General features: G+C 57.6%; 52 protein-coding genes (2 of these 52 cut by a window edge). 29 read left to right on the forward strand and 23 right to left on the reverse strand.

Annotated elements, in window-relative coordinates; all coding sequences use genetic code 11:
- The 5 genes in view from B2589_RS13745 to B2589_RS13765 are tightly spaced (at most 43 nt apart) and all read left to right on the forward strand, a layout consistent with a single transcriptional unit that may run on beyond the window.
- Positions 1 to 418 carry the final stretch of an extracellular solute-binding protein gene (locus tag B2589_RS13745; RefSeq protein ID WP_286817003.1) on the forward strand. Its footprint begins 656 nt before the window's first position, so only the last 418 of its 1074 coding nucleotides appear in the window; its start codon lies off the left edge, out of view; it ends in the stop codon at positions 416 to 418.
- A gap of 5 nt (positions 419 to 423) precedes the next feature.
- Positions 424 to 1518, forward strand: a complete 1095-nt coding sequence (locus B2589_RS13750; protein WP_286816977.1) for an ABC transporter ATP-binding protein — start codon at positions 424 to 426, stop codon at positions 1516 to 1518.
- Positions 1515 to 2375 (forward strand): ABC transporter permease, encoded by an 861-nt coding sequence (locus tag B2589_RS13755; RefSeq protein ID WP_022989609.1) that lies wholly within the window; start codon positions 1515 to 1517, stop codon positions 2373 to 2375. The genes B2589_RS13750 and B2589_RS13755 overlap by 4 nt, the downstream gene beginning before the upstream one ends.
- Before the next feature lie 4 nt (positions 2376 to 2379).
- Positions 2380 to 3234 (forward strand): ABC transporter permease, encoded by an 855-nt coding sequence (locus tag B2589_RS13760; protein ID WP_022989608.1) that lies wholly within the window; start codon positions 2380 to 2382, stop codon positions 3232 to 3234.
- A 43-nt stretch (positions 3235 to 3277) separates the two neighbouring features.
- On the forward strand, positions 3278 to 3433 hold the full coding sequence (locus B2589_RS13765) for a hypothetical protein (RefSeq protein ID WP_286816978.1): 156 nt from the start codon (positions 3278 to 3280) through the stop codon (positions 3431 to 3433).
- Positions 3434 to 3436: 3 nt separating this feature from the next.
- Here the strand turns inward: B2589_RS13765 and B2589_RS13770 are convergent, their stop codons facing one another.
- The 7 genes from B2589_RS13770 to B2589_RS13800 form a co-directional block, all read right to left on the reverse strand.
- Complete coding sequence (locus tag B2589_RS13770; protein WP_199457832.1) at positions 3437 to 4849, reverse strand: alanine/glycine:cation symporter family protein; 1413 nt, start codon at positions 4847 to 4849, stop codon at positions 3437 to 3439.
- Positions 4850 to 4986: 137 nt separating this feature from the next.
- Positions 4987 to 5430: a universal stress protein gene (locus tag B2589_RS13775; RefSeq protein WP_022989605.1), complete on the reverse strand. Its 444-nt coding sequence runs from the start codon at positions 5428 to 5430 to the stop codon at positions 4987 to 4989.
- Between the two features lie 32 nt (positions 5431 to 5462).
- The gene (locus B2589_RS13780) at positions 5463 to 6749 is read right to left on the reverse strand and encodes a TRAP transporter large permease (RefSeq protein ID WP_022989604.1); all 1287 of its coding nucleotides are present in this window, start codon (positions 6747 to 6749) and stop codon (positions 5463 to 5465) included.
- A 36-nt stretch (positions 6750 to 6785) separates the two neighbouring features.
- Positions 6786 to 7382: a TRAP transporter small permease gene (locus B2589_RS13785; protein WP_036219755.1), complete on the reverse strand. Its 597-nt coding sequence runs from the start codon at positions 7380 to 7382 to the stop codon at positions 6786 to 6788.
- A 114-nt stretch (positions 7383 to 7496) separates the two neighbouring features.
- On the reverse strand, positions 7497 to 8525 hold the full coding sequence (gene dctP / locus B2589_RS13790) for a TRAP transporter substrate-binding protein DctP (RefSeq protein WP_286816979.1): 1029 nt from the start codon (positions 8523 to 8525) through the stop codon (positions 7497 to 7499).
- A 139-nt stretch (positions 8526 to 8664) separates the two neighbouring features.
- On the reverse strand, positions 8665 to 9204 hold the full coding sequence (locus B2589_RS13795; protein ID WP_286816980.1) for an alpha/beta hydrolase: 540 nt from the start codon (positions 9202 to 9204) through the stop codon (positions 8665 to 8667).
- 29 nt (positions 9205 to 9233) lie between these two features.
- Positions 9234 to 10223, reverse strand: a complete 990-nt coding sequence (locus tag B2589_RS13800) for an LLM class flavin-dependent oxidoreductase (RefSeq protein WP_286816981.1) — start codon at positions 10221 to 10223, stop codon at positions 9234 to 9236.
- Positions 10224 to 10465: 242 nt separating this feature from the next.
- On the opposite strand from B2589_RS13800, the gene B2589_RS13805 reads away from it, so the two are divergent.
- Both B2589_RS13805 and B2589_RS13810 read left to right on the forward strand, forming a co-directional pair.
- Positions 10466 to 11614, forward strand: a complete 1149-nt coding sequence (locus tag B2589_RS13805; protein ID WP_199457836.1) for a mechanosensitive ion channel family protein — start codon at positions 10466 to 10468, stop codon at positions 11612 to 11614.
- 23 nt (positions 11615 to 11637) lie between these two features.
- Positions 11638 to 12396: a putative 4-mercaptohistidine N1-methyltransferase gene (locus B2589_RS13810; protein ID WP_286816982.1), complete on the forward strand. Its 759-nt coding sequence runs from the start codon at positions 11638 to 11640 to the stop codon at positions 12394 to 12396.
- A gap of 111 nt (positions 12397 to 12507) precedes the next feature.
- Here B2589_RS13810 and B2589_RS13815 read toward each other — a convergent pair whose 3' ends face one another.
- Entirely contained in the window at positions 12508 to 13293 is a 786-nt protein-coding gene (locus tag B2589_RS13815; RefSeq protein WP_247063880.1) for an FCD domain-containing protein, read from the reverse strand.
- A 219-nt stretch (positions 13294 to 13512) separates the two neighbouring features.
- On the opposite strand from B2589_RS13815, the gene B2589_RS13820 reads away from it, so the two are divergent.
- From B2589_RS13820 to B2589_RS13835, 4 genes are read left to right on the forward strand one after another with little or no spacing between them, the layout of a single operon-like run.
- On the forward strand, positions 13513 to 15204 hold the full coding sequence (locus B2589_RS13820) for an L-lactate permease (protein ID WP_286816983.1): 1692 nt from the start codon (positions 13513 to 13515) through the stop codon (positions 15202 to 15204).
- Positions 15205 to 15260: 56 nt separating this feature from the next.
- Positions 15261 to 16088 carry a (Fe-S)-binding protein gene (locus B2589_RS13825; protein ID WP_286816984.1) on the forward strand — a complete coding sequence of 276 codons (828 nt, stop codon included), beginning with the start codon at positions 15261 to 15263 and terminating at the stop codon, positions 16086 to 16088.
- Positions 16085 to 17530 carry a LutB/LldF family L-lactate oxidation iron-sulfur protein gene (locus tag B2589_RS13830; RefSeq protein ID WP_286816985.1) on the forward strand — a complete coding sequence of 482 codons (1446 nt, stop codon included), beginning with the start codon at positions 16085 to 16087 and terminating at the stop codon, positions 17528 to 17530. Before B2589_RS13825 ends, B2589_RS13830 begins: the two co-directional genes overlap by 4 nt.
- A complete protein-coding gene (locus tag B2589_RS13835) occupies positions 17527 to 18198 on the forward strand; it encodes a LutC/YkgG family protein (RefSeq protein ID WP_286816986.1) in 672 nt (223 codons plus the stop codon). The genes B2589_RS13830 and B2589_RS13835 overlap by 4 nt, the downstream gene beginning before the upstream one ends.
- Before the next feature lie 8 nt (positions 18199 to 18206).
- Here the strand turns inward: B2589_RS13835 and nfsA are convergent, their stop codons facing one another.
- Both nfsA and B2589_RS13845 read right to left on the reverse strand, forming a co-directional pair.
- The gene (gene nfsA, locus B2589_RS13840) at positions 18207 to 18944 is read right to left on the reverse strand and encodes an oxygen-insensitive NADPH nitroreductase (protein ID WP_058342367.1); all 738 of its coding nucleotides are present in this window, start codon (positions 18942 to 18944) and stop codon (positions 18207 to 18209) included.
- Positions 18945 to 19099: 155 nt separating this feature from the next.
- Positions 19100 to 20149 carry a cytochrome-c peroxidase gene (locus tag B2589_RS13845; RefSeq protein ID WP_286816987.1) on the reverse strand — a complete coding sequence of 350 codons (1050 nt, stop codon included), beginning with the start codon at positions 20147 to 20149 and terminating at the stop codon, positions 19100 to 19102.
- Positions 20150 to 20651: 502 nt separating this feature from the next.
- On the opposite strand from B2589_RS13845, the gene B2589_RS13850 reads away from it, so the two are divergent.
- The gene (locus B2589_RS13850) at positions 20652 to 21089 is read left to right on the forward strand and encodes a DUF6455 family protein (RefSeq protein ID WP_286816988.1); all 438 of its coding nucleotides are present in this window, start codon (positions 20652 to 20654) and stop codon (positions 21087 to 21089) included.
- A 64-nt stretch (positions 21090 to 21153) separates the two neighbouring features.
- Here the strand turns inward: B2589_RS13850 and B2589_RS13855 are convergent, their stop codons facing one another.
- The 3 genes from B2589_RS13855 to dctP (B2589_RS13865) form a co-directional block, all read right to left on the reverse strand.
- The gene (locus tag B2589_RS13855) at positions 21154 to 22464 is read right to left on the reverse strand and encodes a TRAP transporter large permease (protein WP_199457870.1); all 1311 of its coding nucleotides are present in this window, start codon (positions 22462 to 22464) and stop codon (positions 21154 to 21156) included.
- Complete coding sequence (locus B2589_RS13860; RefSeq protein ID WP_199457871.1) at positions 22464 to 23015, reverse strand: TRAP transporter small permease subunit; 552 nt, start codon at positions 23013 to 23015, stop codon at positions 22464 to 22466. The genes B2589_RS13855 and B2589_RS13860 overlap by 1 nt, the downstream gene beginning before the upstream one ends.
- An 81-nt stretch (positions 23016 to 23096) precedes the next feature.
- Positions 23097 to 24143 carry a TRAP transporter substrate-binding protein DctP gene (dctP, locus tag B2589_RS13865; protein ID WP_058091220.1) on the reverse strand — a complete coding sequence of 349 codons (1047 nt, stop codon included), beginning with the start codon at positions 24141 to 24143 and terminating at the stop codon, positions 23097 to 23099.
- Between the two features lie 101 nt (positions 24144 to 24244).
- On the opposite strand from dctP (B2589_RS13865), the gene B2589_RS13870 reads away from it, so the two are divergent.
- Complete coding sequence (locus B2589_RS13870; RefSeq protein ID WP_349678057.1) at positions 24245 to 25051, forward strand: enoyl-CoA hydratase/isomerase family protein; 807 nt, start codon at positions 24245 to 24247, stop codon at positions 25049 to 25051.
- On the opposite strand, the gene B2589_RS13875 is transcribed toward B2589_RS13870, so the two are convergent.
- Positions 25048 to 26640, reverse strand: a complete 1593-nt coding sequence (locus tag B2589_RS13875) for a class I adenylate-forming enzyme family protein (RefSeq protein WP_286816989.1) — start codon at positions 26638 to 26640, stop codon at positions 25048 to 25050. The genes B2589_RS13870 and B2589_RS13875 overlap by 4 nt on opposite strands.
- A 141-nt stretch (positions 26641 to 26781) precedes the next feature.
- On the opposite strand from B2589_RS13875, the gene B2589_RS13880 reads away from it, so the two are divergent.
- The 7 genes from B2589_RS13880 (at position 26782) to B2589_RS13910 (ending at position 33710) form a co-directional block, all read left to right on the forward strand.
- Positions 26782 to 27576: an SDR family NAD(P)-dependent oxidoreductase gene (locus tag B2589_RS13880; protein WP_286816990.1), complete on the forward strand. Its 795-nt coding sequence runs from the start codon at positions 26782 to 26784 to the stop codon at positions 27574 to 27576.
- Entirely contained in the window at positions 27576 to 28016 is a 441-nt protein-coding gene (locus tag B2589_RS13885; RefSeq protein WP_286816991.1) for a PaaI family thioesterase, read from the forward strand. The genes B2589_RS13880 and B2589_RS13885 overlap by 1 nt, the downstream gene beginning before the upstream one ends.
- 66 nt (positions 28017 to 28082) lie before the next feature.
- Positions 28083 to 29285, forward strand: a complete 1203-nt coding sequence (locus B2589_RS13890) for an acyl-CoA dehydrogenase family protein (protein WP_094624520.1) — start codon at positions 28083 to 28085, stop codon at positions 29283 to 29285.
- Positions 29286 to 29319: 34 nt separating this feature from the next.
- Complete coding sequence (locus B2589_RS13895; RefSeq protein ID WP_031210154.1) at positions 29320 to 30087, forward strand: SDR family NAD(P)-dependent oxidoreductase; 768 nt, start codon at positions 29320 to 29322, stop codon at positions 30085 to 30087.
- A gap of 80 nt (positions 30088 to 30167) precedes the next feature.
- Entirely contained in the window at positions 30168 to 31232 is a 1065-nt protein-coding gene (locus B2589_RS13900) for a phosphotransferase (RefSeq protein WP_094624521.1), read from the forward strand.
- On the forward strand, positions 31229 to 32026 hold the full coding sequence (gene surE / locus B2589_RS13905; protein WP_286816992.1) for a 5'/3'-nucleotidase SurE: 798 nt from the start codon (positions 31229 to 31231) through the stop codon (positions 32024 to 32026). The genes B2589_RS13900 and surE overlap by 4 nt, the downstream gene beginning before the upstream one ends.
- A 25-nt stretch (positions 32027 to 32051) precedes the next feature.
- A complete protein-coding gene (locus tag B2589_RS13910) occupies positions 32052 to 33710 on the forward strand; it encodes a long-chain fatty acid--CoA ligase (protein ID WP_286816993.1) in 1659 nt (552 codons plus the stop codon).
- Between the two features lie 81 nt (positions 33711 to 33791).
- Here the strand turns inward: B2589_RS13910 and B2589_RS13915 are convergent, their stop codons facing one another.
- The 4 genes from B2589_RS13915 to B2589_RS13930 form a co-directional block, all read right to left on the reverse strand.
- Complete coding sequence (locus B2589_RS13915; protein WP_058342383.1) at positions 33792 to 34247, reverse strand: MaoC family dehydratase; 456 nt, start codon at positions 34245 to 34247, stop codon at positions 33792 to 33794.
- Between the two features lie 32 nt (positions 34248 to 34279).
- A complete protein-coding gene (locus tag B2589_RS13920; RefSeq protein ID WP_286816994.1) occupies positions 34280 to 35041 on the reverse strand; it encodes a class II aldolase/adducin family protein in 762 nt (253 codons plus the stop codon).
- A 126-nt stretch (positions 35042 to 35167) separates the two neighbouring features.
- Positions 35168 to 36310 carry an acyl-CoA dehydrogenase family protein gene (locus B2589_RS13925; protein WP_286816995.1) on the reverse strand — a complete coding sequence of 381 codons (1143 nt, stop codon included), beginning with the start codon at positions 36308 to 36310 and terminating at the stop codon, positions 35168 to 35170.
- 10 nt (positions 36311 to 36320) lie between these two features.
- On the reverse strand, positions 36321 to 37517 hold the full coding sequence (locus B2589_RS13930; RefSeq protein ID WP_199457880.1) for an acyl-CoA dehydrogenase family protein: 1197 nt from the start codon (positions 37515 to 37517) through the stop codon (positions 36321 to 36323).
- A gap of 319 nt (positions 37518 to 37836) precedes the next feature.
- Here B2589_RS13930 and B2589_RS13935 point away from each other — a divergent pair, with 319 nt between their 5' ends.
- Positions 37837 to 39141 (forward strand): DcaP family trimeric outer membrane transporter, encoded by a 1305-nt coding sequence (locus tag B2589_RS13935; protein ID WP_286816996.1) that lies wholly within the window; start codon positions 37837 to 37839, stop codon positions 39139 to 39141.
- A 163-nt stretch (positions 39142 to 39304) separates the two neighbouring features.
- On the opposite strand, the gene B2589_RS13940 is transcribed toward B2589_RS13935, so the two are convergent.
- Both B2589_RS13940 and B2589_RS13945 read right to left on the reverse strand, forming a co-directional pair.
- Entirely contained in the window at positions 39305 to 40474 is a 1170-nt protein-coding gene (locus B2589_RS13940; RefSeq protein ID WP_286714092.1) for an acyl-CoA dehydrogenase, read from the reverse strand.
- 18 nt (positions 40475 to 40492) lie between these two features.
- Positions 40493 to 41698: a 3-oxoadipyl-CoA thiolase gene (locus B2589_RS13945; protein ID WP_058091209.1), complete on the reverse strand. Its 1206-nt coding sequence runs from the start codon at positions 41696 to 41698 to the stop codon at positions 40493 to 40495.
- Between the two features lie 132 nt (positions 41699 to 41830).
- Here B2589_RS13945 and B2589_RS13950 point away from each other — a divergent pair, with 132 nt between their 5' ends.
- Positions 41831 to 43192 carry a hypothetical protein gene (locus B2589_RS13950; protein WP_286816997.1) on the forward strand — a complete coding sequence of 454 codons (1362 nt, stop codon included), beginning with the start codon at positions 41831 to 41833 and terminating at the stop codon, positions 43190 to 43192.
- 21 nt (positions 43193 to 43213) lie between these two features.
- Here the strand turns inward: B2589_RS13950 and B2589_RS13955 are convergent, their stop codons facing one another.
- Positions 43214 to 44143, reverse strand: coding sequence for a 2-hydroxyacid dehydrogenase (locus B2589_RS13955; protein WP_058342388.1), 930 nt, complete (start codon positions 44141 to 44143; stop codon positions 43214 to 43216).
- Positions 44144 to 44413: 270 nt separating this feature from the next.
- Here B2589_RS13955 and B2589_RS13960 point away from each other — a divergent pair, with 270 nt between their 5' ends.
- The 7 genes from B2589_RS13960 to B2589_RS13990 all read left to right on the forward strand — a co-directional run bounded on the left by B2589_RS13960 (position 44414) and on the right by B2589_RS13990 (position 54175).
- Positions 44414 to 45241 carry an IclR family transcriptional regulator gene (locus tag B2589_RS13960; RefSeq protein ID WP_058091207.1) on the forward strand — a complete coding sequence of 276 codons (828 nt, stop codon included), beginning with the start codon at positions 44414 to 44416 and terminating at the stop codon, positions 45239 to 45241.
- A gap of 179 nt (positions 45242 to 45420) precedes the next feature.
- A complete protein-coding gene (locus B2589_RS13965; protein ID WP_058342389.1) occupies positions 45421 to 47514 on the forward strand; it encodes a 3-hydroxyacyl-CoA dehydrogenase NAD-binding domain-containing protein in 2094 nt (697 codons plus the stop codon).
- A gap of 18 nt (positions 47515 to 47532) precedes the next feature.
- Positions 47533 to 48717, forward strand: a complete 1185-nt coding sequence (locus tag B2589_RS13970) for an acetyl-CoA C-acyltransferase (RefSeq protein WP_058091205.1) — start codon at positions 47533 to 47535, stop codon at positions 48715 to 48717.
- A 15-nt stretch (positions 48718 to 48732) separates the two neighbouring features.
- Positions 48733 to 50535, forward strand: coding sequence for an acyl-CoA dehydrogenase (locus B2589_RS13975; protein WP_278351230.1), 1803 nt, complete (start codon positions 48733 to 48735; stop codon positions 50533 to 50535).
- A 49-nt stretch (positions 50536 to 50584) separates the two neighbouring features.
- Positions 50585 to 51691 carry a zinc-binding dehydrogenase gene (locus tag B2589_RS13980; protein WP_058342392.1) on the forward strand — a complete coding sequence of 369 codons (1107 nt, stop codon included), beginning with the start codon at positions 50585 to 50587 and terminating at the stop codon, positions 51689 to 51691.
- A gap of 9 nt (positions 51692 to 51700) precedes the next feature.
- Positions 51701 to 53116, forward strand: a complete 1416-nt coding sequence (locus tag B2589_RS13985; RefSeq protein WP_286816998.1) for an aldehyde dehydrogenase family protein — start codon at positions 51701 to 51703, stop codon at positions 53114 to 53116.
- An 84-nt stretch (positions 53117 to 53200) separates the two neighbouring features.
- Complete coding sequence (locus tag B2589_RS13990) at positions 53201 to 54175, forward strand: NAD(P)H-dependent flavin oxidoreductase (protein WP_278351232.1); 975 nt, start codon at positions 53201 to 53203, stop codon at positions 54173 to 54175.
- A 43-nt stretch (positions 54176 to 54218) separates the two neighbouring features.
- Here the strand turns inward: B2589_RS13990 and B2589_RS13995 are convergent, their stop codons facing one another.
- Both B2589_RS13995 and B2589_RS14000 read right to left on the reverse strand, forming a co-directional pair.
- Positions 54219 to 56216, reverse strand: coding sequence for a TRAP transporter permease (locus B2589_RS13995; protein WP_278351233.1), 1998 nt, complete (start codon positions 56214 to 56216; stop codon positions 54219 to 54221).
- A gap of 83 nt (positions 56217 to 56299) precedes the next feature.
- Positions 56300 to 57021 carry the 3' portion of a TAXI family TRAP transporter solute-binding subunit gene (locus B2589_RS14000; protein WP_058342396.1) on the reverse strand. It continues 433 nt past the right edge of the window, so 722 of the gene's 1155 nt are visible here — the last part of the coding sequence; its start codon lies beyond the right edge, outside the window; its stop codon occupies positions 56300 to 56302.

A 57021-nucleotide genomic window follows, 5' to 3' on the forward strand; every position in this document is an offset into this window, starting at 1 on the left:
CGACCAGTTGCTGTCGTTGCTGCGTACCGGTGAAGTGACCGCCGCCATGGCCTGGGATGCCGGTGGCTGGAAGCTGAACGCAGAAAACCCCGAGATCCGCTTTGTGGCCCCGGAATCCGGTGCTTTGGGCTGGATTGATACCTTTGCCATTCCCCGCCGCAGCGAGAACGAAGAGGCCGCCTACAAGTGGATCAACTTCGTGATGCAGCCGGAGATTGCGGCGAAAATTACCAATGCGTCTGGAAACTTCACCGCCTCGAAAGATGCCGACGAGTTTGTGAAAGCCGAGCTGCGGGATGCCTATCGCCTGAGCTTCGATGAAGCCGCCATCAACAACATCAAATGGTATCCGCCGGTACCGCCGGGGCTGGAAGCCATGGAAGGGCAGGTGCTTGATCGCGTGCAGGCTGCAAACTGATTCTTATGGCAACAGAGTCTGACCTGTCCTGTAACGGGCTGATCCGCCGCTTTGGCAAAACCGCAGCGGTGGATCACATCTCGCTGGATGTGCCGGCCGGCACCTTCTTCTCCATTCTGGGGCCTTCCGGCTGCGGCAAGACCACCCTGCTGCGGTTGCTGGCGGGCTTCGACAAGCCGGATGAGGGCGATATCTTCATCCGCGGCCAGCGCATGAATGACGTGCCGCCCAACAAACGCCCGGTGAACATGGTGTTCCAGCACCTGGCGCTGTTCCCCACCATGACCGTCGGCGATAACATCGGCTATGGCCTGAAACGCCGAAAGGTGCCCGTGGCCGAGCGCCGCAAGCGCATTGCCCGGGTGCTGGAGCAGGTGGGCCTGCCCGGGCTGGAGCACCGTAACCCGCAGGAACTCTCCGGCGGCCAGCGCCAGAGGGTGGCTTTGGCCCGTTGCCTGGTGCTGGAGCCCACCCTGCTGTTGCTGGATGAGCCGCTTGGTGCGCTGGACCTGAAGTTACGGGAACAGATGAAGGTGGAGCTGAAGCACCTGCAGAAGCAGTTCGGCACCACCTTTGTTTACATCACCCACGACCAGTCCGAGGCCATGGTGATGTCGGACCAGGTGGCGGTAATGAAAAGCGGCCGCTTTGAACAGGTGGCGCCGCCGGAGGAGCTGTACCGGGAACCCGCCACACCCTTTGTGGCGGGGTTTGTGGGGGATAACAACCGGCTCTCCGGAGAGGTCGTCACCCTGGCGGACAACATGGCCGATATCCGGCTGGATAACGGCGAAGTGGTCCGGGGCCGGCTTGCCGCCAACGGGCTGTCCAGCGGTGACCGGGCCGAGTTGTATGTGCGCCCGGAATCCCTGATGTTCACCGGTGAGGCCCTGAAAGACGGTTTCAGTGCCATGCAGGCGAAGGTACTGACCACCCTGTTTGACGGTGCCAACAGCCGGGTTGAGGCAGAAAACGGCGGCCAGCCGGTGTTTGCCCGCCTGCCGCAGGACGGCACGGCACCGCGCCTGACCACCGGTGCGGAGATCCGCCTGGCCTGGGATCCGAAACTGGCGCGGGTCTACGGAGCCGGTCAGTCGTGAATGCCTCTGCCAGCCGTTTGTCCCTCTGGTTGCTGTTAACGCCGTTTCTACTCTGGATTGTGTTGCTGGTTCTGGTGCCGCACCTGCAGATGCTACGCGTGTCGTTTCAGGTGCGGGAAAGCTGGGATACCCTGGCCTGGGGGCTGGAGCAGTATCAGAATTTCTTCAGCGAATCCTATTACTGGCGAACCTTCGTGCGTACCGGGGTGATGTCGCTGTTCACCACCTTCCTGACCCTGCTGATTGCCTTCCCCATTGCCTGGTACATTGCCCGCCTGGCCCGGGGCCGGAGCAAGGGCATCCTGTTCCTGGCTTGCCTGATCCCGTTCTGGGCCAGTGAGTTAGTGCGTACTTACGGCTGGATGATCCTGCTGCGGGAAAGCGGCCTGTTCAGCTCCTGGCTGCAGGCGCTGGGCTGGGTCGACGGCCCAGTGGAGATGCTTTACAACGATGTGGCGGTGATCATCGGCCTGGTCTACAACGGTCTGTTGTTTATGGTGGTGCCACTGGTCACCACACTGGATGGTATGGACGAGAACCTGGTGGAAGCCGGTTACGACCTGGGCGGCGGCCACGCCACCGTGCTGCGGGAAGTGGTCATTCCCTGGGCCATGCCGGGCATTGTTTCCGGCTGTATCGTGGTGTTCATGCTCACTCTCGGCAGTTACCTGACACCGATACTGATGGGCGGCAAGGACAGCGCCTGGTTTACCGAACAGATTTTCACCCAGTTTATTACCCGCTTTAACTGGGAGCAGGGTGCCGCACTGGGGGTCTTGCTGCTGGTGTTGTCATCACTGATGGTGTGGCTTGGCCTGAAACTGACCGGCCAGTCACTGCGCAAGGTGATGGGGTGATGCCATGATCCGTTCCGTGCCCCGGTCCCGGTTGTTTGACGCCCTCTACCTGGGCTACCTGGTGGCGTTCTTTGTGTACCTGGCCCTGCCGCTGCTGGTAACGGCCGTGTTTGCCTTCAACGACTCACCCTTTCCGTCATTGCCATGGCAGGGCTTTACCCTGGACTGGTACCTGGCCGATGGCAGTGAGGGGCGTACCGGGCTGTTTCATGATGACAGTCTGCTCGGCGCCCTCTGGGTCAGCACCAAGATAGCGTTCTGGGTCACCCTGGCCAGTGTGGCGCTGGGTTGCGTGAATGCTGTGCTGTTCGAGCGCTTGCAGTTCCGGGGTAAGGAATTCCTGTATCTGTTAATGCTGTTGCCGCTGGTGATTCCCGGGGTCATTCTGGGGGTATCCATCCTGGTGTTCTACAGTGGCACCGCCAATGAGGTGTCGCGGCTTTGGGGTATCGAACTGGATGTGTTTCGGCCCGGTATGCCCCTGGTGGTGATGGGCCAGGTGACCTTTATCACCACACTGGCTACCCTGGTGATCGGCGCCCGGTTGCGCAAGTTTGACCGGCAACTGGAGGAAGCCGCCCTGAACCTGGGGGCAACGCCGCTGGTGGCCTGGTTTACCGTTACCTTGCCCTGGTTGCTGCCGTCCATTCTGGGCGCGGCCGCCATGGCGTTCCTGATGTCCTTCGAAAACTTCAACACCACCGTGATGCTCACGGGCAGCGATACGCCGCTCACCGTGGCGCTGTTCAATCGCCTGCGGGAAGGCTCGACACCGGTTCTCAATGCGGTGGCGCTGTTCCTGATGGTGGTGTCGGCCCTGCTGGCCCTGTTTACCCTGCGACAAAAAGGCTCAGGCTAAGCGGGTCTTTTCTAATTACACCGATATCGGGCTGTGGGGCGAGGTGGCCATACTCGACCACCCGGATCTGGTGCTGCACCTGGCCAGTCGCTCGGCGAAGAGCCTGGTAATTGCCACCATTTGCGGACTGATTGCCGAACGGGTCCTGTACCGGGCCAAACATGCCGGCCGCAACCGGGTGGCTGCGGCCGAAGCATGAAGGTCAGTGCCAGATATTGCTGTCGATTTTCTCGTGCAGCTCCGGGTAATCCTTGGATTTGAAGTGAGGCACCAGGCCTTCCTTGCGTTGGGCCAGGTAGTCCTTGGTCAGTTTCACCACGGTACCGGACAGCAGCACGATGGCAATCAGGTTGATGGTCGCCATCAGTCCCATAGAGGCATCGGCCGCGTTGAACACGGTTACCACGGCCTCGTAACCACCCCAGACCACCATGCCCAGTGCCGCCAGGCGCAGAATAGTCAGGCCCAGTGTATTGCCGCCCTTCAGGTACACCAGCGCGTTCTCGGCGTAGGTGTAGTTGGCCACAATAGAGGTAAAGGCAAAGAACAGGATGGCGATGGCAATGAAGTAACCGCCGAAATCCCCGAGGTGAACTTCCATGGCCTGCTGGGTAAGCTGGGTGCCGGTTACGCCGGAACCCGGCTCCAGAACGCCGGCCAGCAGGATCATTACGGCAGTGGCGGTACACACGATAATGGTGTCGATAAACACGCCGAAGGCCTGTACCAGCCCCTGTGAAGACGGGTGGTGCGGAGCAGGTGTGGCCGTGGCGGCGATATTCGGGGCAGAACCCATGCCTGCCTCGTTGGAGAACAAGCCGCGCTTGATGCCGTTGAGCATGGCCGCGGTGATGGAACCGGCCGCGCCACCGGCGGCTTCTTCAAGGCCGAATGCGCTCTTGACGATCATCGCCAGGATGCCCGGCACTTCGGTGATGTTCATGGCCATCACAATCAGTGCCAACAGCACGTAGGCACCGGCCATGAACGGCACCACAAATTCCGCGAAGCGTACAATCTTGCGCAGGCCGCCGAAAATCACGATGCCGGCAAAGAACGCGATCGCAATACCCACGCCCAGTTTCGGTGTACCGAAGGCACCTTCCATGGCATCGGCAATGGAGTTGGCCTGTACTGCGTTGAATACCAGGCCGAAGGAAATGATCAGGCACACCGCAAAGATGGCGGCGGCCCAGGGCGCTTTCAGGCCCTTGGCAATGTAGACCGCCGGGCCGCCCCGGTACTGGCCTTTGCCGTCACGCACCTTGTACAGCTGCGCCAGGGTGCTTTCGGCATAGCCGGTGGCCATGCCTACCAGCGCTACCATCCACATCCAGAAAATGGCACCGGCGCCACCCAGGTAAAGGGCAACCGCCACGCCGGCCAGGTTACCGGTACCGACCCGCGACGCGAGGCTGGTACACAGGGCCTGGAACGGCGAAATACCGTGTACATCGCTCTCGCGGGAACCGCGGATGGCACGGACCATTTCGCCAAAGTTGATGAACTGCAGAAAACCCAGGCGAATGGTAAAGAAAACACCCACGGCCAGCAGGCCGTATACGAGGACATAGCCCCAGAGAATCGAATTGAGAAAATCGACAATTGCAGTCATGGAGTGACGCCTTGTGATTTGTGGATGAAAGTTAACGAAGTCGCGGGGAAGTCTAGCACGGTGAAATTACAGGCAGACTGCGGAAATCCGTGATTGCCGGGCTGCTGGGGATGTGCAGCCCGGCCTGAGTGGTGGCCTCAGACCACCAGTACCGGGCACTTGGCCTGGGAGGCCACCCGGTGGGACACACTGCCGAGGAACATGCCGTCTTTGTCGCTGTTGGTGCCCTTGGTGCCAACCACGATCAGGTCTGCTTCCTTTTCCTGGGCAAACTTCACAATCACCTTGGACGGCCGGCCCGCTTTCACGAAACCGCGCACCTTGGTAGCCCCATGCTCCTTGGCAAACTCCTTGGCGTGGTTCACCACCTCCTTGGCGTAGTCCGACAGCACCTTGTCCGGAATGTCCATGTCATCCGGACGGCCAATCGAGAGCGAGGCCTCGAACAGGCTGTGGTGTTTGTAGACACAGATGATGAAAATTTCCGCATCCGGTATCAGTCGCTGCAGCTCGATGGCCTTGTCCAGGGCCTTCAATGAGGTTTTGGAACCGTCTACGGCAGCCAGAATTCGTTTGAACATACCAGTCTCCTGTCAGTGGCCGGTTGCCCGGTTCAGTCTCGGTAAGCCAGGTCCCGCAGGAACAGCGCAATATCCGGGAAGGCAATGATCAGGCCGGCAGCAGCCACCAGCATGAAAATGAAAGGCGGCGTGCCTTTGATCACTTCCAGGTAGGGCCGCTTGAAAATCGCAATGGCGGTGAAAATATCGCAACCAAACGGTGGTGTGGCAGAGCCGATGGCCACCTGCAGGGTAATCAGTACCCCCACCAGCACCGGGTCCAGCCCGGTGGCCTGGATAGCCGGGGCGAAGATCGGCGTGAGTACCAGGATCACCACAATCGGGTCTACAAACATGCAGGCAATGAAGAAGGCCACACAGATGGCAATCAGCACGCCGACCGGGCCGGCGTCATTCACACCCACTGCTTCAAGAATGCTTTGCGGAATCTGGGCGAAGGAGATAATCCAGGAGAAGCCGTTCCCCACGGCCACCAGGATAAACACCACGGCGGTGATCAGGCCGGTGGACTTGGCAATCCGGTAGACATCGGTGAGTTTGAGCGACCGGAAAATCACAAACTCCAGCAGGAAGGCGTAAAGCACGCATACAGCAGCCGCCTCGGTGGGGCTGAAGATACCGCCGTAGATACCGCCCACGATGATCACCGGGAACATCAGCGGCCAGGACGCATCCCGAACCGACAGTGCCCGCTCCTTCCAGGACGCTTTTGGCTCTGTAGGTACCTGGTTCTTGTAGGCGTAGATCAGGCAGTACACCGAGAACATGAACAGGATCAGCAGGCCGGGGCCGATGCCGGCAATAAACAGCTCGGCAATGGAGGTCTCGGAGATAACCCCGTAGATGATCATGCCGATACTGGGCGGGATCAGGAAGGCGATATCACTGGCGTTGATGATCAGCGCCAGGGTGAAGGGATCGGAATAACCGGCTTTCAGCATCTTGGGGCGCAGGGGCGAGCCTACCGCCACTACCGTCGCCTGGGTTGAGCCGGAAACTGCACCGAACAGGGTGCAGGAGGTGGCGGTACTGATCGCCAGGCCACCTTTTACATGGCCGATGAACGACATGACCATGTTGATCAGCCGGTCGGCCGACTGGCCCCGGGTCATGATATCGGCGGCCAGGATAAACATGGGCACCGCGATCAACGACGCCGGCCGGATGCCACCCATCATCTGCTGGACGAATGTGCCCATCTGGCCGAAGCCGTCAAACATCATTACAAAGCCGAACACCGCAGCGGTGATCAGCGGGATCATCATCGGGAAGCCCAGAAGCAGCAGCCCGATCATGATAATCATCATCATAGTTGCCATGGTGTGAATATCCTTAGTGGTTCGGGTTCATGCGCTTCAGACTTCGGTTTCGGTATCGGCGTAGCCATCCACCACACCCGTCGACAGATAAACGTCTTTACTGGTGAGGTTTTTGATGGCGGTCAGGAAATACTGGATGCCGGTAATGGCAAAACCGACCGGTACCCAGACGTAGATCCACCAGATGGGCAGGCCCAGCGCCGGCAGAATGCGACCACGGCCGTACAGGGTTTCGATGTAGCCGTAGGAGTGGTAGCACAGGAAGAACATCACCACGGAGGTGAACAGGGCAATGAAAATCATCAGAGCCTTGCGGCCCTTGGCAGGAAAGGCATCGTAAACGGCAGACATCCGGATGTGGCGGCCATGGCGGGCAGCGTAGCCGATGCCGGCAAAGGTAATCAGGATAATCAGGATCCGGTTGATCTCGCCGGAGAAAAACAGGCCTTCTCCGAACACAAACCGGGCAATCACGTTAACGCAGGTGTTGACCGCCATGAGGATAACGCCGCCGGCCAGCATGACGGCTTCAATCCTGGCAATCCATTCATCAATAGTGCCCAGAAACCCGGGCAAACCGGATGCATAGGCACCGGTATCGTCTTCCACAGCCTCCTGAGGACGCTCAGACATGGATGGGGTACTCCGAAACAGGTCGCTCCCGGCCGGTAAATTCCCCGGCGGGGCGGGGTTGAACCAGGGCCGGACAACAAGGGGTGGCCGTGGCCACCCCCTGAATCCTGCCGGTTAGTCTTCCTGGACTGCCTTGAGGTCGGCCTTGAACTGGTTCAGCAGTTCCTGACCACTCTCACCGGTCATCTCGATGAACTTGTCTTCCACCTGCGGTGCCCGGGCACGGAAGGCTTCGATCTGTTCTTCGTTCAGACGGGTAACGGTAACCTCGTCGCTGGCAGCCTTGATCTTCTCAAGGGCTTCGTCGGCCAGGCCGTCGATGTGCACGATGATTTCCTCGAACGCGAAGTCCGCAGCATCCCGCACCAGCTTCTTGTCTTCGTCAGACAGGCCGTTGTAGAAATCCTGGTTCGCCATCATGGCGGTGGTGAACCAGCCGTGGCCGGTGAATACCAGGTTCGGAGATACTTCGTACAGGCCGCCGGACTCGATCCAGAAAATCGGGTTTTCCTGGCCCTGGATCATGTTGGTCTGCAGGGCACCGTACACTTCACCCCAGGGCAGCGGGGTGGGCGTAGCGCCGAAGGCGGAATAGGTTTCAGACAGAAGCGGGTTGGTCATAACCCGGATCTTCTTGTTCTTGAATTCCTCGGGGGAGGTGACCGGCTCGTCTACGGTCACCACGAATTCACCTTCCGGGTACATCTTCAGCAGTTCCAGGCCCTGCTCGGAGTACAGTTGCGGGAAGTCTTCGTTGATGGCTTTGGACTCACGGAAGAATTCGATCACCGTGTCCATGTCGGTGGGCATCAGGTAGGGAATGAAGAAAATCTGCGCTTCGGGAATCAGTGAGCCGGTAAAACCGGGGGACTGGTTCACGAAGTTGAGGATGCCAGCCTGGGTCTGTTCCATGATGTCGTCAGACTCGCCCAGCTCACCGAAACGGAATACCTGCAGGGTGTGGTCGGAGTTCTCTTCGATGTATTCCTTGAATTTGTAGGCGTAAACGTCTTGAACATCGCCCTCGTATTCTTCGTGGGCGTAGCGCCAGTTGGCTGCATTTACCGCATTGGCTGCGGTCAGACCGGCAAATGCCAGTGCTGAAATACCCGCCAGTTTCCTGAATTTGCTTGTGCTGTTCATCGCGTTGTCTCCGCTCTTTTTTCAGTTAATTCCTTGTTACCTTTTTTTAGACTGGCAAAACAACGCGGTTTTCGCAAGGAAATGACCAAAATCAGGGAATTGGGGCTGGCGATTATTCCGGCATTGCAAGTCTATGAATTCAGGCCTGATTCTGTTTTGTGAAGCAGGCCTGAAGGAACTGCCGGAACTCCCGGGCCACCCTGTCGACACTGTTCTCCAGCCGGTGCCCGTCTGGCAGTACAAGGGTTTCGAGGCGCTGCTCACGGGCCAGTTCCAGAACCGGCATCACCGGTACCACATCATCATCCCAGCCGTGAATGATGCGGGTATAACGGGCGCCGATCAGCGGGCTCGATTGCGGATATTTAGGCAACGCCAGTGCCGGCGCCAGCAGAAAACAGCCCAGTACCGGGGTGGTGGCGCTGGTTTGGGCGCACACCCAGCCACCCATGCTCGAGCCGGCCAGGATGGTCCGCTCCGGCACGGCGCCGGCACTTTCCATGGCGGCTCGCATCTGCTCCAGTCGGACTGCCGGGTCTTTGCTGCTGCGGTGGTCGATGGCCTCGGCCCGCACGCCATCAAACTCTTCCGCCACCGCTTTCAGGGCCTGGATCTTGGTGCTGCCCGGGCCGCTTTCCAGGCCGTGGGACAGAAACACGAAAAACGGTTGTTCGGGCATGTCAGGCTCCGTGGGTTTTATCAGTCCGTTCAGGTCCGGGTTTGGGCCAGGATATCGAGGGCGTGGCGGCGCCTGGCCGGCTCGTAGATATCAACGGTGAACATCAGCTCCTCCACCTGAATATCCGACAGCAGTTCCTCAAGCTGTTGCTTCAGGTCGTCGGCGTTACCAATGACCTGCAAGCCCAGAAAATCCTTAACCCCGGCTTCTTCAGCGGCATTCCACAGGCCATTCATGGACTCCACCGGCGGCTTCATCCACAGCGGCTGGCCACGGAACAGCGACAGAATCCGCTGGTAGCTGGTGGTGCTCAGGAATTTGGCTTCTTCCATGGAGTCCGCCGGTACGGCCGGAATGGCCAGCATGGCGTAGGGCTGCTGCAGCTGCTCGGAAGGCTGGAAATTATCCCGGTACACCCTGAGCGCTTCGCGATACAGGCGCGGTGCAAAGTGGCCGGCAAAGGCGTAGGGCAGCCCGCGCATGGCGGCTAGCTGGGCGCTGTACAGGCTGGAGCCAAGCAGCCAGATCGGCACGTTGGTGCCGGCGCCGGGAATGGCTTTGACCGGCTGGCCCGGCTGCAGCGGCCCGAGCAGGGTTTGCAGGCGGGCAACATCTTCGGGGAACTGTTCCGCGCCCAGCCCCTCCCGGCGCAGTGCCCGGGCGGTAATCTGGTCAGTCCCCGGCGCCCGGCCAAGGCCCAGGTCGATGCGGTCCGGGTACAGGCATTCCAGGGTGCCGAACTGTTCAGCAATCACCAGGGGCGGGTGGTTGGGCAGCATCACGCCACCGGAACCGACGCGGATGCTCTCGGTCTTGCCGGCAATGTGGCCCACCAGTACCGAGGTGGCAGAACTGGTGATGCCTTCCATGTTGTGATGCTCGGCCAGCCAGAAACGCTTGAAACCAAGCTTCTCGGCATGCTGGGCATAGGCCACGCTGTTGGCCAGGGTGGTGGAGACGGAATCGCCTTCGCGGACGGAGGCCAGTTCGAGCAGGGAAAAATCGGGTTTAATGGACATGGAGCTCCGGGATTCTGAAGGACTATCGATAGTGATCAATGAACAATGATGGTTCGGGCCGGTTTCTTCAAGGGCTGGCACGGTAGCGGGGCCGGATTTCCCTGCAAGTGCTAAAGTGCATGAACAGTCTGGCGCTCTGGTTCGTATATACCGGCCGGGATCCTGGAAGTGAAGCGCCTGTTCGGCAATAACCGGCTACCCTTGCAGGCAGGGTATCTGAACCGTTGTACAAGGAACCTTCAATGGCAGAAAGCATCTTTGCCGCTGTGCGTGAACAGATAAAACAGAATGTATCCGACACCCTGAATGCGTTTGGCGATGGCCAGGCGGACTGGGGAGAACTGGCGGTGCATGCCCTTAGCCAGCTTCTGATTTCGGCCTTGTATCTGGGGCTGTTTCTGGTGGTGTACGCCCTGCTGATCAGCATCGTGCGTTTTGCTGTGGGCAAAAAACGGGCGCAGCATCCGTTGTTCAATCATGCCCGTACCGGGATCCGATATCTGTTCGGGCTGGGCGCTTTTCTGGTGATCATGGCCCAGTTCGGTGCGGCGCCGGAATTGTTGAAATCCATGGCCCGGGCCGGGCTGATGGCCTTGGGGTTCTTTGTGGGCTGGCTGGTTGCCGGCCGGCTGATCCGGGAAGCCATGAGCCGCTACCGGCTGGATCCGTCCATCCGGCAGCTGGTGGAAAACCTGTTCTCTGTGCTTACCGCTACCTTTGCGGCGGTCACCGTGCTGGCACAGTTTGGTTTTGATGTGGTGTCGATTGTGGCCGGGCTCGGGATTGTCGGCATTGCGGTGGGCTTTGCGGCTCAGTCGACCCTGTCCAACTTCATTGCCGGCATTACCCTGTTGATCGAACGGCCATTCCGGATTGGCGACTGGGTGACCATCAACGGCCAGGACGGCAAGGTGGTCAAGATAGCCCTGCGCACCACCTGGCTGCGTACCCGGGACAACATTTTCACCATGATTCCCAACGACAGCGTGGCGTCTTCCGATATCGTCAATTACAGTGCCGAGGGCGCGACCCGGCTGAATATTCCGGTGGGCATCGCCTACAAGGAGTCTGCCAAGGCGGCCCGGGAGGTGATCATGCCGGTGCTGTTATCCCATCCGGAAGTGCTGCAAAGCGCCGGTATGGAGCCCCGGGTGGTGCTGAAAAACCTGGGCGATTCCTCGGTAGACCTGGAAGTGAAAATCTGGATTACGCCGGATAACCTGGATGTGCAGCCCAGAATCATGGCCGACGTGCTGGAGCAGATTAAGGAAGCACTGGATGACGCCGGCATCGAGATTCCTTTCCCGCACCTGCAGCTGTTTATTGATGAAGCCAAGGGCCTGAAGCCCCTGGTGGAACCGCTTTACCCGAAACTGGCCGGCAAGTCCTGACCTGCCGGTACGAGGAGAACAAAATGACGGAGCCGACGGGCTACTACGAAGACAACACCACCCTGGCCCAGTACCTGGAGTTCCACTTTGGCGAGAGCTGGCATGGCGAGGCGAACTTCCCGAAAGAGCTAGCGGATGCTGCCATGGAGGCGCTGGATGGCAGGGAGTTCTGCCGGGCGCTGGATATTGGGTGCGCGGTGGGGCGGACCACACTGGAGCTGGCGCGGCATTTTGATCACGTGGATGGCATCGACTTTTCCGAAACGTTTATCCGCAAGTGCAAGGAAGTGGTGCGGGAGGGAGTGGCCCGCTATGCCCGGCGAGAAGAAGGTGAACTGGTCAGTTATCAGGAGCGCTCGCTGGCAGCTCTGGGTTTGTCTGATGCCATGCACCGGGTGGCTTTTCACCAGGGCGATGCCTGCCAGCTGGGTGCGGGTTACCGGGATTACGACCTGGTGCTGGCGGGTAACCTCATTGATCGACTCTATAAACCATCCCTGTTCCTGGAAACCGTTCACGAACGCATAAATGACCTGGGCTTGCTGGTGATCGCTTCCCCGTACACCTGGCTGGAAGAGTACACGCCCAAGGCCGAGTGGGTTGGCGGTATCCTGAAAGATGGCAAACCTTACACCACACTGGATGGCCTGAAGGATATGCTGGCGCCCCACTTCCGAATGCTGGGCGAACCCAGGAGCCTGCCTTTTGTCATTCGCGAGACCCGCAACAAATTCCAGCACAGTTTCTCTGAGTTGACGGTCTGGGAAAAATTACCGGATTAACCGCGATGTCACGAAAGGGTCATATAGAACGGGTATTCTGAGGATTCATCAGGACAATGCATTGTGTTGGTGCATCGTGTGATTGCTTCAGCCGGGGACTCCCCGGCTTTTTTACGCCTGGTGTTTTTTGCCGGAACTGTCCCGGCGAAGGGCCCGTTCCCGACGGCGCTCGCTTTCCGTGTTTTCCTCAATGGTTTTCTGCACAAATTCGATATGCTCTCCGGCTATTGCCCGTGCCGCCTCGGCCCGGCCTTCCACAATCGCGGTAAACAGTTTCTGATGCTGGCTGATCAGGCCCGTCCGGGTGGCGGCTTCCTTGGAGTACATCCCGCCGATGTTGGTGACAATATTGTTCTTCAGCAGGCTGAACAGGTTGCGCATGGTGTGTAGCAGCACCACGTTGTGGCTGGCTTCGGCAATGGCCAGATGAAAGCCGGCATCCGCCGCGCCTTCCTGCTCGATGTTTTCTTTGGAAGGGGTCTGGTAGCAGGCATCAAGGTCCTGCCAGGCCTTGGTCAGGCGCGCCTTGTCAACTTCAGTCGCCCGCTGCGCCGCGTAGTAGGCGCAGTCTGCTTCCAGGGTGCGCCGGAACTCCAGCAGGTCTCGGTGGGCTTCGGGTCGGTTTTCCAGCAGCTGAACAAGGGGATCACTGAAGCTTGCCCCCAGGCTTTCGGTTACAAAATTTCCGCCACCCTGGCGGCTGATCAGCAGGCCTTTCGCTGCGAGCTTTTGCACCGCTTCCCGTAACGATGGCCTGGAAACCCCAAACTGCTCGGCCAGTGTCCGCTCAGGTGGCAGGCGCTGGCCGGGCTTCAGGGTGCCTTCGAGAATCATGGTTTCCAGCTGTTCGACAATGGTGTCTGCCAGGCGTTTCGGGGCGATCTGGTTGATCGACATAGGGCTCCGGAGTTCACGGATTAAATTGGTCTTACCAAAAAAAACTGACTGCCTTTGTACTTGTTTTAACAGCAAAACAGCAAGCCCTTAAGACCAATGTCTTAGTTTGGGGTTTTGACAGTCTTTAATCGCTCAAATACTGTGCTTGGATCAGATTTGTCAATTGGTAATACCAATTATTCAAAAATAGAGCCCAATAACAAGACTCTGGAGAAAACCATGTCATCCGGATTACTCGCCCTGCTGGCATTTGCCCCCATTCTGTTGGCCGGAATTCTGCTTCTCGGCCTGCGATGGCCCGCCCGAACTGCCATGCCTGTTGTCTTTCTGGCAACGGCCGTACTTGGCTATACCGCCTGGGACATGACCCTGAACCGAATTTTCGCCTCGACCCTGCAGGGACTGGTGATCACGATCGGTGTGTTGTGGATTATCTTCGGCGCCATTTTGCTGCTGAATACCCTCAAACACTCGGGAGCCATTGCTACTATTCGCTCTGGTTTTACCAATATCACGCCGGACCGGCGGATCCAGGCCATTATCATTGTCTGGCTGTTTGGCAGTTTTATTGAAGGCGCATCCGGTTTCGGTACGCCGGCAGCCATTGTGGCGCCGTTACTGGTGGCGGTAGGTTTTCCGGCCATGGCGGCGGTTATGCTCGGGATGATGGTGCAGAGCACGCCGGTGTCGTTTGGCGCGGTCGGCACACCGATCATTGTCGGTGTGACCACGGGGCTGGACGAGGCCACGATCAGTGGCCAGCTTGAGGCTGCGGGTTCCAGTTGGGAAGCCTACCTGCAGCTGATTACCTCCGAAGTTGCCATTACCCACGCCATTGCTGGCGTGATCATGCCGCTGCTGATGGCGGTGATGATGACCCGTTTCTTCGGCCAGAACAAAAGCTGGAAGGAAGGTCTGGAAGTGTTGCCGTTTGCCCTGTTTGCAGGCGTTGCCTTCGTGGTGCCCTATGCCATCACGGGTATACTGATGGGGCCGGAGTTTCCGTCGTTGCTGGGTGGCCTGATTGGCCTGGCGATTGTCACGTTTGCGGCCAGGAAGGGCTTTCTGATTCCGAAGAAAACCTGGGACTTTGCCGAGCGTGAAGACTGGCCGGCCGAGTGGGTTGGCAAACTGGAAATGAAGCTGGAAGACATCGCCGCCCATCCCATGAGTGGCGTTCGTGCCTGGCTTCCGTATGTGCTGATGGGTGCAATTCTGGTGATCAGCCGCACGGTAGCGCCGGTGAAAGACTTCTTCGTCAGCATTGGCGTATCCTTCTCGAACATTCTGGGTGAGGCCGGGGTCAGCGCCGGTGTGCAGCCACTGTATCTGCCTGGCGGCATTCTGGTGATGGTGGTGATTGCCACCTTCTTCATCCACCGGATGAGCACCAGGGCCATGGGTGAAGCCCTGAAAGAGTCGGGCGGGGTGTTGCTCAGCGCGGGCTTTGTACTGCTGTTCACCATTCCGATGGTGCGGATCATGATCAACTCCGGCGTCAACCTGGCCGACCTGCCAAGCATGCCGCTGGCCATGGCCACCTGGGTGGCGGATTCTGTGGGCGGCATCTATCCCTTCCTGGCGCCTACGGTCGGTGCGTTGGGTGCTTTCCTTGCCGGCTCCAATACCGTATCGAACATGATGTTCAGCCAGTTCCAGTTTGGTGTTGCCCAGGGCCTCGGGTTGTCTACCGCACTGATGGTGGCGGTGCAGGCTGTTGGTGCGGCTGCCGGTAACATGATCGCGATTCACAATGTGGTGGCGGCTTCGGCGACGGTTGGTTTGCTGGGCCGTGAAGGCCAGACCCTGCGCAAAACCATTCGCCCGACTATCTACTATCTTGTAGTAACCGGTGGGGTTGCCCTGGTGGCCGCCTATATTCTGGGCGTTACCGACCCCCTGATGAACTGACCTGAAACAACGGGCAGGGCTGCTCCGCAGCCCGCAGAACCCGGAGGCAATGACTGATGAGTGAGCTGTTCTACGACGCCGCCCCCAATGCCACCCGCGTGGCTCCTGAACGACCCGGGCCACGAACGTATCCGGCCAAGCCGGCCGAGGTCACGCTGTTCGGCACCTGCGTGGTGGACCTCTTCTTCCCGGAAGCCGGCCTGGACGCTATCCGCCTGCTGGAGCGGGAAGGCATTCGCGTGCACTTTCCACAGGAACAATCCTGCTGCGGCCAGCCGGCCTGGACCTCCGGCTACGTGAACGAGGCCCGGGAGGTGGCACGGGCACAGCTCAACCTGCTCGACAACGGCTTGCCGGTGGTCGTCCCCTCGGGCTCCTGTGCCGGCATGTTCCGGCAGCACTACCGGGAAGTGTTTGCGGAAGAACCCGATACCCTGAAACGTGTGGATAACCTGGCCGAGCGTACTTTTGAACTGACCGAGTTTCTGCTGCACGTATGCAAGGTGGACTGGCAGGATCTCGGCCAGCCCACGCAGATTGCCCTGCACACGTCCTGCTCTGCCCGCCGGGAAATGAACACCCACCTGCACGCGCGGGAGTTGCTGGGTAAGCTGGCGAATGTCGAGCGGCTGGACCACGATCATGAAAGCGAATGTTGCGGCTTTGGTGGCACCTTCTCTGTACGCATGCCGGAAGTGTCCGGAGCCATGGTCCTCGATAAAACCCGTTCGTTGCGGGAATCCGGTGCAGCGGAAATGGTGACCGCCGATGGCGGCTGCCTGCTCAACATCAACGGCTCCCTGGAAAAACAGAAACAGACGTTCCGGGGCCGGCATCTGGCCAGCTTTCTATGGGAGCGGGTGAGCGGAGAGGTGAAACCATGAGCCAGCGTATACCGGTAAAAGAGCTCACCGATAGCTTCCGTGGCCGCGCGGTGGGCGCCCTGGCCGACGACCAGCTGCGCACCAACTTCCGGGTCGCTATGGACTCGCTGATGAAAAAGCGGGCCGATGCTTTTCCGGACGAGGAAGAGCGTGAAGGCCTGCGGGAACTCGGCAACCATATCAAGGCCCGGGCGCTGTCCCGGTTGCCGGATTTGCTTGAACAACTGGAAACCAGGCTGACCGCCAACGGTGTCAAGGTCCACTGGGCGGAGACTACCGAAGAGGCCAACCGGATTGTCCACTCCATCATTGAGGCGAAGCAGGGCTCTCAGGTGGTGAAGGGCAAATCCATGGTCAGCGAAGAAATGGAAATGAACGACTACCTGGCCGAACGCAACATCGAGTGCCTGGAGTCGGACATGGGCGAGTACATCGTCCAGCTGGATGGCGAAAAGCCCTCCCACATCATCATGCCGGCGATTCACAAGAACCGCTTTCAGGTCTCCAAACTGTTCCACGACAAACTGGGCGTGGATGAGACCGAGGATGTGAACGAACTGATCCAGATTGGCCGCCGCACCCTGCGCCAGAAATTCCTTGAAGCGGATGTCGGGGTCTCCGGCGTCAACTTCGCCATTGCCGAAACCGGCACCTTGCTGCTGGTGGAGAACGAAGGCAATGGCCGCATGAGCACCACGGCGCCGCCGGTGCACATTGCGGTGACCGGTATCGAAAAGGTGGTGGAGAACCTGCGGGACGTGGTGCCCCTGTTGTCCTTGCTGACCCGTTCCGCATTGGGCCAGCCGATCACCACTTACGTGAACATGATTTCCGGCCCGCGCAAGGCGGATGAGCTGGATGGTCCGGAGGAAGTTCACCTGGTGCTGCTGGACAATGGCCGCAGCGGTGCTTTCGCTGATGCCCAGCTGCGCCAGACCCTGAACTGCATTCGCTGTGGCGCCTGTATGAACCACTGCCCGGTGTATACCCGGGTGGGTGGCCACACCTACGGTGAGGTGTATCCGGGGCCGATCGGCAAGATTATTACGCCGCACATGGTCGGGTTGCACAAGGTACCGGACCACCCGAGCGCGTCTTCCTTGTGTGGCGCCTGTGGTGAGGTGTGTCCGGTGAAGATTCCGATCCCGGAAATGCTACAGCGGTTGCGCCAGGAAAACGTGAAAAGCCCCGCTGAACAGCCGAAAGTGAAAGACGGCGGCGCCAAGTATTCCCGCAAGGAGCGGGCGATCTGGAGCTTCTGGGCCAGGCTGAATACTTCGCCAGTGTTCTACCGGCTGTTCCTGTGGGGAGCGACCCGTTTTGGCAAACTTGCACCGAAAAACGTCGGCCCCTGGACCGAGAACCACTCGGCGCCGGTGCCGGCTCGCCGGTCTTTGCATGACCTGGCCAAAGCCCATTTGAACCAGGGGGATCAGCGATGAGCGCCCGCCGTAACATTCTGAACAAGCTCCGCGCTGGCCTGGCCGGCACTACGCCCCGGCCGGATGATTTCGATGAAGGGTTGGTCACCCGGCCATGGCAATACGCGCCGGAGGACAGGATTACCCGGCTGCGTTCGCTGATGGAAGCGGTGCACACCGAAATTCACCAGCTGACCTGCGCCGAGTGGCCGGCAAAAGTTCAGGAACTGCTGGAACATCGCGGCCTGAAAAACCTGCTCTATGCCCCGGCTACCGACCACGGCCAGACGTTGTCGGAACACTGGCAGCAAAGCAATGCCGCCCCCGAATTGCTGGCCTACGACCGGCCCATCGAGGAATGGAAAGAGGAGCTGTTCTGGCAGGTGGATGCCAGCGTCACCGGCACTGTGGGAGGCATTGCAGCTACCGGCTCACTGGTGCTCTGGCCGGACCGCCATGAGCCGCGCCTGATGAGCCTGCTGCCGCCGCTGCACATTGCCCTGCTCAAGGCCAGTGAAGTGGAAGACAACCTGTATGGCATGATGCAAAAACAGAACTGGTCTGCGGGTATGCCGACCAATCTTTTGCTGGTTTCAGGCCCGTCGAAGACCGCCGATATCGAACAGGTGCTGGCTTACGGGGCCCATGGCCCGAAAGAGCTGGTGGTCCTCATCCTTGAGGACGCCTGAGGGCGGGGTTATTTAACCCCGAAGCCCCGCTTGTTCAGGAAATCCTTCATGTGCGGCCGGAGCTTGCTGGTAAACAGCGGCTTCAGCTGCTCGGACCAGTTGGTGTCCTTATTGCCGCCGGTGCGTTCCTGGTAGTACTGGTGCATGGTGTCGTCAAAGCTGGCCACCAGGGCTTCATCGTCAGAATCGTCGTAGGCGTCTTGTTTCAGGATGGCGGCCAGGGGCAGCCGAGGTTTCACTTCCGGATCCTGGTCCGGGTAGCCGAGGCACAGGCCAAATACCGGGTACACATGTTCCGGCAGGTTGAGCAGTTCGCTGACTTCCTGCGGGTTGTTGCGAATGCCGCCGATATAGCAGATGCCCAGCCCTTCGGATTCAGCCGCTACCACCACATTCTGGGCGATCAGTGCGGCGTCAACGCTGGCTACCAGCAGCTGCTCGGTCATGCCCCGGACCACCTCGGCGCCGGCTTTCTCGGCGGATTCCGTAGCGCGCTTCATATCGGCGCAGAACACCAGAAAGTCCGAACAGGTTTCGATATAGGCCTGGCCGCCGGCCAGTTCAGCCAGCTTCTTCCGCTTTTCCGGATTGACCACGTGAATAATGGTGTAGGCCTGCACGTGGTTGGAGGTGGCGGCACACTGGCCGGCGCGGATCAGTTCTTCAAACAGCTCCCGGGGAATCTGTTGATCCTTGAACTTGCGGATGGAACGGTGGGATTTCAGGAGTTCAATGGTCGGATTCATAGCCCCTCGTCTGAGTCAGGAAAAAAGAGACGATAGCTTGCTTAACAGAGCGGGCGCAACCGGACGAAGGTGGGTAGTTGCCGCAGCGGGCTGGCCACAGACACAAAAAAGGCGCGCCGGGTGGCGCGCCTTGGCAGGGGGAACGAATCCGGTAATTACGGAATCATGTCCACCGGCTTGGGAGTGTCCGCAGTGCTCGGCGGCAGCACCGGATAGGTGACCTCCGGAATGTTGCCGGTCAGGGTTTTGAGGAACGCCACGATGGATTTCACTTCGCTGTCGTTCAGTTCGGTACCCAGTTGGGCAGTGCCCATAACCGCAACGGCTTCTTCCAGGCTCCAGACGGCGCCGGAGTGGAAATACGGCGCGGTCAGTTCGATGTTGCGCAGTGGTGATGCCCGGAAGACATACTCGTCAGAGGCGGTTTCGGTTACGGAGAAACGGCCCTTGTCGCCAGCGGGCAGGATTTCAGCACCGGGCTTGGCTACCAGGCCGAACGGATAGTAGTTCTGGCCGCCGACGTTCATGCCACTGTGGCAGGCGGTACAGCCGCGATCCATAAACAGGGCCAGGCCTTCTTTTTCCTTCTCGTTCAGGGCAGCAGAGTCTCCACGCAGGTATTTGTCGAAAGGCGCTTCCGGTGTGATTAGCGTTGCTTCATAGGCTTCGATGGCGACCGCCATGTTATCGAAGGTGACCGGGTTGTCCTGGCCCGGGAAGGCATCTTCGAAGCGTTCGATATACTCGGGCATGCTCTTGAGGGTGGAAACCACGCGATCCGGGGTGCTGCTCATCTCAACACCGGCCTGTACCGGCCCTTTCGCCTGTTCGGCCAGGTCTGCGGCGCGGCCATCCCAGAACTGTGCTGCGTTGAATACCGCGTTGAACACGGTCGGAGAGTTACGGGGGCCTTTCTGCCAGCCGTGGCCGATAGAGGTGGGTAATTCGTCATCGCCGCCCAGGCCTACGTTGTGGCAGGTGTTACAGCTGATCAGGTGGCTGGAAGACAGGCGCGGTTCAAAGAACAGCATCTTGCCCAGCTCTACCTTGGCCTGCGTCAGTTCATTACCGTCGATTACCGGCGGGTACTTCGGAATTGGCTCGAACATACTGTTGGCACGATCCATCAGATCGTCTGCCATTGCCGATCCGGCCATCATTCCCAAACCCAGGGCCAGCGCTTTTACTAGGGGGCGTTTGATCATCGTTCTCTCCTTATGAGACAAGTTGGTCTCCCTTTACTAAAGCTAACAAAACCTGCTGGATGTGCACGGAAAATCGGCAGGTTTCGGTCATGAAATTAATGTCCGTCAATTTGTAAATTTTGTCTGGAAAAACAGGGCATAGGTGCGACATTTCGTCGCTGAAGCGGTGGCCGTACTTGCTGCTAAAGCTCGGGTTATATCGTTATGCTCTTTTGGTGAAGCTTAGCCAACGACTCAGGGGAGTGTGATGAAAAAGAAACGGGTATGCCGGATAACGTTGAAGAATTCCAGCGTGTTGGCAGTGATTCCGGAGGAACGTGACCGGTGATTCCGGCATCGTGACCGGCGATTCCGGAAAAACGCCCGAAATCGGTCACGTTCAAACGGAATGGGTGGTCACGATGGGCCGGAATACGCACACCCACCGGGATTCATTGACCTGAAGCAAAATCTCCCCACTGGTAACAGCGTTTACTGTCATCAATATCAGGAGGGAGGTCCCATGAACATGAATACTCAGGTTTCAACTCAACCCAGGTCTACTGTGATCGGTCGCCTTGCTGACCGGTTGATCGCCGGCCAGTATCAGATGGCTGTAAAGTCCCTGCAGATGGAAGCCCCGGATGCGCTGGAGCAGATAGTTGCTCAGGCCGATCCGGCCCTGGATTCCTCCGTTGCTGCTGAAATCGAGCGTCTTTTGAGAACCGGTGGTGCACCGTTTGTGCGTTTTGAAAAGACCCTGATGCCGCAGATGCAGGCACGTTTCGGCGTTACCGAAGAACAGATGGGCGCTCTGGAAGCCAGAGAGCTGACGGCTATGAAGAAGCGTTGTAATTCCTGCTCGGAAGCAGCCCGCTGCTGGCAGGCGCTGCGTGGCGGGGAGTCTGCTGAGCGGTGTCGGGAGTTTTGTCCGAATGCAGATACCTTTGATCGGCTTTGAAGCATAGCCCGGTACTTCTTTGACCATCAAAAAGGCCTGAGAAACCTCAGGCCTTTTTGCTATCTCAGAAGAGCAATTCCGGCAACCAGGTTGCGATCTCCGGGAAGATCATAATCAGTATGATCCCAACGATTTCTACCAGTACAAACGGAATGATCGACTTGTAGATATCGTTCATGGTGACCGACGGAGGCACGACACCTTTCAGGTAGAACAGGTTGAAACCAAAGGGTGGCGTCTTGTAACCGATCTCCATGTTGATCACGAACAGAATGCCGAACCAGATTGGGTCAAACCCTAATGCCGTGATAATCGGAATAAATACCGGCAGAGTGATCATCATAATGCCGACAGGGTCCAGAACCATCCCCAGGAAGAAGATGATGACCATCATCGCAATAATGGTGCCCCAGGCTCCACCCGGGATCATGGCCATAATGCTTTCAATCAGGGCCTGGGCTCCCATGCTTTGATAGGCAGAGCTGAATGCGTGGGCCGAAAACAGGATCCACATGGTCAAGCCAGTCAGCTTGAGGGTGCGGATCGCGGCTTCATTCAGTACTGACCATTTGAACTCGCCGTAGACCGCTGCTGAAATCAGCGCACCGAGGACACCCATGGCTGCGGCTTCTGTGGGTGTAGTGAGTCCGCCCATGATGGAGCCCAGTACCATTCCCACCACACTGATCGGCAGGAGAACAGAGCGCAGGGCGCGGAACTTTTCAGGCCAGGATGCCCGGTCGTCTTTAGGAAGCGCCGGTGCCAGGTCCGGTTGCAGGGCGCAGCGGACAACAATATAGAGGGTGGTGAGTACCATCAGCATAATGCCGGGCATAACACCTGCAGCAAACATCTTGCCTACGGATACACCCGTAATCAGGGCATACAGGATCATCAGGATACTTGGCGGAATCAGAACGCCCCAGCCGCCACCGGTATTGATAACCCCGAGTGCCATCTGCTTGTCGTAACCCCGGGAGAGCATGGAGGGGAGTGCGATCGCACCCATAGCGACCACTGCCGCACCGCTGATGCCCACCATGGCTGCAAATACCGCACAAATACCCAGAGTACCGATGGCCAGGCCGCCCCGGAGGCCGCCGAACCAGAGATACATCATGCGGTACAAGTCTCGCGCAACACCTGTGCGTTCGAGAATCATCGCCATGAATACAAACAGTGGTATGGCCACCAATGTAAAGCTTTCCATGGTGCCCCAGATCTGGGAAACCACCATGTAGAAGGAGTCAAAGCCCCAGGTGAAATAAAGAAAAACAACAGACACACCACCCAGCACGAATGCCAGTGGCAGGCCAAGCAGCAGGAAAAACAGCAGCGAACCAAAGAATAGAAGCGTCATGACTTCAATGCTCATTATGCTTCTCCTTCTTCAGAATGGCTTTTCCGCTCAGCGGGGTCGTAATAGCTCAGGTTAAATGCGATGGCGATATCCTCCAGCAACCTCACAATGCCTTGCAGCAGCATCAAAACAGAGGCAACAAAGATGGCTCCCTTGGCTGGCCAGATAGGCGGGTTCCAGGCAGAAAAGGAGGTTTCCCGGCTTTCGAATGACTCAGAGGCCATGTCAAAGCTGAACCAGACCAGCGCCAGCATGAAAATGAAGAACAAAATGGAGGTGAAAATGTCGACAAAGCCCTGGGCTCTCAGCTTCAGCGTCGAGTGCAGCAGATCGACATTCACGTGCCCGCGGTGGGCCATGATGTATCCGCCAGACATTACTGCGTATACACCGAACAGCAGTTGTGTCAGTTCATTTGTCCACACCGAAGGTGAATTGAAAAAATAGCGCAGAGCTACTTCAAGTATCAGAAAGACAAACATGGGAAAGACGATCAGGGCTATACATCGGCCAACGTACTCGTTGAGCCTGGTGACGCCTTTCATGAATGCGCTGACTATGCTCATGGCACTCTCCGGGGGACTTGGGTGTGAACTGAGAAAACAGGCCCCGAGGGTTAATCGGGGCCTGTGGTGTTGCGTTTAAGATCAGAGGTAGCCAAGTTCGCCAAGGAACTGCTTGAGCAGGCTCAGAGCCTTCTTGGCCTCATCGCTGCGCTTGGCTTCTTCATCCCACATGCCCTGGGCGGTCTGGGCAAGCTTCTGCTGAACATCTTCAGGCATCACGTTTACTTCAACACCTTGATCAGCAACGGCTTTGGCCAGGGCGATACGCTCTTTGTACAGATACTGGTTGGTGCGGATCCAGAATTGCTCATCCAGAGCCTGTTTCACCACCTGCTGCAGGTCTTCCGGAAGTTTGTCCAAGGCCTTCTGGCTGACGATGATGACATCAGTGCCGGCGATGTTCAGCGCAGGCTGAACGTGGTATTTGGCAACATCATACAGGCCCATGCTCGCAGCACCCTGGGCAGCACCCCAGTGGGCGCCGTCTACAATGCCGGAATCCAGTGCGGTGTACAGTTCACTGCCCGGGATATAGGAAGCGGAAGCACCGGCTTCGGTCAGGAACTTCTGAAGCGCACCGGAGGAACGGATTTTCAGCCCCGTGAAGTCTTCCCAGCTGTTGATGGGTTTGCTGGTAACCATTTCGGTCGGGTAAACCTTGTCGGTTGCCCAGTAAACGCCAGACTTGGCGGCTTCATCCCGCAGCATTTGTTCGAAGCCCATGTTCTGGTGGAAGTAGGCGGCTTCCCAAACGTTTCGGAATGCGAAGGGCAGGCCAGAAGCAATTCCGGCCAGAGTCATCTTGTCCTGGGCATAACCGGGAGAAATCGTACCCATTTCCAGAATGCCACGACTCACGGCATTGAAGGTTTCTGTGGCCTTGAACATGGCGCCTGCTTCAAACAGCTGGAGCTTGATGCGGCCTTCAGAGCGTTCTTCGATCACATCCTTCAGTCGACCAAGGCTGTCCTGGTAGGAGCTGCTGGAGCCTGGCCAGTGGGACTGAACCTTCCAGGTGTAGGTTTTTTCAGCGTATACAGGTGCGCTGGCGATAACAGCGGATACACCCAGTGTTAACGCGGATGCATAGGTAGTAAGGTTTTTTCTGAATGTGGCAAGGAAGCTCATAGGTTTGCTCCAGTACTTGTTATAGTTGCATTGCTCTTGTTTCGCAGTGCAGAATATAAGACTGCACCGTGAACTGTTGTTGTTCGACTTTATCACAAGATTTGCCATTTGCAATAGGACGTTTTTCTCCTGTTTCAGAGGGGGAGGGCGACACCCAGGAGATGTACATGATTAAGAAATATAGCCAAGAAAAAACGATCCATCTTGTCATAGATCGTCCGGATAAAAAGAACGCCCTAAACCGAAGCATGTATGAGCAGCTGGCAGGTTATGTGCTGGAGGCAAGTTCTGACCAGAACGTGCATGCCGTCGTCATCTCGGGTGCTGAAGGTGTGTTTACCGCCGGTAACGATCTTGATGATTTCCGGGCGCGGGCTACAGACGAAAACCCGAAACCCTCTGCCGGCCTTGCTTTCATTGAAGAATTGATGGCTTGTGATACTCCGGTGATAGCGGCGGTGGAAGGGTTGGCGATTGGTATTGGCACCACTATGTTGCTCCATTGCGACAGCGTGTTTGCGGGGCGCTCGGCCAGGTTCAAAACTGCCTTTGTCGATTTGGGATTGGTGCCGGAGGCTGCTTCAACTGTGACCATGCCATTGCACCTTGGCTCTCGTATGGCTGCTGAATTGCTGTTGCTTGGTGAAACCCTGGATGGCACCCAGGCCGGTGAGTGTGGCCTGGTAAGCCGGGTGGTAGATGATGGGCAGGCTGTGGATTCGGCCCTGGCCCTGGCGGGCAGGCTGGGAGAAAAGCCCCGAGAGGCATTGCGGGCCAGCAAGCGTTTAATGAAGGCGCCATGGCGCGACCAGGTGCAGCAGGCATTGGAGCGGGAGCGCGGTGTGTTCAGTGAGCGCTTGCGTTCCGATGACTGCCGTGATGCCCTGAATCGTATGCAGCGCCGTTAACCGGCGCTGTTTTCCCAGTAAGGCGTTCTTAGCTCCCGCTTCAAGACCTTGCCAATGGTAGAGCGAGGCAGTTCCTGTCGGAACTCTACGGCACTCAGGCGCTGGGTCTTGCCCAGATGCTGGTTGGCCCAGTCCCGGATTTCCTCTTCTGTTTCCTGGCATCCGGATTTCTTTACCACCAGAGTGAGGGGAGTTTCGCCCCATTGGCTGCTGGGTATGCCGATAACCGCAGCATCGGTTACCGCAGGATGGCTGAGGACGACTTTTTCCAGGTCTACAGCGTAGATGTTGAAGCCGCCGGAAATAATCATGTCTTTCCTGCGGTCGAGAATATGGACAAAGCCGTCTTCGTCAATGCGGCCCATATCGCCGCTGCGATAAAAGGTAAGTCCGTCGGGGCTTTGCCACAGCATCTCCCTGGTCTGCTCCGGGCGGTTTACGTAACCCCGCATCATGGAAATCGCGCGCCCGACAATCTCGCCGATCTCACCCTGGGGCAGCTCCTTTCCATCCTCGCTGATCACCCTTACTTCAGCCCCTTCGGTGGGCAGTCCGACGGTATCCCACTTGTCCGGATAGGCAGCGCAGTCGAGGCTGGTGGAAATGCCGCCTTCTGTGAGGCCATAAACCTCCCGGATATTGCCTGGCCAGCGTTTCATGGTTTCGGCGATCACATGGGCCCGTAGCGGTGCACTGGTACAGAGCTTGAGCTTGAAGCTTGAAAGGTCAAACTGGTCGAAGTCCGGAACCGCCAATATGCGCTCAAACTGCACGGGTACCAGCATGGCGTGGGTGACTTTGTGCTGTTCTGCCAGTTCAAGGAAGCGACGGGCATCAAACTTGGCCATCAGCACCAGGGTGCCGCCATAGAAAATGGTCGGTAGCACCGATACCAGGGTGGTGTTGGAGTACATTGGTGTCGATACAAGGTTAATGGCTTCACCGTTGAGCCCGAACCGGCTCATCCTGACCATTTGTCGCTGGCGGAAGCGGTAGTCGTGGAGTATGCCCTTGGGAGTTCCGGTCGTGCCTGAACTGTAAATGATGTTGAACGGATCGTTCAGCGTTACCGGCGCCGGGTCTGGCTCGGCGGGAATCGAGCCCAGCCAGTCCTTCAGGTGCTGCCCGGCGGCATCGTTGTCCAGCCCAATCACCTCATCCTCATTCAGGCCGGCCCGGGGGCTCGCTTCTGCCCAGATATCGAGGTTTTTACGGGAAACGAACAGGAATTTGGAGCCGCAGTCACGAATCATCAGAGCCAGGGACTCGCCGCTGGCCATACCGGAAAGCGGTACCATGCAGCCACCCGCCACCAGGGTTCCCAGATAGAGGGCCACCATTTCCCTGCTGTTTTCCGACAAGGCCGCAACGCAGTCGCCTTTTTTAAGGCCGGCTTGTCGCAGCCTGTTGGCAATGCGGTTGACCTCATGCAGCAGGCCGGCCCAGCTGAGTGCTCCCTTTTCGTCGATGATTGCGGTCTTGTCGCCTTGTCCGCTGGCAAAGGCCTGAATACGAAAACCGATGGCCTCCATGGCTTCGCCGGAGTCAGTGGGAGCGTATACGGGCATTTCGTCAAATCGCGTTTTCATTTTGTCATCCTTTGATGTTGTAGTTTTGCTAGATGAAATTAACTTCCAATTATATTGACTCATAACCGTTGTGCGTGACAAATTATCTGGAAAGCAAAATAGAACACACAAAAATAAATCATGTTAGCGAGGGGGAATTTCATGGGGCGATTTGATCAGCGAGTGGCAATCGTCGCCGGGGCCGGAAGTGGTATCGGGCGGGCAACCGCACTCAGGCTGGGTCGCGAAGGGGCATCCGTTGTGCTTGTTGATGTCGCCGAGGGCGGCTTGCTCGAAACCGAGAATCAGATGGCCGATGGTGTATCTGTGCTGCGTCGGGTGGCAGATGTTGCGGATGAGGCTGCGGTAACTGCCCTGGTAGCCGAAACCATGAAGACCTTTGGCCAGATTGATGTGCTGTGCAATATCGCCGGTATCGCCAGTATTTCCGGAGCCCATCCGCCGGTCACCGAGAACAGTCGTGACGAGTGGGAGAAAGTGCTCGCTGTAAACCTGCTGGGAACCATGCTGACGATAAAGCACGTTGCACCTCACATGCAGGCCCGCAAGAAGGGCAGCATTGTCAATACCGCATCGGTTGCCGGTATTCGTTCGGGGGCTGGAGGCAATGCCTACAGCGCATCAAAGGCCGGCGTGATCAACCTGACCATGACCGCAGCCTGTGACCTGGGGCTGGACAACGTGCGGGTAAACGCAGTTTGTCCCGGGCTGGTTGAAACCGGTATGACCCAGAAAGTCTTTGACTATGCCCGGGCACACGAAAAGGCCCACAAGCTCGGCTCCCGTTGTGAGTTGCGCCGTTATGGCGATCCTGCGGAAATTGCTGCCGCCATCCTTTTTCTCGCCAGTGACGATGCAAGTTACATTACCGGCCAGGCCCTGGCCGTTGATGGCGGCAACACAGCGTCCCTCAACCTGCCAGGAATGAAAGTCTGATGAGCAACAGTAGTCTGCACATTACCGGTGGCAAAGACTTGCCGGGTTTTCACAACATGCTGGGCTACCGGCAGGTATCGTGGGAAGAAAACGAGGCCGTGATCGAGCTGGAAATCCAGGCGGATCACCTGAATCTGGGTGGTGTGATCCATGGTGGAGTACTGACCTCCCTGCTGGATATTGCCATGGCCGAAGCCGGCACATACTGCCCATACCCCGGGCGCATGCGCAAAGCCATTACGCTTTCGCTGACCACCACGTTTACCGGGCAGTGCACCGGAGGCGTAATCCGGGTGACCGGTCGTAAGCGCGCGGGTGGAAGCAGGATTTTTAACAGTACCGGTGAAGTTCACGACGAGCAGGGCAACCTGCTTGCAATCGGTGAGGGCACTTTCCGGATACGTTCTGGTAGTGAGAAACCTGAAGGCGTTCCCGTCTGAATGCCTGCTAAAGCGATTGCCGGCGTTAGTAGCAGTCGCAAATAATTGAACAGAGAGGAAACGGATATGTTCGAGCTGTCTGACAAGGCCAAGAAACTGCAGGCCGAATTAACCGAGTTCATGAATGCCTATATCTACCCGAATGAAGAAAAGCATCACCATCAGGTGGCAACCGCGGAGAACCGCTGGGCACCGGTTCCGATCATTGAAGAGCTGAAAGAAAAAGCGAAGGCTGCCGGGCTGTGGAACCTGTTCCTGCCAGAAAGTGATCTGGGTGCCGGGCTGACAAACTTCGAGTACGCACACCTGTGCGAGATTATGGGCCGTTCCGAGATGGCTCCCGAGGTATTCAACTGCTCCGCGCCGGACACAGGCAACATGGAAACCATTGCCCGTTACGGTAACGAGGAACAGCAGGAACAGTGGCTGAAGCCGCTTCTGGATGGAAAAATCCGTTCCTGCTTTTCCATGACAGAGCCGGACGTCGCTTCCTCTGACGCAACCAACATTGCTTGCGAGATCCGTCGGGACGGTGACGAGTACGTTATCAACGGTCGTAAGTGGTGGTCTTCAGGTGCCATGACCACCACCAGCAAGATTGCCATCGTTATGGGCAAAACCGATCCCACCGCTCCCAAGCACCAGCAGCAGTCGATGATTCTGGTGCCACTGGATGCACCCGGGGTGAAAATGATTCGCCCGCTGACGGTATTCGGTTATGACCATGCGCCGCACGGCCACGCCGAGATTCACTACGACAACGTGCGTGTACCGGTCAGTAATATCCTGCTGGGTGAAGGTCGCGGCTTTGAAATCGCCCAGGGGCGCCTCGGGCCGGGCCGTATCCACCATTGCATGCGCACCATCGGTGTCGCCGAGCGTGCGCTGGAGCTGATGTGCAAGCGCGCGAATGCCCGTGAGGCCTTTGGTCGCCCGCTGTCCGAATTTGATTCCATCCGGAAAGACATTGCCCGTAGTCGCATCGACATCGAGCAAGCTCGCCTCATGACCCTCAAGGCTGCCCATATGATGGATACCGTAGGCAACAAAGTGGCCCGTCAGGAAATTGCCATGATCAAGGTGATTGCCCCGAGCATGGCCCTGAAAGTTATCGATCGTGCAATTCAGGTGCACGGTGGTGCTGGCGTCAGCCAGGACACCTTCCTGGCGTCGGCCTGGGCGAAAGTCCGTACCCTGCGCCTGGCAGACGGCCCGGATGAGGTTCACCTGGATTCCGTCGCCAAACTTGAATTGCGTCAGTACCGCTGAAACAGCTGTTACCCAGAGTAATAAGGATTCGGAAATGACTAATCCATTATTTGATATGACCGGGAAAGTGGCTGTTATCACAGGGTCCACCAAGGGCATTGGCCGGGCCATTGCCGAAGAAATGGCCCGCTGTGGCGCCCGGGTTGTGATATCCAGCCGTAAGGCGGAAGCCTGTGAACAGGTAGCCAGTGAAATGCGGGCCCAGGGCTTTGATGCCATGGCCATCGCTTGTCACGTCGGCAAGAAGGAGGACCTGCAAAACCTGGTCGACAAAACTAACGAAGCCTGGGGCACCATCGACGTTCTGGTTTGCAACGCCGCGACCAACCCGGTTTATGGTCCGACCGCTGAGATGACCGACGACGCCTGGGACAAGATCATGGACACCAACGTCAAGGGAACCTTCTGGCTCACCAATATGGTGCTGCCACAGATGGCCGAAAAGGGCTCAGGTTCTGTGGTGCTGCTGTCCAGTATTGCCGGTATTCGCGGCAACACCACTATCGGCACTTACGGTGTGTCCAAGGCGGCAGAAGCTGCCCTGGCACGCAACCTGGCCGTTGAGTGGGGGCCGAAGGGTATCCGTGTGAACAGCATTGCGCCGGGCCTGATCAAGACCGATTTTGCCAAGGCGCTTTGGGAAGACCCGGTTCGCGTAAAGCGGGCAGAAGACAAAACCCCGCTTCGGCGCATCGGTGATCCGATCGATATTGCCGGCCTGGCTGTTTTCCTGGCGACCCCGGCCAGTGCCTACATTACCGGGCAGGTGATTGTTGCCGACGGTGGTGAAACCATCTGCTGATACCGGGAAACCGCAACACCCCTGCCGCCGGGCCCTGTCTGGCGCCAGGGGTTATCAGAACATAACGACAAGAGATAATCATGAGCATGACTCCAGAGCTGGTAGCGGTTCTGCCAGCCCACAAATTCGATGAAGCCCGCCTGCTCAACTGGCTTCAGCAGGCATTGCCGGACTTCGGTAACCAGATGGACGTGAAGCAGTTTCAGGGCGGGCAATCCAATCCCACCTTTCTGCTGGATACCGGCAACAGGCGTTATGTACTGCGGAAGAAGCCCCCGGGAAAGACGCTGCCTTCGGCTCACATGGTGGAGCGGGAATACCGCGTTATGCGCGCGCTCGCTGAACACACATCCGTTCCGGTACCCAATGCTCGCGTACTGTGTGAAGACAGTGAGGTCATTGGCACTCCCTTCTACGTGATGGATTTTCTGGAAGGCAGGATTCACTCCCATTCAGCACTCAAAGAGCTGGAGCGTGAAGAGCGAATGAGGGCTCATCACTCAGCTATCGACACGCTGGCAGCTTTGCACTCTGTGGATGTCAACGCTATTGGACTGGCAGATTACGGCCGCCCGGAGGGTTATGTGTCCCGCCAGGTGGCTCGCTGGAGCAAGCAATATCTCGCATCCCGGACGGATGACCTGCCGGCCATGGACAAACTGATGTCCTGGTTGCCGGAGAACCTCCCGGCCAGGGACGAGACTTCGATTGCCCACGGTGACTACCGGTTTGGCAACCTGATGCTGGCACCGGATCGCCCGGAAGTAATCGCGATCCTGGATTGGGAACTGTCGACTCTCGGGCATCCGCTGGCAGACCTTGCCTATTACTGCCTGCCATACCACCTGCCTGCTGATATGCCCGGTATGCGTGGCCTGAATGGCGAAGATCTGCAGGAGCTTGGTATACCAAGCGAGCAGGAAACCATTGCCCGCTACTGCGCGCAAACCGGCAGAGACGGCATTGATGACTGGCACGTATTCCTGTCGTTTTCGTTATTCCGGCTGGCAGCCATTCTTCAGGGTGTGTACAAGCGGGCCCTGGATGGCAATGCTGCCAACGCCAATGCGCTGGAAGTTGGCAAGCGTGCCAGCCTGCTGGCGGATATTGGCTGGCAAATCGCTTGTGAAGGCCGGAAGCCATGAGCGGAGAAGCGATAATGCAGGGCAAGATTGCCAATCGAATTCTGATTACCAACGATGACGGCATCAATGCGCCGGGTATCGCGATCCTTGAAACCATTGCCCGGCGGTTGGCTGATGAGGTTTGGGTTGTGGCGCCGGAACATGATCGCAGCGGAGCTGGCCAGAGCATATCCATTCACAGTCCGTTACGGGTTTACCAGGTTGGGGCTAATCGTTATTCGGTGTCTGGCACGCCGGCCGATTGCGTGTTGTATTCCCTGGCCGAGTGGTTCGGGGAAACACCGCCAGACCTGGTGCTTTCCGGCGTAAACTGCGGTGCGAACATCAGTGATTCGGTCCAGTATTCCGGTACCGTTGGTGCGGTACTGAGTGCACACCACATGAACATTCCGGCCATTGCGCTGAGCCAGGCTTACCTGAACCGGGACGACGTGCGCTGGTCGCCGGTGGAAACCTTTGCTGAAGCTGTCATTCGCAGACTTTACCGCCCCGGCCAGGTTCTGGCGTGGAATGTGAACTTTCCAGCCTGTGAAGCGGCCGATATTACCGCAGCCCGATGGTGTCGGCAGTCCAACGGCTCTATCCAGAAGCCAACACTGGTCGCAGGCCGTGATGCGCGCAGCCTGCCTTACTGGTGGCTTGGTTTTGACCGGAGCTCACGCCACATTGTGGCGCCGGATGCGGATGTGACCGTACTTCGTGAAAAAGCCGTTGCCATTTCACCGTTACGCCATGATGAGCCCTTGCCCGGGGCTGTTGATTATTTTGATTTGTCCGCTCAAGCGATTGACTGAATTAACCCAGGGGGAGAACAAGAATATGTTTACACGCCACTACAAGGTTTGGCCGAAAGATCTGCCCAAAACCATGACCCTGCCGAAAACCAGTCTGTACACCAACCTGGAAGTCTCGGCACTGCGTTATCCGGACCACAATGCCATCGTTTTCTACGATGCGCCCATGACCTATGCCCGGCTTAAGCGAGAAGTCGATACTATGGCGGGTTACCTGCATGCCCAGGGGGTCAAGAAGGGTGATCGGGTCCTGCTTTATATGCAGAACTCCCCGCAGTATGTGATCTCCTACTATGCCATCCTGCGGGCCGATGCCGTGGTTATTCCTGTGAATCCCATGAACCGCGCGGCGGAGCTTGAGCACTATATTTCGGATACCGGCTCCACGGTTTGCATGGCGGGCCAGGAACTGGCGGGCTTCATCGCGCCGTTGATTGGTGAGACCAACCTGGAACAAGTGATTGTTGCGTCTTACAACACCTACATTAATCCGGAAACCGACCTGACGTTGCCGGCTGAAGTTGCTGCGCCCGCGTGGTCCAGGGATATACCGGGAGTGGTTACCTGGGAGGCGGCCCTGGAAGCCGGACACAAGCCCGGTGAACATACTGCCGGCCCGGATGACCTTGCCGTTATTCCGTACAGCTCCGGTACCACCGGGGCACCCAAGGGCTGCATGCACACTCACCGGTCGGTGATGGCGACAGCCGTGCACCGGGTATTCTGGAATCTGTCCACTCCGGATAGTGTTCAGCTATCCACGCTGCCGTTCTTCCACGTAACCGGCATGACTGGCTCCATGAACGGTCCCATATTCTGCGGTGCCACTTCTGTCATCATGACCCGTTGGGACAGAACCACAGCGGCACGTTTGATTGAGCGTTACAAGGTTACCGGCTGGACCAATATCGTCACTATGGCGGTGGATTTTCTGTCAAACCCGGAGCTGGGTAGCTACGACATCAGCAGCCTGAACATGATCGGGGGTGGTGGTGCCGCGATGCCTGTTGCGGTGGCGGAAAAGCTCAAAAAGCTGACAGGCCTTGATTACATTGAAGGATACGGTTTGTCTGAAACCATGGCAGCTACCCACATCAACCCCGGTAACAACCCTAAACCGCAATGCCTGGGGATTCCGGTATTCGATGTTGATAGCCGGATCATCGATGTCGACACACTTGAAGAAAAAGGCGTGGGAGAGACCGGCGAGATCGTGTCCTGCGGGCCTCAGGTCACGCTGGGCTACTGGAATCGCCCGGTGGATACCGAGGCTTCATTCGTCGAAATCGATGGCAAGCGTTTCTTCCGTACCGGCGACCTGGGTTACTACGACGAAGACGGCTATTTCTTCATGGTGGATCGGGTCAAACGCATGATCAACGCGTCTGGCTTCAAGGTCTGGCCGTCTGAGGTAGAAGGGTTGATGTACCGTCACCCATCCATCCACGAAGTCTGCATTATCTCTGCCCCGGACCCCAAGCGTGGTGAAACGGTCAAGGCTTGTATTGTACTAACGCCTGAGGCTGAAAGCACAACAACCAAGGACGACATCATCAGTTGGTGTAAGGAGCAAATGGCGGCCTACAAGGTGCCAACCATCATCGAATTTGTTGATGAGTTGCCAAAATCACCGACCGGAAAGCTGATGTGGCGGGCGCTTCAGGAGCTGGAGTGGCAGAAGTAGCCTGCACAACACTGGAAGTTAGGAAGGCGGCTCCCCCCCCCACCCTCAGGGCTTGCCGCCTTTTTGCACTGACCGGAAAACTCAGACCACGTACATGGCCAGATTTTCCAGTACGCAGGCTGGCTTGTCTTCGTTCCTTATTTCCACCACGGTCTGGTAGGTGGCCAGTAGGCGGTGATCATCCACCTGCTTCAGGGATGCCAGCTCAACCCGGGACCGGATATCCGAGCCAGCCTTCACCGCCGCCGGAAAACGCAGCTTGTTCAGGCCATAGTTGATGGTGGCTGAAGTACCGGTCACCTTGATGACCTCGCTGTTGAGCTTGGGGATCAGTGATGCCGTCAGGTAGCCATGGGCTACCGGGCTCTTCCAGGGTGACTCCCGGCTGGCCCGGTCGACATCCACATGGATCCACTGATGGTCGCCGGTGGTTTCGGCAAAGGCGTTTATCATGGCCTGGCTCACGGTTACCCAGGGGCTGTGGCCAATCAGCATGCCCTGATAGGCTGCCAGTTCATTAATATCAACAGTAATCATAGGACCTTCCTGATAGTGGATTGATGAAGGGCTCAAACGTTGTAGCCAGGAGACCTGGCATCAAGCAGTCTCAGAAGGGCGGGCCAGGTAAGCTTTGCTGCCTTGCCGAGTGAGCCTGATTGATCCGCCGTGGTGTCGATAGCCTGTTGGGTGGGCATATATACCGGGCCACAGCTCTGCGCTTTTACCTGTATCTCGCAGGCCTTCATCAGGAAGTAGAGGTAAGTGAAGGTTTCCGGCACATCGCGGCCCACGGTCAGAATGCCGTGGTTGCGCAAGATCATCATGGATTTGTTACCCAGATCCCGGATCAGGCGCTCCCTCTCATCAAGGTTGAGCGCTACGCCTTCATATTCGTGGTAACTCAGGTGCCCAAGGCACAGCATGGCGGTCTGGCTCAGGGGCTGGAGGCCATCACGGTGGGCTGATACCGCAACACCATCTGCTGCATGCAGGTGCATGACGGCTCCGGCATCTTCGCGCCCCATATGTACGGCGCTGTGGATGGTAAACCCCGCCGGGTTAACCCTGCGCAGCCCGCCAGCCTCCACGACTTCGCCATTTTGGTCGACTTTCACCAGGGATGAGGCGGTCATTTCATGGAACAGCAATCCATAGGGATTGATCAGAAAGTGGTGCTCCGGGCCGGGCACCCGGGCCGACAGGTGGGTAAACACCAGGTCGTCCCAGCCAAAAAGGGCTACCAGTCGATAGGCGGCAGCCAGTTCGGTTCTTATTTTCCATTCGGCTTTTCTCAGATCAGCCTGCATTTCGTCCGGGTGGTTTTTTGTCATGATTGTTCCTCCGCAGAGAATGATTACTCAAGGTCATTCCGGGCATAAAAAAGGGGTGGCATAGGCCACCCCGAAAGAGGGTCCTGACTGAATGTGGAGGCAGACCCAAGGTTCACTGATTCAGTATCAGTTGGCTTCCAGCAGGGCGGCATAGCGCTCCAGGTGGAAATCGTCATCGCCCAGCTGGTGGTTGATCATCACCAGGCGCTTGGCGTAGTGGGCAAAGTTGTATTCCCAGGTCATGCCAATACCGCCGTGGGACTGTATGCCCTTCTCGGAAATAAACTGGGCGCTACGACTAATTACGTTTTTAGCGGCCGCAATTACCCGGCGGCGCTCGTCACTCTGAGGCTCATCAGCCACGCTGGCGGCAAGGATGGCCATTGAACGAGCCTGCTCCAGTTCGGACATCATGTCGGCCATCCGGTGCTGAAGCACCTGGAACTTTCCGATGGGCACACCAAACTGCTTGCGCTGTTTGAGATAGTCCAGGGTCAGGTCACAGGCGACTTCCATAACGCCGACAGCTTCACCACAAAGAGCGGAAATGGCACGGCCAACCTGGTATTCAATAACATCGGCAGCCTCACCTTCGTTGCCCAGCAGAGCGTCTGCGCCGACTTTGACGTTGTTCAGGAATAGATCGCAGCCCTTCGCGCCGTCGATGGTCGGGTAGCTGCGACGATCCAGGCCTTCAGCATTGGCGTCGATGACGAACAGGCTGATGCCAGCGGCATCACGGCTGTTGCCGGCTGTGCGGGCAGAAACCACCAGCAGGTCGGCACTATGGCCACCGATTACGACCGCTTTGCGACCGTTAAGAACATAGTCGCTGCCGGCTTTCTCGGCGGTGGTTTCTACGTCATTTGTGTTGTAGAAGCTCTGGGGCTCCTGCAGGCCAACGGCTACCTGGGTTTCGCCTGTTGCAATGCCGGCCAGCCACTGTTCTTTCTGCTGTTCATTGCCGGCCTGGCTAATTAGCCCGCCACCAAGAACCACAGATTGAAGGTACGGCTCGATGCACAGGCCGCGGCCCAGCTCGGTCATCACGCTTTGAACTTCAACGCCGGTGCCGCCAAAGCCGCCGAGTTCCTCGGGGAATGGCACCGCCATCAGGCCCAGTTCGCCCAGTTGCTTCCAGAAACTTTCACTGAAGCCAAGCTCTGATTCGCTGTATTCCAGCCGTTTTTCGAAGCTGTACTCACCGCGAACCAGACGAGCCACGGTGTCCTGCAGCATTTGCTGCTCTTCGTTGAGTCGGAAATCCATGGTCGCCTCCTTAAAGTCCCAGAATCATTTTCGAAACGATGTTCTTCTGGATCTCGTTTGATCCACCGAAAATAGACAGCTTGCGGTTGTTGAAGTAATGGGCAGCCAGGGGCGCAGCATCTGGGTCAGACAAGAATTCGCCGTCATAGGCCTGGTCCATCTCTTCTTCAACAAACGGAATGGCGTAAGGTCCGATCGCCCGGCGTGCCAGGTCGTTGATGGCCTGGCGAATCTCGGTGCCGCGCACTTTCAGCATAGAGCTTTCCGCTCCCGGAACGCCGCCGCCTTCTACCGAGGCAACAATTCTCAGGTTGCTGATCGCTGCTGCCATCAGGTCGATTTCGACCTGCGCGATACGTTGGCTGAAGGTCGGATCCTGAATCAGGGGTTTGCCGTTCTTCACCCGACGGCTGGCCAGCTGCTTGAGGTGTGTCAGCGCTGCCTTGGACAGGCCGATGCCGGCCAGGCCGGTGCGCTCGTAGGTGAGCAGGTACTTGGCATAGGTCCAGCCTTTATTTTCTTCACCTACCAGGTTTTCGGCCGGAACCTTCACGTCTTCAAAGAAGACTTCATTAACTTCGTGCTCGCCGTCCAGAGTGATGATCGGACGAACGGTGATGCCCGGGGTATTCATGTCGATCAACAGGAATGAGATGCCTTCCTGCGCCTTCACTTCTGTGTTGGTGCGAACCAGGCAGAAGATCATGTTGGCGTGCTGGCCCAGCGTGGTCCAGGTTTTCTGGCCATTAACGATGTAATGGTCGCCTTCGCGTACAGCCCGTGTTTTCAGGGAAGCCAGGTCAGAGCCGGCGCCCGGCTCGGAATAACCCTGACACCACCAGTCTTCGCCGCTCAGAATCCGGGGCAGGTACTGCTGCTTCTGTTCTTCGGAGCCGAACTTGATGATGACCGGGGCCACCATATTTACGCCGAAGGGAATGGAGCGGGGCACACCGTAACGGCAGGACTCTTCATCCCAGATGTGCTTCTGGACCGGTGTCCAGCTGACACCCCCGTACTGTTCCGGCCAGTGCGTGGCGTACCAGCCTTGCTCGCTGAGAATTTTTTGCCACCGCTGGTGGTCTTCCTTGCTCAGCTTGCGAAAGCCTTTCACCTTGGCTGCGATGTCTTCAGGCAGCTTGGCATCCAGAAATGCGCGAACTTCATCGCGGAAAGCCAATTCCTCGGCTGTGTAATTCATGTTCATAGGTAACCCTCACCGTGCTCTTAGCGAAAATGTATACCGCATAGCAGAATTGTTCCATGATCCATCAACCAAACGGTGGATGTCAATGCTAACGGAATCAACTGTCAAAAAATGCATCGTTGTAGACATGCAAAAAGATAAATGGACTTGTTGATCTAAAATTCTTCATCTATATTCGTCGTCGCGGAAGATGGTACTGCATAATGAAATGCAAATAACCAGCAGTTCCGCTGTGCGGAATTATTGCGCGAAGGTATGTGCCAGTCCCGTAGATTTAACAATAAAGACGCTAACCAACTCCGATGCGAGGTTTTTCAAGATGACAACAACAACAACCCGTTTTGCCACCCATCCGCTGGTCCGCGCCGTAGCCCTGGCGGGTGCACCTCTGCTGATGCTTGGCTCGGTAACTGCCCAGGCGCAGAGCAACACAGAGCTGGAAGAGCTGCGTGAGCGCATCCAGGTTCTGGAAAGTCATGTGTCGACTGCCCCTGAGGCGCGGAACGACAACCCATATCTGTTACGTGAAGGCGATGGGATGAAGATTGGTGATACCACGATTACATTTGGCGGGTTCATCAAGGCCGATGTGATTTTCGGATCCAACGGTAATGGAATCAGCAACGGTTACTCCATTGGTTTGCCCCGGACGCTTGCCAAGGCGGCCAATGAAGGTGAAAGCGACTGGAAAACAGGCTTCTCTGTCCGTGAATCTCGTATCAGCATTGGTACCAAGACCGAGGATGTTGCCGGCCATGATTTGACCACGTACATCGAAATGGATTTCAACACCGCGGCTGATGCTCCCGGCAATGAAGTTGTCACAAACGGCTATAATGCGCGCTTTCGGCAGGCGTATGGCTCCTGGAATGGTTGGGATTTTGGCCAGACCTACACAACCTTTAGCGATCTGGCTGCATTGCCAGAGATTCTGAACCAAGGTAAACAGGCTGCCTTTATCTATGCCCGACAGCCGATGCTCCGCTATAACATGTCAGCTCCGGGTGGCAAGTTGATGGTCGCCCTCGAAAACCCGGAAGATGGTTTTGGCTCTGAATCCTATGGCGATCAGTCCTATCCGGATCTCGTAGCGCGCTATCAGACTCGCGGCAACTACGGTTTCTACTCTGTTGCGGCCCTGCTGCGCCACCTGGAAGATGATGCTGCGGAGGACACCAAGGCAGCCGGTGCTGTATCTCTGAGTGCCCGTATTCCTACGTTTGGGCGTGATGACTTGCGTCTGCAATACAGCTATGGAGCGCTTGGCCGTTACATGGGGCTGTTCACCTACCCGGATGTGGATCGGGCTGAGCAGGCGGCCGGAAAGGTTGAGCCGCTGAATACCTACGGGGTCACTGCGGCCTACCGTCACTTCTGGAATTCAACCTGGAGAAGTAACCTGACGGTTTCCCATACCGAGATTGTGGACGATCTGGACTTCTCTCCTGCAGGGACTCTCAGCTATTTCGACTCCTCCACCTCAGTCCACGCCAACCTGCTGTGGTCCGCTCATAAGAACCTGACTCTGGGTCTTGAGTATGCCTACTGGGACTTTGGCGAGATCGCAGGTAGCGGCAGCCAGCAGTATGAGCAGGTAATGGCTTCCGCCAGGCTGTCATTCTGATCAGCGATTTCCGTTGAGTTAAAACGAGTATCAGGTATTTCATCGCTTGCCCCGGGTGCGCTGCACACCGGGGCTTTTTTATGCCTGCGCGAAGCGCAGGCCTCGGACGCCGGGCACAAAAAACCCCTCCGTAGAGGGGTTCAGGGGTGCTGTTCCGAAGGGATCAGCTGAAGGCTTGAATGCCGGTCTGGCCACGGCCCAGAATCAGGGCGTGGACGTCGTGGGTGCCTTCGTAAGTGTTAACCGCTTCCAGGTTCATGACGTGGCGGATAACGTGGTATTCATCGGCAATACCGTTGCCACCGTGCATGTCGCGGGCTACCCGGGCGATGTCCAGGGCCTTGCCACAGTTGTTACGCTTCAGAAGGGAAACGGAATCCGGGGTGGCAATGCCGGCATCCATCATGCGGCCCAGCTGCAGTACTGCCTGCAGGCCGAGGGTGATTTCAGTCTGCATGTCTACCAGCTTCTTCTGGATCAGCTGATTGGCGGCCAGGGGCTTGCCAAACTGCTTACGCTCCAGGGTGTAGTTGCGGGCTGCATGCCAGCAGAATTCCGCGGCACCCAGGGCGCCCCAGCTGATACCGTAGCGAGCCTTGGTAAGGCAGCTCAGGGGGCCTTTCAGGCCTTCAACTTCCAGGCGGTTTTCTTCAGGAACGAAGACTTCGTCCATAAAGATAGAACCGGTGTCGGAGGCGCGCAGCGAGAACTTGCCCTCAATCTTCGGGGTTTCCAGGCCCGTGGCGCCTTCGCGCTCGATCACAAAGCCGTTTACCACGCCGTCCAGCTTGGCCCAGACCACACAAACGTCGGCAATCGGGGAGTTGGTGATCCAGGTCTTGGAGCCGCTCAGCAGGTAGCCGCCGTCAACTTTCTTGGCGCGGGTTTCCATACCACCGGGGTCAGAGCCGTGGTTGGGTTCGGTCAGGCCGAAGCAGCCAACAAACTCGCCAGAGGCCAGTTTCGGCAGAATGCGCTTTTTCAGCTCTTCTTTGCCGTAAGAGAAGATCGGGTACATCACCAGTGAAGACTGTACGCTCAGGGCCGAGCGGTAGGCAGAGTCTACCCGTTCAACTTCCCGTGCGATCAGGCCGTAGCACACGTGGTTCAGGCCGGGGCCGCCGTACTCTTCCGGCAGGGTGGCACCCAGCATGCCCAGTTCACCCATTTCGGTGAAGATGCTGCGGTCGAATTTTTCGTGGCGGTTTGCCTCGACGATGCCGGGCATCAGACGGTTATCGCAGAAGCTGCGAATGCTGTCGCGTACCTGACGCTCGGTTTCGTCCAGTTGTGATTCAAAGTTCAGCAGGTCGTCCCAAGGTGCGGAAGCCATTGTTGTTCTCCTGAAAAGTTAGTTGGAAACCCGTTCAATTACAGCAGCAATGCCCTGGCCTACACCAATGCACATGCTGATCAGAGCGTAACGGCCACCGGTACGTTCGAGTTGGCGTACCGCCGTCAGGGCAATCCGGGCGCCGGAAGCGCCAAGAGGGTGCCCCACGGCGATGGCACCGCCGTTCGGGTTGAGTCTGGAATCGGAAGGATCGATTCCCAGTTTGGTGGTGCAACCGAGAACCTGGGCGGCGAACGCCTCGTTGATCTCGATTACATCCATGTCTTTTAGTGTCAGGCCTGCCCGGGCCAGGGCTTTCTGGCTTGCCGGAACCGGGCCGTAGCCCATTACATTGGGCGCAACGCCGGCGATGGCAGCCGATACGATACGTGCGCGGGGCTGGATGCCAGCCCGCTTGCCGGCTTCTTCGGAGCCGATAATCAGGGCGGCAGCGCCATCGTTCACGCCGGAGGCGTTGCCGGCAGTAACCACGCCATCTTCAGCCAGCGAGCGAAGATTGGACAGCGCCTCGAGGTTGGATGTAGGCCTTGGATGCTCGTCGTCCTGCACGGTCAGTGGCGGTTGCTTGCGCCCCTGAGGCACCGAAATGGGCAGGATCTCGTCTTTGAAAAAACCGTCCTGGCGGGCGGCTTCATAGCGGGCCTGGCTTTGTGCGGCAAAGCGATCCACTTCCAGTCGGCACAGGTTCAGCTCGCGTGCGATGTTGTCTGCGGTTTCCGGCATGGTGTCCGAGCCGAACTGGCGTTCGATCAGCGGGTTCGGGAAGCGGGCACCAATGGTGCTGTCAAAGGCGCGGAATTCACGGCTGTAAGGTGATTCGGACTTGGCCAGCACAAACGGCGCGCGGCTCATGCTCTCGGCACCGCCGGCTACGAACAGGTCGCCTTCGCCACAACGGATAGCGCGGGCAGCATCGATGATGGCGGCAAGGCCTGAGCCGCACAGCCTGTTAACGGTCTGGCCACCGGTTTCAACCGGCAAGCCTGCCAGCAGTCCGGCGTGCCGCGCCAGGTTGCGGGCATCTTCACCGGCCTGGTTGGTGCAGCCGGCAATCACGTCTTCATAATTCTCCGGAGCAAAGGCGTTGCGCTCAATGAGTGCGCGAATGACCTCGGCCAGCAGGTCGTCGGGGCGAACCTTGGCCAGGGCGCCTGCATGCCGCCCAAATGGTGTTCTCAAGCCATCATAGATGTATGCGTTCATAAGAATTGCCGTATCGATTATGGTTAGGTAATTCCGAACTGCGGAATATAGTTTTGTAAATGATATTGGAAAAGACTAATCTGGGTCTATCTCAATTGCAAGAATTGTTCATCATTGGTGGCTGACTGGTTTATGAATGGAACTCTTCGCTGGCTGCTGGCTTGTGCCGTGGTCATGGAGCTTGTCGCGATTTGTCTGCAGAGCAAAGCCCTTAGCGCCTCTGCCGGGCTGGTATTCATCCTGGTGTTTGTTCTGGGCGCGATGCGCCTTCAGGTCTATGCAAGGACGTTGTTCCTGCTTTCCCTCACGTTTAGTGCTGGTTTGTTTGTGACCGGCCGTCTCGGAATGGACGGTGCCCTTGATGCGTTGTCGGATGCAGCGTTCTATTCGGCGTTTTTGGGCAGCCTGGGGATGATGCAGTGCCTGGTGCGCCGCTTTGAAGTCCTCAGGCGTATCCACGATGTGCTGCTCGGGGGTCGGGTATCCCTTTTATACCCAAAGTATGCGGCGGTGAGCTGCGGTATTGCTTCGGTACTCAGTTTCGGAATGATGAGCCTTCTATGTGGCACACTCGCGGATAGCCTGAAGGAGAGGGGGATAGAGGGCGCGGCAAGACTGCAGTGGCTCAGGAGCGTGCTGATCAGCGCCTTGCGGGGGTTTGCCCTGGTGCCATTGGTGGCACCCACCAGTGTGGCGGTGGCCATTCTGACCCGGGAGCTGCCGCAGCTGAGCTGGTCTTCGCTTTTGCCTTTTGGTTTTGTCGCAGCGTTACTGATGATCGTGGTTGGCTGGGTGCTGGAAAGGCAGCGCTTCCGGGAAATCAGTAGTGAACGGGTTGCGCTCGACGGCTGGCCAGAAGGAACGGGCAAACTGACGCTTCTGGTTCTGGTGGTGTTTGCCTGTATGGCTTTGCTGGTTGCCTTGGCGGGCGTGAAGGTGTCGGTGGCTGCCATGTTGGCTGTTCCGGCTGTCACTTTGTCTTATATGTTGTTGCAGGAACGCTCTCCGGTGGCGGCATTGGCAGAAGGGGTAGGGCAGTTGGCGGTGATGTCCAACGAGATGGCGATCTTTGCCGGGTCGGCCATGCTGGGGGTGTCGATTGCCACTGTGGTGCCTGCAGATCTGTTTGACGGGCTTGTGGTGAGCGGGTGGGGCAGTTACCTGATTGCAGCTGCTGGCTTGTTAATCATGCCTTTGTTTTCCATGGCGGGCGTGATTCCGATTACCGTGCTCAGCGTTCAGTCCGGCATGCTTGCGCAACTGGTAGCTAGCGGCGCTGACCCGATGCTGGTGGCAATTGGCCTGGTTATTGGTTTCTCACTGGCAATGATGGTGTCGCCGTTCGGGCCGTCGGTGATGTTGCTGTCACGGTTTGGTCAGGTTTCCCGCAACGTAGTGGCCTTTCAGTGGAACGGTGTTTTTGTCTTGCTGGTGGTGCCGCTGTTGCTGTTATTGCTGGCGGTGTTTGCGGTGATTCTGCCGGCCCCGGGCTGACCGGCAGAATCGGCTTGCGGGTTAGTAGCCGCGGGTTATGTCGACTATTCCTGTGATGGCTCGCCCGCTGGCGTGGTCCCGGATTTTCCCGGTGATCTGCTCCAGGGTGGCATCCCGAAGAGTTCGCGCCGAAATGTGCGGCGTGATTGTGATGTCGGTTCGCTCCCAGAACGGGTGGCCAGCCGGCAAAGGTTCCTTGCGGAACACATCCAGGGAGGCCCGCTGCAGTTTCTCCTCATTCAGGGCTCTGAGCAGGTCTTCTTCCACGAGGTGCTCCCCCCGGCCGACGTTGATCAGCACCGCACCCGGCTGGAGCTGGCTGAACAGGTCGTAGTTGAGGATGTTTTCGGTTTCGCTGGTCAGTGGCAGGGTGTTAACCAACACTCGCGTTGCCCCCAGAAACTCTCTGAGTTGCCCGTTGCCTGCGAAGGTGCGCACGCCTTCTACCGTGTGCTCACTCCTGGCCCAGCCGTTTACCGTATAGTCCAGGCTTGCCAGTGTGCTGGCCACACGCTTGCCGATGTGCCCTAGCCCCATAATGCCGATGGGCCACTCTTTCCGGCTGATGGGGCGGTGTATCTTCCACAGGCGCTGGCGTTGCTGCTCCCGGTACAGCTCCATCTGCCGGCTGACTTCCAGTATCTGGTGCAGTACATGCTCGGCCATCTGTACTGACATGCCGGCATCTTCCAGTCTTACCACGGTAAGGTCTGCCGGCAGGTTGGGCACTTTCAGCAATCCGTCGATACCGGCTCCCAGGTTGAAAACGGCCTTCAGGTGGGTCTCACGCTCGAACAGTTGTGCCGGTGGCTGCCATACGATGGCGTAGTCTGCATTTATCGCCGGGCCGTCCGGATCCCAGACATAAATGTCTGCTTCTGGTAGCAGTTGTTTGATAGGTACGGTCCAGCGCTCTGGTTTGGGATCGCCCGCTACAAAAAGTACCTTCATACATGCTCCTGAGTAGTGTTTGTTGTCGTGCATATGACTTTGTTCCGCATTGCAGAATAAAGTATCGCTATACTATGGTAAAGGTTGCCCGGGTTTCCGTCATGGTTATTTCGTGGCATCGGGTAATGCCAGTGTTTCGAATCTGGCATGAAATTTGATGGCAGATTGTGGTTCTTGAGTTTCTCATAGACTAGAATGTGTCCAATTTTCACGCCCACGGTTCTTCAGGCTATCCGTGACAGGCAACGCAGTTCAGGAAATAGGCAAGTTATGGCAAAAAAACAGCAGGACAACTCACCGGAGTTGCAAGTGGCATCCGGTGATGGTGAGCCGGTTCAGCCGGGTAAGGATCGCAAGTTTGTGGAGGCATTGTCCCGGGGGCTGGATGTTCTGCGCGCGTTCAGTCAGGGGTCTGTCATACTCGGCAACCAGGACATTGCCAGAATTACCGGCCTTCCCAAGCCCACCGTTTCGCGCATGACCTATACGCTGACCAAGCTGGGTTATCTGGGCTACAACCAGCAGCTGGAAAAGTATCAGCTTAGTTCCGGCGTGCTGGCTCTGGGTTACGCCTATGTATCAAACCTGAAGGTGCGTCAGCTGGCCAAGCCCTACATGGACGAGTTCGCCCGGCAAACCAACATGTCGGTTGGTCTGACTTGTCGCGACCGCTTGCACATGATTTATGTAGAAAACCGGCTGCCGCCTGAAGCAACCCTCCTGCGGATGGATATTGGCCTGAAGCTGCCTATGTCGACAACCTCTGCAGGGCGCGCCTATTACTGCGCGATCAGCGACCCGGCCCGCAAGCTGATCGACGATGCCATGGCGAAGAAGTACGGTGAAAAATGGCCGGTAATTAAAGAAGGCCTGGACCAGGCCATGGAAGATTACCGGGAGCACGGTTTCTGCCTGTCGCTGGGAGACTGGGATCGGAACATTAACTCCGCCGGTGTACCTATCCACCTGCAGGATGGCACTACGATGGTTCTGACCTGTGCGGCGCCGTCGTACCTGGTGCCTGGCGACAAGTTGCGCGACTCCTATGCTCACCAGCTGGCTATGTTAGCCCGGGATATTGAATCGCTCGGTGTCTAGGCCAGGCTGCCGGTAGCCGGCCGGATCAGACAGAAAGGCATAAAAAAACCGCAGACGAAAGTCTGCGGTTTTTTTATGCCTGAACCGAAACGGTGGTTGAAATAAGGGCTAAACTTGTATTAAATCGTTAATTGATTTCGCTAGATAAAACCATATTTCATAAAAGGCGAGGGGAGATTATGTCAGAGGTTGTTGCTTATACCCGTGAAGGGAATGTTGGTGTCATTTCCGTAAACTACCCGCCGGTCAATGCCTTGAGCCATGCTGTGCGTGCCGGTCTGGTTTCCGCCCTGGAGCAGGGCCAGAAGGATGCAGAAGCAGATATCCTCCTGCTGGTATGTGAAGGCCGTACGTTCATTGCTGGCGCGGACATCCGCGAATTTGGCAAACCTTTGCAGGAGCCGGGCCTCCCCGATGTGATCAATGCCTATGAATCAAGCGACAAGCCCATTGTTGCCGCTATTCATGGCACCGCACTGGGCGGTGGCCTGGAAACGGCCCTGGGTTGTCATTACAGGGTTGCCCTGGCGTCTGCCAAGGTGGGCTTGCCTGAAGTAAAGCTTGGTCTGTTGCCCGGTGCTGGCGGTACCCAGCGCCTGCCTCGCCTTGTGGGTGCCCAGAAGGCACTGGAAATGATTACGTCTGGCAACTTCGTAGGCGCCAGAGACGCGCTGGCTCTGGGCATTGTTGATGCTGTTGAAGGCGGTGACGATATTCGCCAGGTTGGGCTGGCCTATGCGCGGAAACTGGCAGCTGAAGGTGCTCCGGTGCGCAGGGTGCGTGATATTGCCGACAAGGTTGAAGCTGACAAGGGCAGCGATGTCTTTGACCAGTTCCGTGCTGGTCTGGCCAAAAAAGCCCGTGGCCTGTTCTCTCCTTTCAAGTGTGTCGACGCCGTAGAAGCAGCTTTCACCTTGCCGTTTGCCGAGGGCCTGAAGCGTGAACGTGAACTGTTCAAGGAATGCATGGAATCGCCGCAGCGTGCTGGCCTGATTCATTCGTTCTTTGCCGAGCGCGAGGTTTCCAAGGTCAAAGGCCTGGCCAAGGATACTCCGGTACGTGAGGTGAAGAGTGTGGGTATTATCGGTGCCGGCACCATGGGTGGTGGTATTGCCATGAACTTCGCCAATGTGGGCATTCCTGCCACCATCGTTGAGGTCAAACAGGACGCGCTTGATCGAGGCCTTGCCGTAATTCGCCGCAACTACGAAAACTCCGCCAAGAAAGGCAAGCTCACTGCAGAGCAGGTGGAAGAACGCATGGGGCTGATCAAAACCAGCCTGAGCTACGATGACTTCCGCGACGTCGACCTGGTGATTGAAGCCGTCTTTGAGAACATGGCCGTCAAGAAAGAGATCTTCGCCAAGCTGGATGAAGTGTGCAAGCCGGGCGCCATTCTCGCGTCTAACACCTCCACCCTCGACATTGACGAAATTGCCTCGGCTACCAAACGCCCCGAAGACGTTGTGGGCATGCACTTCTTCAGCCCGGCCAACGTTATGAAGCTGCTGGAGAATGTTCGCGGCAGCAAGACGTCCGACGAAGTCAAAGCCACTGTCATGGCAGTAGCGAAGCAGATCAAGAAAGTCGGCGTGATGGTTGGCAACTGTCACGGATTTGTGGGCAACCGGATGCTGCACAAGCGCGGTGCCGAGGCCATGGCGTTGGTTAACGAAGGCGCCTCGCCGCAGCAGGTGGACAAGGTGCTGACAGATCTGGGCTTCCCGATGGGGCAGTTTGCGATGTCTGACCTGGCCGGCATTGATGTCGGTTATCGTATTCGTGAAGAGCGTCGTAACGCCGGTGAAGATGTGCCGGCCAGTTGGATGGACAAGCTGGTTGAGCAGGGTCGTCTGGGACAGAAAACCCAGGCTGGCGTATACAAATATGAGGAAGGTAGCCGCGCGCCGGTTGTCGACCCGGAAGTGGAACAGCTGATTGAAAGCTTCCGCGCGGAACAGGGGATCGTAGCCCGGGAGGTTACCGACCAGGAAATCCTTGAGCGTTGCATGTATGTAATGGTCAACGAAGGTGCGAAGATCCTGGATGAAGGCATTGCCGACCGGTCACTGGACATCGACGTGGTCTGGATCTACGGATATGGTTTCCCCGCGTATCGTGGCGGCCCCATGTTCTGGGCAGATCAGGTTGGGCTGGACAATATTCTGGCGGCAGTGAAGAACTACAACAACACAGTGGGTGGCGAGCAGTGGAAGCCTGCGCCGTTGCTCGAGAAGCTGGTGGCGGAAGGCCGCAAGTTCAGCGATCTATAATTATAAGGAGTTCATCTTATGTCTGATGCTGTCATCGTTTCGACCGCGCGTACCGGCCTTGGCAAGTCCTATCGTGGTGCCCTGAACAACACGCACAGTGTTGATCTGGCCGGGCACGTTATCCAGCACGCCGTTGAGCGTGCCGGAATTGATCCTGCCATTGTTGAAGATGTCATTTTGGGCGCAACCTTCCACGAAGGTTGTCAGGGCAAGAACATGGCACGCCTGGCGGCTATTCGCGCCGGGCTCCCGGTTACTACGGCCGGGCTGTCAATTAACCGGTTCTGCAGCTCCGGCCTGCAATCTATTGCTATTGCTGCGCAGCGAGTGATGTCGGAGAAGGTGCCTGCCATCGTGGCTGGTGGCGTAGAGTCCATCTCCCTGGTTCAGAACGACAAACTTAATGGCTTCCGTGCTACTAACGAATGGCTGATGAAGAACAAGCCGGAACTGTACCTGTCGATGATCGAAACGGCCGATATTGTCGCCCAGCGTTACAACGTAAGCCGTGAAGCCCAGGATGAGTACGCACTGATTTCCCAGCAGCGCACCGCCGCGGCCCAGCAGTCCGGAAAGTTTGACGACGAGATCGTGCCGTTCGACGCCACCATGCTGGTTAAAGACAAAGAAACCGGTGAAGTGAGCGAAAAACAGGTAACCCTGGACCGGGACGAGTGCAACCGCCCGAATACCACACTGGAAGGGCTGGCCTCACTGGACGCGGTACGTGGCCCGGGCCAGTTTGTTACCGCGGGCAACGCCAGCCAGCTTTCTGATGGCGCCTCCGTCTGTACGGTCATGGACAGCACCTATGCCGAAAAGCACAACATTGAGCCTATGGGCATTTTCCGTGGCTTTGCTGTTGCGGGCTGCGAGCCCGACGAGATGGGTATCGGCCCGGTGTTTGCTGTTCCACGCCTGCTTGCCCGCAACGGCCTGACCATGGACGACATTGACCTGTGGGAACTGAACGAAGCCTTTGCATCCCAGGTGGTCTACTGCCGCGACCGTCTGGGTATTCCGATGGAAAAGCTGAACGTGAATGGCGGCTCTATTTCTGTGGGTCACCCCTATGGTGTGAGTGGTTCCCGCCTTACCGGCCATGCCCTGATTGAGGGCAAGCGCCGGGGTGCCAAATATGTGGTGGTCACCATGTGCATTGGCGGCGGTCAGGGCGCAGCCGGCCTGTTCGAAGTGGTATAAACGGAGAGCGCCGTCATGCAGCAGAAAATCGTCAGTACCCGGGACCTGGCTTTCCAGCTTTATGAACTTCATGAAGTAGAGAAGGTGCTCAGATTTGAGCGCTATCAGGACCATAGTCGTGAAACGCTGCAGGCGGCGCTGGACCTGGCGCTGAAAGTTGCCGCAGAGGAGTTCGCACCCCATGCTCGCTTGGTGGATGAAGAAGAGCCGACCTTCGAGAATGGCCGTGTGCACATGCGCCCGGAAGTTCACAAGGCGCTGGACGTACTGAAAAGTACTGGTCTGATGGCGGCCAGCCAGGACTACGAGCGCGGTGGCATGCAGTTGCCCAGTGCGGTTGCCCAGATGTGTGTGGGGATGCTCAAAGGAGCCAACGTAGGGACTCAGGGCTACGCCGGGCTGACTATTGCGGCAGCTAACCTGATTCTCGCCCATGGCTCCGACGAGCAGAAAAGCCGCTACGCCGAGCCGATGCTGGCGGGGCGTTTTTTCGGCACCATGTGCCTGACCGAGCCCCATGCAGGATCCTCTCTGGGAGATCTGCGCACTCGCGCGGAGCCGCAGGCGGATGGCAGTTATAGGTTATTTGGTAACAAGATCTACATCTCCGGTGGTGATCACGAGCTGAGCGAGAACATCATTCATATGGTACTCGCGCGTTTACCTGGGGCCCCGGCCGGCGTAAAAGGAATTTCCCTGTTTCTGGTGCCGAAGGTCCTGGTTAACGAAGATGGCTCTTTAGGCGAGCGCAATGATGTCGCCCTGGCTGGCCTGATTCACAAAATGGGATACCGTGGCACGACGTCTACCATGTTGAACTTTGGTGAGGCAGCGGGGGCGGTCGGGTATCTGGTTGGCGCGCCCCACGAGGGCCTGGCTGCCATGTTCCATATGATGAACGAAGCCCGGATTGGTGTTGGCCTGGGCTCGGTGATGCTGGGTTACACCGGCTATCTTCATGCGCTTGAGTATGCCCTCGAGCGGCAGCAAGGGCGTCCGGTTGGAGAGAAGGATCCGGAAAGCCCCCAGGTGCCTCTGATCCGCCATGCTGATATCCGGCGCATGCTGCTGGCCCAGAAGGCCTATGTGGAAGGTGGGCTGGCGCTCTGTCTGCAGGGTGCAGTATTGGTGGACGAGAAGAAGTTTGCGGAAACTGGCGAGCAGCGTGAGCTTGCCGCCGGGCTGCTCGACTTGCTCACGCCAGTGATCAAGTCCTGGCCTTCCCGTTATTGTCTCGAAGCTAACAGCCTGGCAATTCAGGTGCATGGTGGCTACGGCTACACCCGGGAATATCCGGTAGAACAGTTCTACCGGGATAACCGGCTTAACCCGATCCACGAGGGCACCCATGGTATTCAGGGCATCGACCTGCTTGGTCGCAAGGTTTCCATGGCCGATGGCCGGTATTACCGCGAACTGGTGCGCAGGATTGAAGCCACTATTGCCGAGGCCCGCAAGCAGGAACGGCTGGCTTCTAATGCCGGGCTGCTTGAGCGGTCCCTGTCAGCAATGGTTGAAGCTACCCGGGTGATCAATGAGGTAAAGGCCTCCGGTGACAAGGAAAAAGCACTGGCAAATGCCACTCTGTACCTGGACGCCTTCGGGCAGGTGGTTGTCGGCTGGCTCTGGGTGCGACAGGCCTTGAAAGCCCTTGTCGGACTAGGCGGGGCCGGTGAGCAGACGGAGGGCTTCTATCAGGGTAAGTTGCGCGCCTGCGATTATTTCTGCCGGTACGAATTGCCCGGAGTGGTTGCAACGGCTGAGTTGCTGCAATCGGTGGACTCAACGGCACTGGATATGTTTGACGAGGCTTTCTGACGGGCCTCGCCAACTCTGAATCAACACAAAAACAACAGGAGTCAGGGTAATGGACAGACAAGCAAAGGCGGTGGTCTGCCGGGAGTGGGGCAAGCCGGTACAGGTCGAACAGATTACGGTGGACGGACCAAAACGGGGCGAGATAACCATCAAGGTTGCCGCCTGCGGCGTGTGCCACAGCGACCTTTCAGCCACCACTGGAAAGATTCAGTATCCACCGCCATTGGTGCTGGGCCACGAGGCGGCCGGTGTGGTGGTTGAAGTTGGCGAGGGTGTGGAAGGCTTCAGTGAAGGCGACCACGTTGTTAGTTCGTTTATCTCAATGTGCGGCAAGTGCCGCCAGTGTGTGCGTGGCCATCCGGTTCTGTGTGAAAGCGCCCGCAAGGCGATGTTTACACTGCCCGATGGAACCGTTCGAACCCGCGACAGTCAGGGCGAGCCCTTGAATGTGTTCGGCGCCTGTGGCGTGATGGCGGAGTATGCAACCCTGCATGTGGATAACTGCGTGAAGGTTGCAGAGGATGTGCCACTACAGAACGCCGCATTGGTGGGCTGTGCCGTGATGACCGGTGTGGGTGCTGTATTTAATACTGCCGGGCTGGAGCCGGGTTCCAGGGCTGCGGTGTTCGGTATTGGCGGTGTTGGCCTGAACGCCGTTCAGGGCTGCGCAACCGCCGGTGCCGAAATGATTGTGGCGGTGGACAACAACCCGAAAAAGCTCGCCATGGCGCGGGAATTCGGTGCCACCCACACGATTGACCTCAATGAAGTGGACGATGCCGCCAAGGCCATCAGAAAACTGACCGGCGGCGTGGATTACGCCTTTGAGTGTGTTGGTGCCGGTGCCGTGGTTGAGCAAGCCTACAAGTCTCTCGGGCGCGGTGGTACCGCTGTCGTGGTAGGGGTCGCTGACCCGAAAGACAAAACCTCGATTACTACGCTCACCCTGCCGGCCGACGAGCGCACCCTGAAGGGCAGCTGGCTGGGTTCAGCCCGGCCGCAACACGATTTCCCGCGACTTCTGGGTTTGTACCGTGCGGGCAAACTTAAACTCGATGAGCTGATCACCCAGACTTACTCCATAGATGAAGCTGTTCAGGCCTTTGACGACATGATCTCGGGCAAGAACGCGCGTGGCGTGATTGTCTTCGACTGAGGGAAAAACATGAAGATTCTGAACAAGAACTACATTAATGGCAGCTGGGTTGACTGGAGCGGCGACATGGCGGATGTGCATGAAGCGGCCACCGGCGACGTGATTGCCCGGGTGCCCATGTCCGATCCGGGGCAGATGGAGCTTGCAATTGCCGCTGCGCATGCAGCATTTGAGGCCTGGTCTGAAAGTTCTGTAGAGCAAAGGGTGAACGTGCTTGGCCAGCTGCATGCTGGACTCAAGCAAAGGGCACCGGAAATTGCGGAAGCGGTCAGCCGGGAAGTGGGCATGCCACTGAAGCTTGCCACGGCAATCCAGGCTGGCCTGCCGGCAACTGTAACCAAGACCTATACCGATATGTTGCCGGAGTTTCCGTTCGTTGAGCAGTCTGGTAACTCGGAAGTGCAATATGCGCCGGTCGGAGTGGTGGGCTGTATTACGCCCTGGAACTACCCGCTGCATCAGATCATTCTGAAGGTAGTACCGGCGATTGCTGCCGGCTGCACCGTCGTGCTGAAGCCCTCTGAGATTGCGCCGCAGGCAGCTTTTATCCTCGCAGACATTCTGGATGAAACCGACCTGCCGGCGGGAGTGTTCAACATGGTATGCGGGGCCGGGCAAACCGTTGGTGAAACCCTGATCCGGCATCCGGATGTACGCATGGTGTCTTTTACCGGATCCACTCGTACCGGCCACACGATTGCCCACGCCGCTGCAGATGATTTCAAGCGAATTGCGCTGGAAATGGGCGGCAAATCGGCATCGGTTGTATTGCCGGATGCGGACCTGGAAGCCGCAGTAAAAGGCACAGTGAGCAACTGCCTGCTCAACTCCGGACAAACCTGCACCGCCCTGACCCGGCTGCTGGTGCCCGCCGATCGCCATGACGAGGCGTGCAAGCTGGCGGCTGCAGCCGCGGCCCGAATGACTCCGGGTAACCCGCTGGATGAAACTACCCGTTTGGGCCCCTTGGCCTCCTCGCAACAGCGGGACCGGGTGGTGGATTACATCCGGCTCGGTGTTGCCGAAGGCGCAACCCTGATGGCCGGCGGTCCGGATTCGCCGGACGGTCTGGACAAGGGATACTTTGTACAGGCAACCGTCTTTGGCAATGTAGATCCGAACAGCACAATCGCTCAGGAAGAAATATTCGGTCCCGTGCTGTGCGTGATTCCCTACAGCGATGAGGCCGAAGCCTTGCGTATTGCCAATGGCACAGCCTATGGGCTGTCCGGAGCAGTCTGGTCGGCAGATCAGGAAAGGGCGAAGGCCTTTGCTGCAAAGCTCCGGACCGGTCAGGTGTCCGTGAACGGTGGCGGCTTTAACCCGCTGGCTCCCTTTGGTGGCTTTGGCCATTCCGGTATCGGACGGGAGTTCGGCAAGTGGGGGCTTGAGGAGTTTCTGGAAGTTCGCTCGCTGCAGCTGTAATCGCAAGACAACGAAGGAGCCGCAGCAGCGGCTCCTTCACGTTTAAGGGCCGGAAATGTTTATCAACAACAAAAGAGTGATGCCGTGAAAACACGAATTACGGAATTATTTGGAATCGAGCACCCGATCGTACAGGGTGGCATGCACAACGTAGGCTTTGCCGAACTGGCATCGGCAGTCTCCAATGCCGGTGGTCTGGGCATGATTACCGCCCTGACCCAGCCTACGCCTGAACATCTCGCCAGTGAAATCGCCCGCTGCCAGCAGATGACGGATAAACCCTTCGGTGTAAACCTGACCTTCCTGCCGTCCTTCAACGCGCCGCCTTACCCCGAGTACATTGACGTTATCATCCGCAGTGGTGTCAAGGCGGTTGAAACCGCCGGCCGCAGCCCCGAGCAGTACATGGAGCAGTTGAAGGCTGCGGGTATCAAGGTTATCCACAAGTGCACATCTGTTCGCCACGCTTTGAAGGCCGAGCGAATCGGTTGTGATGCCGTCAGTGTGGACGGCTTTGAATGCGGCGGCCATCCCGGTGAGGATGATGTGCCAAACTTCATTCTGCTGCCCCGTGCAGCCGAAGAGCTGACGATACCTTTTATTGCATCTGGCGGGATGGCCGATGGTCGGAGCCTGGTAGCGGCTATGGCATTAGGTGCCGAAGGTATGAATATGGGCACCCGTTTTCTGGCCACCAAAGAGGCGCCGGTTCATGAGAACGTGAAGCAGGCAATTGTGGAAGCCAGTGAACTGCAGACCCGGCTGATCATGCGCAACCTGAAGAACACCGAGCGGGTGATGGATAACGCCGCCGTGCGGGAAATCATCCGGATTGAGAGTGAAAAGGGTGATCAGGAAACTATTGACGATATCCGTCACCTTGTCACAGGTGCAAAGGGTAAGCTGGTGTTGCAGGAAGGCAAGATGGATGAAGCTGCCTGGAGTTGTGGCATGGTTGTTGGGTTGATTAATGATATCCCTTCATGCGATGAGTTGGTCCGCAGAATCATGGAAGAGGCTGAAGGGATTGTGCGCCAGAGACTTTCCGGCTTTTTGTAATTGAATTGCCCGGAGGGTGTGTCACCCTCCGGGCAGGACCGTCTCAGGCCAGGGCCTTTTCCCTTCTTTCGTATTTCTTGTGCGTCAGTGCGGCGGCGATGACCGCAGGAATGATCAACGCAGCACTAATAAGAGACAATTCCAGATTGGTCAGCGGAACCGGTCCGCCACCGGGGATGGCAAGGATCATGCCACCGGCAATGAGTCCCAGCCGGATTGGCCATTGCAACAGCTTGCTTGCTGCCAGAGAGCCTACCCCGATCAGCCAGCCTTGCATGGCCGATGCTATCAACGTTACCCCAATCAGTGCTTGTACAATCACCAGGAGAATCTCGCTCCAGGTACCCTGAAAGATCAGCGCTGGATTAAGCACAAACAGGAATGGGATAAAGTAGATCACGCTGCCCAGCCGCATGGCTTCCACACCGGTTTTCATTGCGTTGGAGCCGGCAACCGTTGCAGCGGCAAAGGCGCCCAGGGCAACCGGTGGGGTGATGAAGCTGAGCATGCCCCAGTAAAGGATGAACAGGTGAACGGCCAGGGGATCCATTCCGCCGCCGTTTATCAGGGCCGGTGCCAGCGCAACCGCCAGGAAAATATAGGCAGCTGTAACCGTCATGCCGATACCGAGCACAAAGCTGGTCAGCGCTCCCATCAACAGCAGTACCAGGGTGTTGCCACCGGCAAGGTAGATAAGGTCATTGGCAATAGTGCCTGACAGCCCGGTAACCGACAGTGCACCTACCAGCAAGCCAACACCGGTGAGGATCGCGATCAGCTCTGCAAACAGCTTCCCTGACTCTGCGAAGAAGTCCTTCACGTCTTGCCACTTCCAGCGCTGGTAGGGCAGTACCTGGTTGATCACCAGCAAGAGAACCGTTGCAAAGAATGGTGCCGTGGCCTCTCGTCGCAGGAAGAACAGCATCCAGATCAGCAGGGCAAACACGAAGATGAAGTACCAGCCTTCCTTTAATGTCTGCCTGAGTGACGGCAATTCGCTGGCCGGCAGGCCCTGAAGTTTGTTGCGCGCAGCATAGGCATCAATCTGGATAAACAGGCCGAGGAAATACAGTGCGGAGGGCACGACTGCCGCCAGTGCAATGGTGCCGTAGGGAATGTTCAGGAACGCGGCCATGATGAACGCGGTGGCACCCATAACCGGTGGCATCAGAACGCCGCCTGTAGAAGCGCAGGCTTCTACGCCGGCTGCGTAGGAACGGCTGAAGCCGACTCGGCGCATTGCCGGAATTGACATCACTCCGGTTGTCATCACATTAGTGATTACGCTGCCGCTCATGGATCCCATGAGGCCGCTGGAGAAAACCGCAACCTTTGCCGGTCCGCCCCGAACATGGCCCAGCAATGCGAAGGCCAGGTTGATAAAGAAACGACCGCCGCCGGTTTTCTGCAGGGCGACGCCAAACAGAAGGAAGCCGATCACGATGTTGGCAAAGGCTTGTAAGGGCACGCCCATGATGCCTTCTCGACTCATGGCCATGTAGATCGCGGTCTGGTCGGGGGCAGATGGAAAGCCCTGGATGGGGCCCGGCAGCTTGTCTGCAAATATCGGGTACAGGCTGGCGACACCGACAATCATGGCAATCGGCAGGCCGCCGGCCCGACGAATGGCTTCGATGACGGTAACCCAGAACAGGAAGCTGAACACTACGGCGTATTGTGGTGCCGCGTATTCCCAGCCGTAATCCAGAATAGTTTCCGCGTTGTAGACAAAGAACCCGCAGATAACCGAGGCGGCAAGGAACAGGATGATGTCGTACCAGGGAACCTTGTTCCGGGAAGCGTGGCGTGACATTGGCCAAAGCAGAAAAACCAGCGGTAGCATAAGTGCCACCACCACATAGAAAAACTGGCTTTCCACTTTGGTAACAATATTGATCAGCTGCAAATTGAACAGGTAGTCAATCGTCAGCAGTGTCAGGACAAGGGTTGCAACCCTGGGGACCCATGGCCATCCGCCGGAAAGCCGCCGGATGCCGCTGACGTTTTCTTTCGATGGTTCAGTGTTGTGTGTTTCAGACATGCAGTAAGACTCCTGAAAGAACTCCGGTGTAACAGACCCCTTGTCTTTACACCGGAATCAGGTTTCAACAAGGACAGCAGGTTTTACCGGAATACCGGATTCATGCCAGCCGCTTGAAGTGCTTCTGCCCGCGCCGTCATCCAGCCCTTTTTGAAGGCTTCCTTGTCGGCAGGCGGGTTGGCCTTGGTGTAGCTCTCCCAGGTGTCCAGGAGGATATTCTGGCGCTGTACCAGCATGTCCTGGTGCTGTTGCATGTCTTCCGTCCAGTGGCCGATTTCCTTGTAGTAGTCGACGACCACATCATGCAGCGGGATGACCCAGTTGAGATTCTGGTTCTCCAGCGCATAGCCTGCATTGCCCGGTGCGGAGTCCTTGTACTTGTCGTAATCCTCGGTGAAGACACGAATCAGCCCGTCCACCAGTTTTTTATCGGCATCGGCGTTGGCGATGATGATGGGGTAGGGGTAGCTGGAACCAATCCACGGCTCATCCTTGCTGATGCCGGCGCCGGAAGTAACCCGGTGCGGTTGGAAATAGGGAGCCACGGAGCGCAGTCGCTCCCAGCCCTCGGTGTCCTCAGGATCAAGCTCCAGCCAGGATATACCGCGCGGGCTGGCGGAAAGCTGTTGTGGGCCGCCGGCGACAGAAACGGTAAATGCGGTATCGCTTTGATTGGCAACAATGCCTTCAAAGGCCCTGCCGTATCCCGGGAAGTCTACCCGCTCCACGTCATCCCAGGTGAGGTCGCCAAAGGCCAGCATGGCTTCGGTGCCGAGGTTCAGGGCATCGTCACCACGAATGTAGG

This window comes from Marinobacter sp. UBA3607 (genome assembly GCF_002375525.1).
Taxonomy (GTDB): Bacteria; Pseudomonadota; Gammaproteobacteria; order Pseudomonadales; family Oleiphilaceae; genus Marinobacter; species Marinobacter vinifirmus.

What these genes read in the sequence shown, in the direction of transcription:
- nfsA (WP_058342367.1), bottom strand. Translation starts at nt 18,944, where the DNA reads ATGAATCCGACCATTGAACTCCTGAAATCCCACCGTTCCATCCGCAAG.
- B2589_RS13780 (WP_022989604.1), bottom strand. Translation starts at nt 6,749, where the DNA reads ATGGCAACTATGATGATGATTATCATGATCGGGCTGCTGCTTCTGGGC.
- B2589_RS13930 (WP_199457880.1), bottom strand. Translation starts at nt 37,517, where the DNA reads ATGAACATGAATTACACAGCCGAGGAATTGGCTTTCCGCGATGAAGTT.
- B2589_RS13895 (WP_031210154.1), top strand. Translation starts at nt 29,320, where the DNA reads ATGACTAATCCATTATTTGATATGACCGGGAAAGTGGCTGTTATCACA.
- dctP (WP_286816979.1), bottom strand. Translation starts at nt 8,525, where the DNA reads ATGAACAGCACAAGCAAATTCAGGAAACTGGCGGGTATTTCAGCACTG.
- B2589_RS13985 (WP_286816998.1), top strand. Translation starts at nt 51,701, where the DNA reads ATGAAGATTCTGAACAAGAACTACATTAATGGCAGCTGGGTTGACTGG.
- B2589_RS13820 (WP_286816983.1), top strand. Translation starts at nt 13,513, where the DNA reads ATGTCATCCGGATTACTCGCCCTGCTGGCATTTGCCCCCATTCTGTTG.
- B2589_RS13945 (WP_058091209.1), bottom strand. Translation starts at nt 41,698, where the DNA reads ATGAACGCATACATCTATGATGGCTTGAGAACACCATTTGGGCGGCAT.
- B2589_RS13925 (WP_286816995.1), bottom strand. Translation starts at nt 36,310, where the DNA reads ATGGATTTCCGACTCAACGAAGAGCAGCAAATGCTGCAGGACACCGTG.
- B2589_RS13980 (WP_058342392.1), top strand. Translation starts at nt 50,585, where the DNA reads ATGGACAGACAAGCAAAGGCGGTGGTCTGCCGGGAGTGGGGCAAGCCG.
- B2589_RS13890 (WP_094624520.1), top strand. Translation starts at nt 28,083, where the DNA reads ATGTTCGAGCTGTCTGACAAGGCCAAGAAACTGCAGGCCGAATTAACC.
- B2589_RS13825 (WP_286816984.1), top strand. Translation starts at nt 15,261, where the DNA reads ATGAGTGAGCTGTTCTACGACGCCGCCCCCAATGCCACCCGCGTGGCT.
- B2589_RS13970 (WP_058091205.1), top strand. Translation starts at nt 47,533, where the DNA reads ATGTCTGATGCTGTCATCGTTTCGACCGCGCGTACCGGCCTTGGCAAG.
- B2589_RS13880 (WP_286816990.1), top strand. Translation starts at nt 26,782, where the DNA reads ATGGGGCGATTTGATCAGCGAGTGGCAATCGTCGCCGGGGCCGGAAGT.
- dctP (WP_058091220.1), bottom strand. Translation starts at nt 24,143, where the DNA reads ATGAGCTTCCTTGCCACATTCAGAAAAAACCTTACTACCTATGCATCC.
- B2589_RS13855 (WP_199457870.1), bottom strand. Translation starts at nt 22,464, where the DNA reads ATGAGCATTGAAGTCATGACGCTTCTATTCTTTGGTTCGCTGCTGTTT.
- B2589_RS13995 (WP_278351233.1), bottom strand. Translation starts at nt 56,216, where the DNA reads ATGTCTGAAACACACAACACTGAACCATCGAAAGAAAACGTCAGCGGC.
- B2589_RS13750 (WP_286816977.1), top strand. Translation starts at nt 424, where the DNA reads ATGGCAACAGAGTCTGACCTGTCCTGTAACGGGCTGATCCGCCGCTTT.
- B2589_RS13935 (WP_286816996.1), top strand. Translation starts at nt 37,837, where the DNA reads ATGACAACAACAACAACCCGTTTTGCCACCCATCCGCTGGTCCGCGCC.
- B2589_RS13915 (WP_058342383.1), bottom strand. Translation starts at nt 34,247, where the DNA reads ATGATTACTGTTGATATTAATGAACTGGCAGCCTATCAGGGCATGCTG.
- B2589_RS13940 (WP_286714092.1), bottom strand. Translation starts at nt 40,474, where the DNA reads ATGGCTTCCGCACCTTGGGACGACCTGCTGAACTTTGAATCACAACTG.
- B2589_RS13815 (WP_247063880.1), bottom strand. Translation starts at nt 13,293, where the DNA reads ATGTCGATCAACCAGATCGCCCCGAAACGCCTGGCAGACACCATTGTC.
- B2589_RS13830 (WP_286816985.1), top strand. Translation starts at nt 16,085, where the DNA reads ATGAGCCAGCGTATACCGGTAAAAGAGCTCACCGATAGCTTCCGTGGC.
- B2589_RS13775 (WP_022989605.1), bottom strand. Translation starts at nt 5,430, where the DNA reads ATGTTCAAACGAATTCTGGCTGCCGTAGACGGTTCCAAAACCTCATTG.
- B2589_RS13900 (WP_094624521.1), top strand. Translation starts at nt 30,168, where the DNA reads ATGAGCATGACTCCAGAGCTGGTAGCGGTTCTGCCAGCCCACAAATTC.
- B2589_RS13805 (WP_199457836.1), top strand. Translation starts at nt 10,466, where the DNA reads ATGGCAGAAAGCATCTTTGCCGCTGTGCGTGAACAGATAAAACAGAAT.
- B2589_RS13910 (WP_286816993.1), top strand. Translation starts at nt 32,052, where the DNA reads ATGTTTACACGCCACTACAAGGTTTGGCCGAAAGATCTGCCCAAAACC.
- B2589_RS13960 (WP_058091207.1), top strand. Translation starts at nt 44,414, where the DNA reads ATGGCAAAAAAACAGCAGGACAACTCACCGGAGTTGCAAGTGGCATCC.
- B2589_RS13770 (WP_199457832.1), bottom strand. Translation starts at nt 4,849, where the DNA reads ATGACTGCAATTGTCGATTTTCTCAATTCGATTCTCTGGGGCTATGTC.
- B2589_RS13920 (WP_286816994.1), bottom strand. Translation starts at nt 35,041, where the DNA reads ATGACAAAAAACCACCCGGACGAAATGCAGGCTGATCTGAGAAAAGCC.
- B2589_RS13845 (WP_286816987.1), bottom strand. Translation starts at nt 20,149, where the DNA reads ATGATCAAACGCCCCCTAGTAAAAGCGCTGGCCCTGGGTTTGGGAATG.
- B2589_RS13860 (WP_199457871.1), bottom strand. Translation starts at nt 23,015, where the DNA reads ATGAGCATAGTCAGCGCATTCATGAAAGGCGTCACCAGGCTCAACGAG.
- B2589_RS13800 (WP_286816981.1), bottom strand. Translation starts at nt 10,223, where the DNA reads ATGTCCATTAAACCCGATTTTTCCCTGCTCGAACTGGCCTCCGTCCGC.
- B2589_RS13975 (WP_278351230.1), top strand. Translation starts at nt 48,733, where the DNA reads ATGCAGCAGAAAATCGTCAGTACCCGGGACCTGGCTTTCCAGCTTTAT.
- B2589_RS13760 (WP_022989608.1), top strand. Translation starts at nt 2,380, where the DNA reads ATGATCCGTTCCGTGCCCCGGTCCCGGTTGTTTGACGCCCTCTACCTG.
- B2589_RS13955 (WP_058342388.1), bottom strand. Translation starts at nt 44,143, where the DNA reads ATGAAGGTACTTTTTGTAGCGGGCGATCCCAAACCAGAGCGCTGGACC.
- B2589_RS13875 (WP_286816989.1), bottom strand. Translation starts at nt 26,640, where the DNA reads ATGAAAACGCGATTTGACGAAATGCCCGTATACGCTCCCACTGACTCC.
- surE (WP_286816992.1), top strand. Translation starts at nt 31,229, where the DNA reads ATGAGCGGAGAAGCGATAATGCAGGGCAAGATTGCCAATCGAATTCTG.
- B2589_RS13965 (WP_058342389.1), top strand. Translation starts at nt 45,421, where the DNA reads ATGTCAGAGGTTGTTGCTTATACCCGTGAAGGGAATGTTGGTGTCATT.
- B2589_RS13810 (WP_286816982.1), top strand. Translation starts at nt 11,638, where the DNA reads ATGACGGAGCCGACGGGCTACTACGAAGACAACACCACCCTGGCCCAG.
- B2589_RS13885 (WP_286816991.1), top strand. Translation starts at nt 27,576, where the DNA reads ATGAGCAACAGTAGTCTGCACATTACCGGTGGCAAAGACTTGCCGGGT.
- B2589_RS13785 (WP_036219755.1), bottom strand. Translation starts at nt 7,382, where the DNA reads ATGTCTGAGCGTCCTCAGGAGGCTGTGGAAGACGATACCGGTGCCTAT.
- B2589_RS13835 (WP_286816986.1), top strand. Translation starts at nt 17,527, where the DNA reads ATGAGCGCCCGCCGTAACATTCTGAACAAGCTCCGCGCTGGCCTGGCC.
- B2589_RS13795 (WP_286816980.1), bottom strand. Translation starts at nt 9,204, where the DNA reads ATGCCCGAACAACCGTTTTTCGTGTTTCTGTCCCACGGCCTGGAAAGC.
- B2589_RS13850 (WP_286816988.1), top strand. Translation starts at nt 20,652, where the DNA reads ATGAACATGAATACTCAGGTTTCAACTCAACCCAGGTCTACTGTGATC.
- B2589_RS13950 (WP_286816997.1), top strand. Translation starts at nt 41,831, where the DNA reads ATGAATGGAACTCTTCGCTGGCTGCTGGCTTGTGCCGTGGTCATGGAG.